Below are 54,641 nucleotides of genomic sequence, written 5' to 3' on the forward strand. Positions count from 1 at the left end.
AGGCCGACAAGAAGCGCCGCGAGCTCGTCGAGGTGAAGAACCAGGGCGAGAGCCTGATCCACGCCACCGAGAAGTCGGTGACCGAGTACGGCGACAAGGTCCCGGCCGCCGACAAGGGCACGATCGAGACCGCGATGACCGCGCTCAAGACCGCGCTCGAGGGCGACGACGTCGAGGCCATCAAGGCCCGCACCACGGACCTGATGCAGGCCTCGATGAAGCTCGGCGAGGCCATGTACGCCGCCAACCAGGCGGCCGGCCCGGATGCCGGGGCCGAGGCGGCGGCCTCCGAGAAGAAGGACGACGTCATCGACGCCGACTTCCAGGAGGTCGACGAGAAGGACCAGAAGAAGCGCGCCTGAGGCGCGGATCTGATACGACCGCGCGGGGCCGGAGCGATCCGGCCCCGCCTTTGCGTGAGCAGCGTATTCAGAAGCTCCGTCATGCCGGGCATGCGGGGCCCGGGATCCAGGGCCGACGGCAGAGCGCGAATCCGCGTCGTCGGCGCTTCTGGTTTCCGGGCTCGTCAGCGGCGCCCCGGATCGGCGGCGCAGTGGTAGAAGCGTCGCGGCCCGGGGTTCGGGACGGGACGGGAAGGCACCTGAGGGCGGGATGTCGAAGCGGGACTATTACGAGATCCTGGGGGTCACCAAGACCGCCACGGAAGGCGAGATGAAGGTCGCTTTCCGCAAGCTCGCGATGACCTATCATCCCGACCGGAATCCCGGCGACAAGGACGCCGAGATCAAGTTCAAGGAAATCAACGAGGCCTATCAGTGCCTCTCGGACGGCCAGAAGCGCGCCGCCTACGACAGGTTCGGCCACGCGGCCTTCAGCCAGGGCGGCGGCGGTCCCGGATTCGGCAACGAGTTCGGCGACTTCATGTCGGACATCTTCGACAATTTCTTCGGTGACGGCCGCGGTGGCGGCGGCGCGCGCGGCCGCGGCGGCACGCCGGGCCGCGAGCGCGGGGCCGACCTGCGCTACAACCTCGAGATCACCCTGGAGGAGGCCTTCACCGGCAAGGCCGAGACCATCAAGATCCCGACCTCGATCACCTGCGAGGTCTGCGACGGGTCCGGCGCGAAGCCCGGCTCGAAGCCGCGGACCTGCCCGACCTGCGCGGGCTACGGACGGGTCCGGGCGGCGCAGGGCTTCTTCGCCATCGAGCGGACCTGCCCCAACTGCCACGGCCGCGGCGAGATCGTGGACGATCCCTGCACCGCCTGCCAGGGCGCCGGCCGGGTCAACCGCGAGCGCACCCTCTCGATCAACGTGCCGGCGGGCGTCGACGACGGATTGCGGATCCGGCTCGCCGGCGAGGGCGAGAGCGGGCTGCGCGGCGGGCCGGCGGGCGACCTCTACGTCTTCCTGTCGATCAAGCAGCACGAGTTCTTCCAGCGCGACGGCGCCGACCTGTTCTGCCGGGTGCCGATCTCGATGGTGACGGCCGCGCTCTCGGGCGAGATCACCGTGCCGGTGATCGACGGCTCGCAGACGCAGGTGCGCATCCCCGCGGGGACGCAGACCGCCAAGCAGTTCCGCATCAAGGGCAAGGGCATGCCGGTGCTGCGCTCGCGGGAGGTCGGCGACCTCTATATCCAGGTCTTCGTCGAGACCCCGCAGAACCTGACCAAGCGCCAGCGCGAGCTGCTCCAGGAGTTCGATCAGTCGGCCTCCCCGGAGAACCATCCCGAATCCGCGGGCTTCTTCTCGAAGGTGCGGGACTTCTTCGGGGGTGCGGTCCGGCCGTGAGGCCGGATCCGAATCCCGGGAAGACCCGTTATGCAAGCGGCCGGCGTGGCTTGCATCCCCTAGGCGCGGCGCCGGCTTGACTGTAAGACAGCGCCGTCCCTAGCCATTCATTCTCATCCGGCATCAAGGAATCCAGGACTTGCCGCCGCTCCGCCGTCCCAACGCGAAGGCTCCTGCGGGCAGGAGCGCGATTTTCGGGCCGCGGCGCGACCCCCTCGAGGACGAGGCCCGGTTCCTGCGGTCCTGGCTCGAGCGCCCCCTGGTCACGGGGGCCGTGACGCCCTCGGGCAAGATGCTCGCCCGGACCATGGCCGCCTACGTCGACCCGCGCCTGGAAGGGCCGGTCGTCGAGCTCGGCCCCGGCACCGGGCCGGTGACCGAGGCGCTGATCCGGCGCGGCGTCGCGCCGGAGCGGCTGATCCTCGTGGAGTTCAACCCCGATTTCTGCCGCCTCCTGACCCATCGCTTCCCGGGCGTGCGGGTCATCCAGGGCGATGCCTACAACATGCGCGCGAGCCTCGAGGACGTGCTGACGCAGCCCGCGGCCGCGACGATCTCGAGCCTGCCGCTGTTCACCAAGCCGCTGGAGCAGCGGCTCGACCTGCTCAACACCGCCCACGACCTGATGCGGCCGGGCGCGCCGTTCGTGCAGTTCACCTACGCGGTCGTGCCGCCGATCCCGGCCCGCTGCGAGGCCGGCAGCTACACCGCGGACCGCTCCAACCGGGTCTGGCTGAACCTGCCGCCGGCGCGGGTCTGGGTCTACCGCCGACCCTGACCTGAACACGGCCTGAGCGAACAGGTCACGTTTGCGTCAACTGGAAAGGCGCAGACCTGGGACACGGCCGGACGCCACAGGGCGACCGGCGTGGATCAGGAGAACGCCGATGTTCACCAAGACCGCACGGACCCGCCTGGCCGCCGCCCTGGCCCTGGGCGGACTCGCCCTCGCGGCGCCCGCGACGGCCGCCCCCCTCGGCCGCGATGCCGGCCTGCGGGCGGAAGGCGGCGACGTCCACACCGTCCAGTACGGCTACGGCTACGGGCACCGCCACGGCGGCTGGGGCCACCACGGCTACGGCCCGCGCCATCACCATCACGGCGGCTGGGGCCGGGGCCACCATTACGGCTGGCGGCACCACGGCTTCGGGCCGCGTCACCATCACCACGGTGGCTGGGGCCACCGTCACGGCTACGGCCGCTGGTAACAGCTGGTCCGCGCGCCCGGTCCCGACCGGGCGCGGCCCCTAACCGGCGTCCACCCGCTCCAGGACGGGCGGCCGCTCCGTCGGCGCGTCGCCCATCCGGTAGGCCGCCCGCAGCGCGGCCTCGGCCCGGTCCGCGGCGGCCTCGTCGGCCGCGTGGACGATCCCGAGCAGGCCGCCGGACGATCCCGGACCGGCGAGGTCCGTGAAGCCGACGCGCGGGTCGACGGGATCCTCCGGCCGCGTGCGTCCGCCCCCGAGTCCGATCACCGCCAGGCCCAGCGCCCGCGTCGCGATCCCCGCGACGGTCCCGTCCTGACGCACCGCCCGGCGCACCGGTGCCGCCGGCAGATGCGCCGCCGGCCGCTCCAGGAGATCGCCCGGCCCGCCCAGGGCCGCGACCATGCGGCCGAAGCCCTCGGCCGCCCGGCCCGACGCGAGGGCCCGCTCCAGCCGCTCCGCGGCGCTGTCGCGGTCCGGCGCGAGGCCGCCGACGACCAGCATCTCCGCGCCCAGGGCCACCGTGACCGCGTGGAAGCGCGGCTCGCGGCGCGCGCCCGTCAGGTAGTCGATCGCGTAGGCGACCTCGACGGCGTTGCCGGCCGCGCTGGCGAGCGGCGCGTCCATGTCGGTGATCAGCGCGGCGGTGTGCAGGCCGGCCCCCTCCGCCACCGTGACGATGCTCCCCGCCAGGGCGCGCGCCTCGGGCAGCGTCGCCATGAAGGCGCCGGAGCCCTGCTTCACGTCCATCACGAGCCCGTCGAGCCCGGCGGCGAGCTTCTTCGACAGGATCGAGGCGGTGATCAGGTCGCGGGATTCGACCGTGCCGGTGACGTCGCGGATCGCGTAGAGGCGCCGGTCCGCGGGCGCGAGCTCGGCGGTCTGGCCGATGATGGCGCAGCCGACCGTGCCGACGACCCGGCGGAACGCGTCGAGGCCCGGCGTCGCGTCGTAGCCCGGGATGCTGCCGAGCTTGTCCAGCGTCCCGCCGGTATGGCCGAGGCCGCGCCCCGAGATCATCGGCACGTAGCCGCCGCAGGCCGCGACCATCGGGGCGAGCGGCAGGCTCACCGCGTCGCCGATGCCGCCGGTGGAGTGCTTGTCGAGGACGGGCCCGGGCAGGTCCCAGGCGAGGACCCGGCCCGACTCGGCCATGGCCCGGGTCAGCGCCACCCGCTCCGGCAGCGACAGGCCGCGGAAGAACACCGCCATGGCGAAGGCCGCCGCCTGACCCTCCCCGACCGTGCCGTCGGTGAGGCCGCGGATGAAGGCCCCGATCTCGTCTGGATCGAGGGGCTGGCCGTCGCGCTTGGCCCGGATCGTCTCCTGAGGCAGCCTCTCCTGGGAAAGCCGCACGCTCACAGCGTCCGCGCCCGCATTAGGGTCTCGAACAGGCTGCTCGCCCCCAGCCGGAAGGTTCTCGGGCTCACCCAGCCGGGGCCCATCAGCCGGTCGGCCAGATCGAGGTAGGTGGCGGCGTCGGCGACGCTGCGCAGGCCGCCGGAGACCTTCAGGCCCGCGGGGCGGCCGCCGCCGCGGATCTCGGCCAGCATCGCCTCGGCGGCCTCCGGGGTCGCCGAGACCGGGCTCTTGCCCGTGGAGGTTTTCAGGAAATCGGCGCCCGCCTCCAGGGCGATCCGGCCGGCCTCCCGGATCCGCCCCGGATCGGCGAGTTCGCCCGTCTCCAGGATCACCTTGAGGGTCGCGGACCCGCAGGTGTCGCGCACGGCCTCGACCATGTCGCGGGCGATCGCCGCCTCGCCCCGCAGCAGCGCGCCGTAGGGCAGGACGAGGTCGATCTCGTCGGCGCCGTCGCGCAGGGCCTCGGCGGTGTCGTCGGTGGCGCGGGCGCAGTCCTCGCCGCCCGCGGGGAAGTTGATCACCGTGGCGATCCGGATCCCGGTGCCCGCGAGCGCCCGCGCGCCCTGCGCGACGAAGCCCGGCCAGACGCAGATCGCCGCGACGCCGCCGCGCTTCGCGTCCCGGCAGAGGACGTCGATCTTGGTCTCGGTGCAGGTCTCGCCGAGATCGGTGAGGTCGAGGAGCGGCAGGGCCCGGCGGGCGACCGCGCCGGCATCGGGATCAGTCATCGGCTGTCTCTCCGTCGGGCAGGCCGGCCACGAAGGCCCGGACCAGGCGGCCGAGATCCTCCGCGGCCCGGGCCGCCACCGCCTTCGTCTCCGCGTGGTTCGGGTCGCCGCCCGCGATGCCGGCCGCGAGGTTCGTCACCACCGAGACCGCCGCCACCGGCAGGCCGAGAAACCGGGCGAGGATCACCTCGGGCACGGTCGACATGCCCACGAGGTCGGCGCCCAGGAGGCCGGCCATCCGCACCTCCGCGGGCGTCTCGAAGCTCGGGCCCGAGAACCACGCGTAGATCCCCTCCCCCAGGGACACACCGCAGGCCCCGGCCGCCGCGCGGAGCCGCGCCCGCAGGTCCGGGTCGTAGGCCTCGGTCATCGGCACGAACCGCGCGTCGCTGGCCTCGCCGATCAGCGGGTTCATCCCGGAGAGGTTGATGTGGTCGGCGAGCAGCACGAGGCTGCCGGGCCCGGTCGCCGGCCGCAGCGATCCGGAGGCGTTGGTGAGCAGCAGGCGCCGGGCGCCGAGGTGCCGGGCGCAGGCGAGCGGCACCCGCATCGCCGCCGGGTCACCGCGCTCGTAGGCGTGGGCCCGCCCCTCGAAGACCAGGACCGGCCGCCCCGCGAGGCGCCCTCGGTGCAGCCGGCCGCCATGGCCGCTGACGCCGGGTCCCGGAAACCCGGGGATCGCCGCGTAGTCGACGGCGCTCGCGTCCGTGAGGGCCGCCGCGATCCCGCCGAGGCCGGTGCCGGTCACCACCGCGCAGGCGTAGGGACCCGCGAAGCCGGCGGCGCGCAGGGCGTCGCGGGCGGCCGCCTCACTCACCGAGCGTCTCCGGGCCGAAGGATTCCGGCAGCAGCTCCGCCAGGGTGAAGGTGCGGGCGACGCCGCCCGGACCGGCGGCGTGGACCGGCGTGTCCGGCCCGGCGAACTCGCGGATGCGCTGGCGGCAGGCGCCGCAGGGCGTCACCGGGCCGTTGCCGTCGCCGCAGACAAGGATCGCCGCGATGCGCCGGCCGCCGGCCGCCACCATGGCGGCGATCGCCCCGGCCTCCGCGCAGGTCCCGACCGGGTAGGCGGCGTTCTCGACGTTGCAGCCGGCGTGGATCGCGCCGCCCTCGTCGCGCAGCGCGGCCCCGACCGGGAAACGGGAATAGGGCGCGTGCGCGTGCGCGCGCACCGCGCGCGCCGCCTCGAACAGGGCTGCGAGCCCGTCATCGTCCCCTGCTGGGTCCCGTGCTGGATCCGCGGCCTGCATGGCCGATCTTTGGCACCCGCCGGGGCGCCCTGTCGAGGCCCCGTGCGGGAGTCCGGCGCGGTCTCAGCGGCTCGCCGGACCGGCGCCGAGGAGGCTCGCCGCCTGCCGCAGGTCCGCGTCGCTGCGCGGACCGCTCAGGGCGTAGGCGGTGTCTCCGGCGTTCCACGAGACGACGTCGCCGTCGTCCGAACCGGTGATGAGCGTCGTGGGTCCGCCGCGGATGCCGCGGGTGGCGAACAGCGACGCCTCGCCGAAGCGGCCGGTCTCGAGGGCGACCTCGATCCCGGTTCCGTGCCGCGCGGGGAAGACCTGGATGTCGCGCACCCGCCAGCCGTCGGGCAGGGCCGGCAGGTCGATGCCGGTCGCCGAGCGGAGACGCGCCCGGTCGTAGACCGGGTCGTCGGCCTGGCCGCCGATGCTCTTGCGCAGCTGCGCCACGACCCGGGCCTGCCGCGCGTCGGCGATCAGGGCCGGATCCGGGGTCGCCGCCAGGGTGTCGGGAACGCCGAAGCGGCCGATCTCGTCGTGGGCCAGCCAGCCCGCGCCCACGAGCACCGCGATGGCCGCGGCCCGCTTGAGCCGCGAGGCGACGCGGCGCCAGCGCAGGTTCCGGTCGAAGCGGCGCGCCAGGACCATGTTCCGGTCCGGCCCGGGCCCGGGAACGCGCTCGAAGCAGGCCCGCAGGGCGTCGCGATCGTGCATCTCGGCCATCACCCGGGCCGCGGCCGCGGGGTTGGCCGCGAGATGCGCCTCGACATCGAGACGGCGCATCGGGTCGATCTGGCCGTCGACGAAGGCGATGAGATCGTCGTCTGTGATCGGATCGATCATCGTGAAGTCCTCGAATCCAGCGTGCCCGGAGGCGATCCGCCGGTCGCAATCGTCAGTCGGCACCGGCGCCCTCGGGTGCCGGTCCTTCGTCAGCTCCGTGCTCAGCTCTCTCCGACGGCGCGTCGCAGAGGCCAGGCGGACCTTTCCCGCGGCTCGTCGGAGACGACGAGCCGGAGGGTGGAGGGCGGCCCGCGCCGCGTCTCGGGTGCCTTGGCCGTCTCCGCGTCGTCGGCGCCGCGGTCGGTCCGTGTCCCCTCCTCGAAGGCCCGCAGGGCCGCACGGCCGCGGCCGAGACGGGACATCAGGGTGCCGATCGGGATGCCGAGAACGGCCGCCGCGTCGGCGTAGGCCATGCCTTCCAGGGTGACGAGGTGGAGCGCGGCGCGCTGCTCCTCCGGCAGCTTCAGGAAGGCCTGCCGGATCTGGGCGAGGCGCACCTGCCCCTCCTGGGCCGGCGGCGCCATGTCCTCGGTCATCCGCACCAGCGTGTCGGCGTGCCGCGCCTCGACCTGCCGGCGGCGCTGCTCGTCGATGAAGGCGTTGTGCAGCACCGTCATCATCCAGGTGCGCAGATTGGTGTTCGGCCGGAGCGAGCCCTGCATCTCCAGGGCCCGCACCAGCGTGTCGTGGACGAGATCGTCGGCCCGCAGCGTGTCGCGAGTGAGCGACCGGGCGTAGCGCCGCAGGGGCACCAGCAGGTCGAGGAGGTCCGGGCGCTTGTTCTTGTCCGATGCCATAGGGTGTGAACGCGTCGGCCCGGCGGTTTAATCCCGCAGGCCGGCCCGGCTAAGAGCTCAGGCCTGATCGAGGGTGGCGGCGATCCCCGAGATGACCCGCGGATCGGTCGGCTCGACCTGCGTGGCGAAGGCCGCCGCCAGGGTGCCGTCGCGGGCGATCAGGTACTTGTGGAAATTCCAGCGCGGCGTCTCGGCGGGGCGCTCGGCCGCGGCCCAGCGGTAGAACGGATGGGCGCCCGGCATCTTCACGCGGGTCTTGGCCGTGAGCGGGAAGGTGACGCCGTGATTCTTCCGCGCCGCCTCCGCGATGGCCGGCCCGTCCAGCGGCTCCTGGTTGCCGAAATCCGGCGACGGCACGCCCAACACGACGAGCCCGCGGTCGCCGAACCGCGTCCAGAGTGTCTGGAGCCCGGCGAGCTGCCCGGCATAGCCGCAGGCCGTCGCGGTGTTGACCACGAGGACCGGCTTGCCCGCATAGGCGGAGAGCGGCATGGGCGCGCCCTCCGGGGTCTCGAAGGCGAAATCCGTCGCCCGCGCGGTTCCGGCCGGCTGCTCGGCGGCGCGGGCGCCGCCGGCGAGACCGGCACCGAGCAGGATCAGGGCCTCGCGGCGCAGCAGCGTCATGGCAGGTCTCCGGTGCGGACGTTCCGGCGCGTCAACGAACCAGATCGGGAAAGGATCGACCTACTGATACGCCTGCTGCAGGTCGACCGTACAGTCCCGGCCGATCCGCTCGTAGTTCTCGGCGAGCCACGCCTGGGCGGCGGCGCGGCCCTTGTCGCGCAGGCGCTTGAACACGGTCCAGCGGGCGTCGAGCTTGGAGGCGGCGTTGTAGTCCTCCAGGGCGTCGGTGCCGTCAATCCGGTGAATGAGGACCCGGCGGTACTGTCCCTGGCCGAGAATGCCCTCTTCGATCAGCCCATCGACGAAGTCGATCGCCCGCAATTCCCGCATCAAATTGGCGTTGAAGGTGATCTCGTTGAGCCGGTCGCGGATCTCCGCCTCCGTGCGCGGGGTCTCGCGCCGCTCCACGGGGTTGATCTGGACGAGCACGATGTCGCGGGTCTGGGCGCCGCGATGCAGGGGATAGAGCGGCGGGTTGCCGAGATAGCCGCCGTCCCAGTAGGGCACGCCGTCGATCTCCACCGCCTGGAAGACGGTGGGCAGGCAGGCCGAGGCCATCAGGTGGTCGACGGTCAGGCGCTCGCGCTCGAACACCGCGAGCTTGCCGGTCCAGACGTTGGTGGCCGAGACGAACAGGCCCGCCGTGTCGGCCTCGCGCAGGCGGTCGAAATCGACCTGCTCGGCGAGCGCCTTGCGCAGCGGATTGATGTTGAGCGGGTTCGACACGTAGGGGCTGGGCGCCAGCATCTTGGCCCAGAACTCGGCCACGGGATTGCCCTTCCACAGGCTGAACAGGCCGCTCACGAGATTGCGCTGGGCCGGCCCCAGGTCGCCGTCGAGGCTGACCTCGCGCCAGAACCGCTCCAGCCCCTCGCGGGCGCCGTCCGGGCCGCCCTTGAGCCAGCCATCCACAAGGACGACCGCGTTCATCGCTCCGGCGCTCGCCCCCGTCACCGCCTCGAAGCCGAGGCGGCCGTCCTCGATGAGGGCGTCGAGCACGCCCCAGGTGAAGGCGCCGTGCGCGCCGCCGCCCTGGAGCGCCAGCGCCACCGGCTTCTCGGACCGGGGCCCGGTCAGCGCGGTGCCCGGCACCTGCGCCGGCTGGGCGTCGATCGCGTCCGTGACCGGCGATTCGGGGACGGCGGTGGCGGGATTGTGCGGCTCGGCGCCGCCGAATTGCTCGCTCATGTCGGCCTCCTGATCCGCACGATAGATGGAACACAGATGGGATGCTGCAATGCAGCATCAACCATGCGCCGGGATCGCGACGGGGCACCCGGCCGCGCGCCGGCACCCGCGTCCGCACCCGCGTCGGCATGAGCGAATCGGCAACAGCGGCCGACGAAAACCGGCCGGCGGCGCGTCGGACGCCGCCCGGACGTGCAGAAAACTCGACATCCGCGCCCGGATACGACATGACAGCCGCGATGCTGTCCTGCGCGATGCTGCCCCGCGCGGCGCCGGGTTGACGCGGCGCCGGGTCGTCCGCAGCTAACCCGCGGCAGCCCCGAAGTTCCGGCGAGGCGTGTCCCCGGGACCGGCCCGGCAGCCGTCACGGCTCCGGCACCCGCGAGGCGCGCCCGCGAAAGTCCACGATGGAAGTCATGGAAGCCACCCGTTCCGAAATCCCCGCCGACAACCCGCTGGCCGGCGGCGGCCCGGAGATCGCCGGCCCCGCCCCGCGCCACCGCACCGTGGGCGTCACGGTCGGCGAGGGCGACGGCGCGGTCACGGTCGGCGGCGGCGCCCCGATCGTCGTCCAGTCGATGACCAACACCGACACGGCCGACATCGACGCCACGGTGGCGCAGGTCGCCCAGCTCGCCCGGGTCGGCTCGGAGCTCGTGCGGATCACGGTCGACCGCGACGAGGCGGCCGCCGCGGTGCCGAAGATCCGCGAGCGCCTCGACCGGATCGGCGTCCACGTGCCGCTGGTGGGCGACTTCCACTACATCGGCCACAAGCTGCTCGCCGACCACCCGGCCTGCGCCGAGGCGCTGGCCAAGTACCGGATCAACCCCGGCAACGTCGGATTTAAGGACAAGAAGGACACGCAGTTCTCGTCGATCATCGAGCAGGCGATCAAGCACAACAAGACCGTGCGGATCGGCGCCAACTGGGGCTCCCTCGACGGCGAGCTGCTCACCCACCTGATGGACGAGAACGCCAAGGCGCCGCGGCCGATCGACGCCCGCGCGGTGATGCGCGAGGCGATGGTCCGCTCGGCGATCAGCTCGGCCGACCGCGCCGTGGAGCTCGGCCTGCCGCAGAACAAGATCATCCTCTCGGCCAAGGTCTCGGCGGTGCAGGACCTGATCGCCGTCTATCGCGAGGTGGCGCGCCGCTCGGACTACGCGATCCATCTCGGCCTCACCGAGGCCGGCATGGGCTCGAAGGGCCTCGTGGCGGCCTCGGCCGCCATCGGCGTGCTGCTCCAGGAGGGCATCGGCGACACGATCCGGTACTCGTTGACGCCCGAGCCGGGCGGCGACCGGACCGTCGAGGTCAAGGCCAGCCAGGAACTCCTGCAGACCATGGGGTTCCGCACCTTCGTGCCGATGGTGGCGGCCTGCCCGGGCTGCGGCCGCACGACCTCGACCACGTTCCAGGAGCTGGCCCGCGACATCCAGAACTGGATCGTCACCTCGATGCCGGAGTGGAAGAAGACCTATCCGGGCGTCGAGGGGCTCAACGTCGCCGTGATGGGCTGCATCGTGAACGGCCCGGGCGAGTCGAAGCACGCCGATATCGGCATCTCGCTGCCCGGGACCGGCGAGACCCCGACCGCGCCGGTCTTCATCGACGGCAAGAAGGCGATGACGCTCCGCGGCCCGACGCTGGCCAAGGACTTCGAGACGATCGTCATCGACTACATCGAGCGCCGATTCGGCCAGCAGGGCGGCACCCGCACCGCCGCCGAGTGAGGAGCGGGGCGGGCCGACGAGCACGCCCCCCCGCGACGGAGGACGCGGCGACCCGGACCGCGATTCCGGGTCGCCGCGGGCGGGTCCGGATCCCGGGCGCGCCGTGCCCGAAAGGCGCGTCGCGTCGACCTTGACGGGGCGGCCCGCCGCGCCGAGACCCAGCTCCGCGATCTTCGCAGGCGCACACGGTTTCCGGGCGCACGAGGGCATGATAGCAAGGCCGCACGATCCCGCGAGCGGTCGGCCCGGTGGCCGGCCCGCACGGTTCGGCGGAGTCTTCGCGTTTTCTGCCCGGCCCCGACTGGCCCCTGAGCCGAACCGCGAAGCGCCGGCCACGCCCGAGCTTCCGACATCCGCATGAGCCACACCTTCGCACCCGGCGTAGCCCCCCAGCCCGCGCCCGCAGCCCCCGACGCAGCGCGCGCGGCCGACCAGGCCGCCGACGCGACCGGCGCTCCGGCGCCGACCCACGGACCGGCCACCTCCGGCACCCTGGACGCCCCCGAGAAGGCCGAGACCCAGCACGGCCATGCCGGCTTCTGGACGCTGCTGGTCGGCTCCGTCGGCGTCGTCTACGGCGATATCGGCACCAGCCCGCTCTACGCGTTCCGCGAGGCGCTGGTCCCGGCCCGGACCGACGGCATCCTGCTGCCCGAGGAGGTGATCGGCACCGTCTCGCTGATCCTCTGGGCCCTCTTCATGATCGTGACGGTCAAGTACGTCGCGATCCTGCTGCGCATGGACAACAACGGCGAGGGCGGCATCCTCTCGCTGATGGCGCTGGCCCGGAAGGCGCTCGGCGGCTCGCGCATCGTCTTCATGCTGGGGCTCCTCGGCGCCTCGCTGTTCTACGGCGACGCGGTGATCACCCCGGCGATCTCGGTGCTGTCGGCGGTGGAGGGCCTGAAACTCGTCACGCCCGCCCTCGACGAGTACGTCCTGCCGATCACCGTGGTGATCATCGTCGCGCTGTTCCTCGTGCAGAACCGCGGGACCGGGAAGGTGGCGGCCTTCTTCGGGCCGGTGACGATCGTGTGGTTCCTCGCGATGGCGCTCGCGGCGCTGCCGCACATCGGCCTGCACCCGGAGGTGTTCCGCGCGCTCAATCCCTGGCACGCCGTGCACTACCTGCTCGGCCACGGCAGCGGCGCGCTGATCGCCCTGGGGGCGGTGTTCCTGGCGGTGACCGGGGCGGAGGCCCTGTTCGCCGATCTCGGCCATTTCGGCCGCAAGCCGATCCAGGTGGCGTGGATCGGACTCGTCTTCCCGGCGCTGGCCCTCAACTATCTCGGCCAGGCCGCCCTGGTTCTGGAGAAGCCCGACACGGCCGATCCGTTCTTCCAGCTCGTGCCCGCCTGGGGCCTGCTGCCGATGGTGGTGCTCGCCACGATCGCCACCGTGGTGGCGAGCCAGGCGGTGATCACCGGCGCCTTCTCGCTGTCCCGGCAGGCGATCCAGCTCGGCCTGCTGCCGCGGCTGGAGATCCGCCACACCTCCGAGTCGCATGCCGGCCAGATCTACCTGCCGCAGATCAACGCCCTGCTGATGTTCGGCGTCGTGCTGCTGGCGGTGCTGTTCAAGACCTCGTCGTCGCTCGCCTCGGCCTACGGCATCGCGGTGACCGGCACGATGCTGCTCACCGCCTCGCTGACCTTCCTGGTGATGTGGCGCATGTGGAAGTGGTCGCCGGTGGCGGCCGCCGCCGTGATGCTGCCCTTCATCGTCCTCGAGTTCCTGTTCCTGCTCTCCAACCTGATCAAGGTGGTGGAGGGTGGCTACGTGCCGCTGCTGCTCGCGGGCGGCCTCATCATCCTGATGTGGACCTGGGTGCGCGGGGTGACGATCCTGTTCAACAAGACCCGCAAGACCGACGTGCCGCTGGTCGAGCTGGTCGGGATGCTGGAGAAGAGCCCGCCCCACCACGTGCGCGGCACCGCGGTGTTCCTGACGAGCGATCCCGAGATCGCCCCGGCGGCGCTCCTGCACAACCTCAAGCACAACAAGGTGCTGCACGAGAAGAACGTGATCCTCACCGTCGAGACGGTGGACACGCCGCGCTCCAACGAGGCCGACAAGGTGCGGATCGAGCCGGTCGGCCCGCACTTCTACCGGGTCGTGATGAAGTTCGGCTACATGGAGACGCCGAACATCCCGAAGACGCTGGTGCTGCTGCGCCGCCAGGGCTTCAAGTTCGACATCATGGCGACGTCGTTCTTCCTGTCGCGCCGCTCGATCCGTCCGGCCGCCCATTCCGGCATGCCGCTCTGGCAGGACCGGATCTTCATCACGCTGGCCAAGAACGCCAACGACGCCACGGACTTCTTCCAGATCCCCACCGGGCGGGTGGTGGAGGTTGGGACGCAGGTGACGGTCTGAGGGCCGCGCCGCCACGGTCGTCGGCACCCGCGTCCTGATCATCCGAGATCCGGACGGCGGTGGCCCTGTCCCGGTCCGCCCGAGCGCGCTGTGCCACGCGGACGGCACAGGGGCTGCCGCGACACGGTCGACTGGCCCGAGCAGCCGCGGGACAGTTCCGGAGCCGGCGCCGACACGACTGCCGCGGGTTGCTCTGCCGGCTCGACGGAGATCGGCAGCGGGCGCCCGTCATCGCGCGCAGCGCCCCGGCTGGGGCGCGGTCCCGGGGCGCCGAGCGGACAGGGCCGTCGGCCTGAATCGGCCGACTTTCGTCTACTTGTAGATGGTCGCCCATGTGCGCCGCCGCACGCGGCATGTCCCGCGCGCAGAGGCTCCGGGATGACCGGCCGCCTCCCCGCGTTGCGCCCACCCCGCCGCGTGCCTTAGAATATTTATTATTCTGAGCTTGAGCGTTCGCCCCGCGGCCTGTCCGCAACGGGGAACGTGAGCCGGCTAAGCCGGTCGTGGCCCCCGGCCCGGCTCGGACCCGACTGAACGCCGCTCCGGCGCCGCCAGACAGGACGCAACGATGATCAAACTCACCGTGAACGGGGCTGCGCGCAGCTTCGACGGCGACCCCGACATGCCGCTGCTGTGGTACCTGCGGGACGAGCTCGGGCTCACCGGCACCAAGTTCGGCTGCGGCGTCTCGCTCTGCGGGGCCTGCACCATCCATCTCGGCGGCGCGGCGACCCGCGCCTGCATCACGCCGGTCTCGGCGGCCGCGGGCCAGGAGGTCGTGACCATCGAGGGGCTGTCGCCGGACGGCAACCACCCCGTGCAGGTGGCGTGGCGCGACCAGAACGTCGCCCAGTGCGGCTTCTGCCAGTGCGGCCAGATCATGCAGGCGGCCGCCCTCCTCAAGGACACGCCCAAGCCCACCGACGACGACATCGACACCACGATGAGCGGCAACATCTGCCGCTGCGGCACCTACCCGCGCATCCGCGCCGCGATCCATCAGGCCGCCGGCCAGCCGGCGCCCGCCAGCAAGGGAGAGCGCCTGTGATCCACGACGCCAAGCTGAGCGCCGAGCGCGCCGCCGGCACCAGGCCGGCCCTCGACAACGTCAGCCGCCGCGGCATCCTCGGCGGCGCCGGCGCCCTGGTTCTGGCCCTCTCGCTGCGCCCCGCCCGGGCCGACGAGACCCAGACCCAGGAGCAGAAGGAGCAGAAGTTCGGCGCCGACGGCATGCCGCACGGCTGGCGCGACGATCCGAAGATCTTCGTCGCCATCGCGCCGGACGGCACCGTCACGGTGACCAACCACCGCTCCGACATGGGCCAGGGCATCCGCACCTCTGTGGCCTTCACGGTCGCCGACGAGCTGGAGGCCGACTGGTCGAAGGTGAAGGTGGTCCAGGCCTGGGGCGACGAGACCCGCTTCGGCAACCAGGACACGGACGGCTCGCGCTCGACCCGCCACTTCTTCCAGCACTTCCGCCACGCCGGCGCCGCCGCGCGGCTGATGCTGATCCAGGCGGCGGCCAAGCAGTGGGGCGTGCCGGCCTCCGAGGTCACGGCCGTCAACCACACGCTGACCCACGCCAAGTCCGGCCGCACCCTCGGCTACGGCGCGGTCGCCCAGGCCGCCGCCGAGCTGCCGGTGCCCACCGACGTCAAGCTGAAGGACCCGAAGGACTTCCGCTACATCGGCACCGGCAAGATCGGGCTGATCGACAACTTCGACATCACCACCGGCAAGGCCGTCTACGGCCTCGACACCAAGCTCGACGGGATGCTCTACGCGGTCGTCGCGCGCCCGGCCGTCTACGGCGGCAAGGTGAAGTCGTTCGACGACGGCGAGGCCAAGAAGGTCCCGGGCGTCGTGAAGATCTTCAAGATCGACGGCGGCGAGATCCCGTCCGAGTTCATGCCGCTCGGCGGCGTGGCGGTCGTGGCCAAGAACACGTGGGCGGCCATGAAGGCTCGGGACGCCCTCAAGATCACCTGGGACGACGGCCCGAACGCCGGCTACGACACCGACGCGTTCCGCAAGGAGCTGGAGGCCGCGGCCCGCAAGCCCGGCAAGGTCGTGCGCACGCAGGGCGACGTCGACGGCGCCCTGGCCAAGGCCAAGACCAAGGTCCAGGCCGAGTACTTCGTGCCCCACCTCGCCCAGGCGCCGATGGAGCCCCCGGCGGCGGTGGCCCGCGTGAAGGACGGGTTCTGCGAGGCCTGGGCCTGCGTCCAGGGTCCGCAGGCGGCCAACGACCGCCTGATGAAGGCGCTCAAGCTGCCCGACGACAAGGTCAAGGTGAACGTCACGCTGCTCGGCGGCGGCTTCGGCCGCAAGTCCAAGCCCGACTACGTGGTCGAGGCGGCGCTCTGCTCGCAGGCCGTCGGCGGCGCGCCGGTGAAGCTCGCCTGGACCCGCGAGGACGACCTCCACCACGGCTTCTACCACACGATCTCGGTGGAGCACCTGGAGGCCGGCCTCGACGACAAGGGCATGCCGGTGGCGTGGCTGCACCGCTCGGTGGCGCCGACGATCGGCTCGATCTTCGCGCCGGACCCGAAGCACGAGCTGCCGTTCGAGCTCGGGATGGGGCTGGTCAACACGCCGCTCAACATCCCGAACATGCGGCTCGAGAACCCCGAGGCCGCCGCCCATGTCCGCATCGGCTGGTTCCGCTCGGTGTCGAACATCCCGCACGCCTTCGCGATCCAGTCCTTCGTGTCGGAGCTGGCGCACGCCGCCGGCCGCGAGCCGAAGGAGTACCTGCTGGAGCTGATCGGTCCCGACCGGAAGATCAGCCCGACCGAGATCGGCGACGTCTGGAACTACGGCGAGGATCCGAAGCGCTACCCGATCGAGACCGGCCGCCTGCGCGGCGTGATCGAGGCGGCCGCCAAGGGCGCGGGCTGGGGGCGTCAGATGCCCAAGGGCACCGGCCTGGGCATCGCCGGCCACTACAGCTTCGTCACCTACACGGCGGTGGCGGCCGAGGTGGAGGTCGACGACAAGGGCCAGGTCCAGGTGAAGGCGATCGACATCGCGGTCGATTGCGGGCCGCAGGTGAACCCGGAGCGCATCCGCTCGCAGATGGAGGGCGCGGTGGTCATGGGGATGGGGCTCGCCCTCACCTCCGAGATCACCTTCAAGCAGGGCCGCGCGGTGCAGAACAACTTCGACGGCTACGAGGTCCTCCGGATCGACGCCGCCCCGAAGGTGGTCCGCGTGCACCTCGTGCCGACCGGCAGCTACGACGGGCCGCTCGGCGGCGTCGGCGAGCCCGGCGTGCCGCCGGTGGCGCCGGCCATCGCCAACGCGATCTTCGCGGCCACTGGCCGCCGGGTCCGGCAATTGCCGATCCGCGATCAGCTGAGCGCCTGAACCGTCACCCGTCGCGAGACGTTGGGGCCGTGGGGGAACCCGCGGCCCCATGTTTTGGAAAGCACCCGACCCGATGATGCGTCCCGCCCTCACGGCCTGCCTGACCCTGATCCTGACGGCGGTCCCCGCCCTCGCCTCGCCCTGCGGCGACCGGATCGACAGCATGTCGAAGCGCGTCCAGTCCGAGGTGAGCCAGTCGATCTCGGCCAATACCAGCGGCCAGGGCAACGCCGCCAAGCGCGGCGGCGAGGGGCTCACCGGGACGGAGGGGCAGCGGGCGAACGAGTCGCCGCAGGCCCCCCCGGAGAAGGCGGCCCAGGCCGGCCAGGGCGCGGACGCCGCCCAGCAGGCGAAGGTCGCCCTGGAAGAGGCGCGCACGGCGGATCAGAAGGGCGACGCCAAGGGCTGCGAGGCGGCGCTCACCCGCGCCGAGCAGCAGATGAAGAAGGCGCCGTGAGGAGCTTGGCGGAACAGGCCGGAGGCTCGGTGACCGCGCCTCGACATCGCCGTTGATCCAACCCGCACCGTCATCCTGAGGCGCCGGAGCGCAGCGCGGGCCTCGAAGGACCCGTCCAGAGGCCGCGCTGTCCCCGGAGCCCTCCTCCGCGGCCTCGCCGCGCAATCACCTCAGTCAGGACGAGGAGGAGGATTGGACAGGGTCGGTCCGGCCCTGCCCCTACCGAGCCAGCGCGCTGATCTCGATCACGAACTTCCGCCGCAGCGCCCGCGAGAAGTCGCCGTAGCCGGCGGCCGCCAGCAGGAACGCCCCCGGACCGCCGATGACGTGCGCGCGGTACCACTGCTCCAGACTCGTCCGCTCCTGCGGCAGCGGGGTCGGGAGCAGGCCATAGCCGGGCGCCCGGTAGGCGCCGGCCCCGACCACGTCGTTCTCGCCCGGCACCAGGATCGGCAGGCCGTTGACCGTCGCGCCGGTGTCGAGCAGCGACCGGTGCGCCTCCGTGAGGCTGTCGGCGTCGGTGCAGTTGTCGATCCCGTCGCCGGAGACGTCGACCACCACGCGCTCGGCCGGGACCGGCAGCGCCGGGAGCACGGCGGCGGTCACCGTGCGGAACATCTGGCCGAGGCAGGTGAACTCGCCCGCCTGCCGCGGGGTGGCCCGGACTAGGGCCGCGGCCGCCGCGGCGTCGGCGCGGCCGGCGATCCGCCGCCATCCGACCGCGAGGTTCGCCCGGTCCGCCCAGGTGACCATCGCGAACAGGATCCCGCCCGGATTGCCGGTGATCGCGCCGAGGACCGACGGATCCTCCAGGGCCTCGGCGATGCCCTCCATCTGCAGCCGGAAGCGCGCGTCGTCGACGGATTGCGACACGTCCACGGAGACGACCAGCGCGGTGGCGACGCTATCGGGCGCAGCTTGAACAGGCTCGGCTGTGGCGGGCGCGAGCCCGAGGAGCAGGAGGCCGGCGCTCCGCAGCACGCCGCGGCGGATCCGTCGCGAACCCGTCCGCATCATCGGCCTCGGCGCTCCCGGAAGGCGCGGCCCTGCGGCCGTCGCGCATCCGTTAGGCCACGTTTCGACGTCGCGCGAAACCGGCCTTTCGGGGGGCCCGCCGCGCGGACCCGCCCGTCGGACCGACGCGCCGCGGGGCAGGCCCGGATGCGCGTCGGCACGGTGTCGTTGGGCGCGAAGCCCGGCCCCGGTGAGGGAGGTTCGCTCCGGCGGCGGTGGCCCGCTCATCTCGGAGGTTGCCCGTCCTCCGGCCCCGTCCCTAGGCCGACCGCGGGGTCGTGACGGGCGGCCTCGGCCGCCCCGGAAGGTGCCTCAGGCCGCCGCGGCCGCGAGCGCGTGCGGGTTGCCGTTCAGGCCGGCGCAGAGATCGTCGATCTCGGCGAGATCCAACGCCTCGCCGGCCCGGCCGGCGATGGTGTCGATCAGGTGATCCTGACGGGGGTCGAACGGGTGACCCTGCATCCGGTAGAACTGGTAGTAGCGCAGCGCCGCCAGGACGGTGTCACGCTCGCGGTCGGTTACGGTGAAGTGCTGCATGGGTAGTCGCTTCCCCTTGTGGCTTCAACGAACGCTCGGGTAGGCCGCGACGCCGATCCCGAGCTTGACTGTTGTAACCCGTGGGCAACTGCCCGACCAGTTCTTGACAGCTCGCGCCGATGTGATTCGCGTCATTTAAGATTTTGATCCTGCCCCGGGCCGGCCGGTCACGGATCGAAAAGATCTACTCGGACAATGGCTTGGCAGGATCGACGGCGAGCGCCGCGCGGTCGGGCCTGTCCGCGGCCCGTCACGAATCCCCGCGCGGGACCCGCGCCGCCGGTCCCGCGCCCGCCTCAGAGGCCGAGCTCGGCCAGGTAGCGCGGCAGCGCGGCGCTCGCCGGCCCGTAGCGGGCATCGTCGAAGGCGTCGGCATTGTCGGACGGCTCCAGGTTGACCTCGCAGGTCGGGATGCCGAGGGCCCGCGCCTGCCGCACGTAGCCCGCGGCCGGGTAGACCGCCCCCGACGTGCCCACCGCCACGAACAGGTCGGCCTCGGCCAGCGCCGCCTCGATCGCGTCGAGGTGCATCGGCATCTCGCCGAACCAGACCACGTCCGGCCGCATCCGGCCCACCGCGCCGCAGGCGGGGCAGCTGTCTGCCCGGCTGAGGTCGGCCCGCCACGGCGTGACAGCGGTGCAGGCGCAGCAGCGGGCCTTGAGCAACTCGCCGTGCATGTGGGTGATCGCCCGCGAGCCGGCCCGCTCGTGCAGGTCGTCGACGTTCTGCGTGCACAGGAACAGCCGCCCGCCCCGCGCGACGATCCGCGTCTCGGCCCGCGCCAGGGCACGATGCGCGGCGTTCGGCTCGGCCGCGACCACGCCGCGGCGGCGATGGTCGTAGAAGTCGAGCACCGTGTCAGGGTCGGCCGCGTAGGCCTCCGGGGTGGCGAGCTTCATCGGGTCGAACCGCGCCCAGATCCCGCCGCGGTCCCGGAACGTGCCGAGCCCGCTCTCGGCCGAGACGCCGGCCCCGGTGAGCACGAAGATCGTCCTGGGATGGTCCGTCACGCGCGGCTCCTGTTCGCCTGAGAATGGCCGGATCTGTCCGCTGGTTGGCGGTGCGGTTTCTTTCCCGCCACGTCGCACCGGTGAATGCTGCGGCTCGTTTCACCGAGCGGGAGACACGAAATGTCCGATGTTGCGCTGCTGGTCATCGATGTCCAGGAATCCTTCCGGCACAGGCCCTTCTGGAACGACGCCGATGTCCCACCCTTCACCGAGCGCCTGCAGGCGCTCATCGACGGCGCCGCCGCGCGGCAGATCCCGGTCCTGCAGGTCTTCCACGTGGCCGAGAGCGGGCCGTTCGCCATCGCCTCCGGCCTCGTCCGCACCCTCGAGCCGGTCGTGATCGCGCCGACGGCCACCTTCCACAAGCGCCGGCACAGCGCCCTGGTCGAGACCGGCCTGTCGGGCTGGCTGACGCAGCACGGCATCCGCCGGCTGATCGTGTCGGGCATCCGGACCGAGCAGTGCTGCGAGACCACGGCCCGCCACGCCTCCGACAGCGGCTGGCAGGTCGATTACGTGACGGAAGCCACCCTGACCTTCGCCATGACCCACCCGGACGGCCGCCGCTTCGGCGCCGACGACATCAAGGCCCGGACCGAGCTGGTGCTGGCCGACCGGTTCGCCCGGATCGCCACGGTGGATCAGGCGCTGGCCGGCCCGGACCTGCCGGTCGCCGCGTGAGCGGGGCGGCCCGGCACATCCCGGTCCTCGTGGTCCTGCCGCCGCGCGCGCTGCTGCTCGACCTCGCCGGCCCGCTGGAGGTCCTGCGCATCGCCGGCACCGTCCAGGACCGGGTCGGCTTCGCGGTGGCGTACGCGGCGCCGCGGGCGCTCACCCGCTGCTCGATCGGGCTCGACCTGGGCGGGGCCGGACCTCTGCCGGATACGGTGGCCGACGGGACGGTCGTGCTCCTGCCGGGCTCCGCGACGCGGGTGCTCGGCGACGCGCCGGACCGGGCGGCCGACGCCGACGCGGAGGCCGAGATCGTCGCGTGGCTGCGCGGCGCCGTCCGGCCGGGCCACACCGTCGCGACCGTCTGCGAGGGCGCGCTACTGGCGGCGCGGGCCGGGTTGCTCGACGGCTACGCCTGCACCACCCACCACGCCAGCTGCGACCGGCTGCGGGCGGCAGCGCCCCGGGCCCGGGTGCTGGAGAACCGCCTGTTCGTGCAGGACCGCGACCGGTTCAGCAGCGCCGGCGTCACGGCCGGCATCGACCTGATGCTGCACCTCGTGGCGGAGTGGGCGGGCCCGGCGACGGCGGTTGCCGTCGCGCGGGCGCTCGTCGTGTACATGCGGCGCGGGCCCGACGACCCCCAGCTCTCGCCCTGGCTCGAGGGGCGCAGCCACCTGCACCCGGCGGTGCACCGGGCCCAGGACGCGATCGCCGCCGACCCGGCCCGAGACTGGTCGCCGGCGCTGCTCGGCCGGTTCGTGGGCGCGAGCCCGCGCAACCTCGCGCGGCTGTTCCGGCTCCACGCGGGCATGACGGTGACGGACGCGGTCAACCGGTCCCGCGTCGCGCTGGCCCGCGACCTGATCGCGCGGAGCGATCTCGGCCTGGAGCGGATCGCCGAGCGGGCCGGCTTCGGCTCCGCCCGGCACATGCGCCGCGTCTGGCGGCAGTTCCACGCGGCGGCGCCGTCGAGCCTGCGCGCTCGATCCGCGGATGTGGCGGCCGAGCCGGCCAACCCGCGGCCCGTAGGCCGGGATTCTGCACGGAACCCCGCGGAACACCCGCCCTCGCGAGCGGAGCGAAGCGATCCAGGGTAGCGCCCCGCTCTCCGGCGTCGCGCGGCCCTGGCTCACTGCGCGGCGCGGGTGGATGGACCGACGCGGCCGCCTGTGACCTCCTGCCCCGCCGACCCCGTCCGCCCGAATCGGCGCGGACCGTGCATCGGCCCGGCGCGCCCGTTGGCGCGGAAGGAGTGAGCGGCATGCCCGAATTCGATCTTGCCATCCGGGGCGGCACGGTGGTCACGGCGAGCGACACGGTCCGGGCCGATGTCGGCGTGCGCGGCGGCCGGATCGTCGCGGTGGCCGAGGGCATCGCCGACGCGGCCCGGGTGATCGACGCCTCCGGCCTGCTGGTGCTGCCCGGCGGCATCGACAGCCACGTCCACATCGCCCAGGAGTCCGGCCCCGGCATCGTCATGGCCGACGATTTCGCCAGCGCCACCCGGGCGGCGGCGGCCGGCGGCAACACCTGCGTGATGCCCTTCGCGCTCCAGCCCCGGGGCGCCTCCCTGCGCGGTGCGGTCGACGCCTACAGGGCCCGGGCCGAGGGCCAGTGCCACGTCGACGTGGCGATCCACATGATCATCTCGGACCCGAGCGAGGCGGTGCTCGGCCAGGAGCTGCCGGCTCTGGTCGCCGACGGCTACACCTCGTTCAAGGTCTTCATGACCTACGACGACCTCGTCCTGAACGACCGCCAGCTCCTCGACGTGTTCCACGTCGCGCGGCGGCAGGGCGCCCGGGTCATGGTCCACGCCGAGGGCTACGACGCGATCCGCTACCTCAGCGAGCGGCTGGAGCGGGCGGGCGAGACCAGGCCCTACGGCCACGCCCTGTCGCGCCCCGAGATCGTCGAGCGGGAGGCGGCGCACCGGGCGATCAGCCACGCCGAGCTGATCGACCTGCCGATCGTCATCGTCCACGTCTCGGGCCGCGAGGCCACCGAGCAGATCGCCTGGGCGCAGGCGCGGGGCCTGAAGATCCGGGCCGAGACCTGCCCGCAATACCTGACGCTGACGGCCGAGGACATGAAGGGACTCGGCCAGGAGGATCTCATGGCGGGGGCGAAGTACGTCTGCTCGCCGCCGACGCGGGACGTCGAGAGCCAGGAGGCGGTCTGGTCGGGGATCCGGCGCGGGATCTTCGACGTGGTCTCCTCCGACCATTGCCCGTTCCGCTACGACGACCCGCAGGGCAAGCTGAACCCGCGGGGTAAGACCTCCTTCCGCTGGATCCCGAACGGCATCCCCGGCATCGAGACGCGGCTGCCGGTGTTCTTCTCGGAGGGCGTCTCGAAAGGGCGGATCAGCCTCAACCAGTTCGCCGCGCTGACCGCCACCAACCACGCCAAGCTGTACGGGCTCTACCCGCGCAAGGGCTCGATCGCTCCGGGCTTCGACGCCGACCTCACGCTGTGGGATCCGAACCGGCGCGAGACCATCCGCCAGGCGAACCTGCACCACGGCTCCGACTACACGCCGTGGGAAGGCTTCGACGTCACCGGCTGGCCGGTGGTGACGATCGCGGGCGGGCAGGTGATCGCCGAGGACGGCCGGGTCCTGTCCGAGCCGGGCCGCGGGCGGGTGCTCGACCGGGCCGTCGACCCGGCCGAGCGGCGGGACGCCTGAACGACGCGCTGGCCCGCCGCTTGCCTGCAGCCCCCGGGGGGAGAACCGCATGGACGTCGAGCTGATCGGCCTGACCAAGCGCTACGGCGCGGCCACCGCGGTCGACGGCATCGACCTGAAGGTGCCGTCCGGCGCCTATTGCTGCCTGCTCGGCCCTTCCGGCTGCGGCAAGACCACGACGCTGCGGATGATCGGCGGCCACGAGCGCGCCAGCGCGGGCGACGTGGTGATCGGCCCGAAGGCGGTGGGCGACGCGGCCCCGGCCGAGCGCGGCACCGCCATGATGTTCCAGAGCTACGCCCTGTTCCCGCACCTCGACGCGCGCGACAACGTCGCCTTCAGCCTGAAGATGCGCGGCATCGGCAAGGCCGAGCGCCGCGCCAAGGCGATGGCGATGCTCGACCTCGTGCAGATGGGCCACCTCGCCGGGCGCCTGCCGGCCCAGCTCTCGGGCGGCCAGCAGCAGCGCGTGGCCCTCGCCCGCGCCCTCGTCACCGGCCCGAAGGTGCTGCTGCTCGACGAGCCGCTCTCGGCCCTCGACCCGTTCCTGCGGGTGCGGATGCGGGTGGAGCTGAAGCGGATCCAGACCGAGCTGGGCCTCACCTTCATCCACGTCACCCACAGCCAGGAGGAGGCGATGGCGCTCTCCGACCTCGTGGTGGTGATGAATGCCGGCCGGATCGAGCAGGCCGCCGACCCGCGCGCCGTGTTCGAGCGGCCGGCCACCGCCTTCGTGGCCCGGTTCATCGGCGGCCACAACGTGATCCGGCTGCCGGAGGGTCTCGTCGCCGTGCGGGCCGACCGGATGCGGCTCGGCGCCGAGGCCGGCCCCGCCGCGCTGCCGGCCCGGGTGGTCGCGGTCGAGTACCAGGGCACCAGCGTCCATGTCGGCCTCGACGCCGAGGGGCTGGAGCGCGCGCCTGAGAGCCCCGCCGCCCTCACCGCCATCCTCAGCGACGCGGCTTACGCGACCCGCCCGTTCCACCTCGGCGACACGGTCCCGGTCGGTTGGGACGCCGCCGCCGCCCATCGCCTCGACGCGTAACCCGTAGGGAGACGACCATGGACCTGCCCTCGAAGCCGAGCCGCCGCACGCTCCTGAAGGGGGCGGCCGCGCTCGCCGCGACGCCGGTGACCGGCTTCCCGGCGGTGCACGCCGCCGAGCCCGTGACCCTGCGCTACCTCGGGACCGCGGTGAACCAGTCCGCCGACATCGCCCGGAAGGTGAAGGAGGATCTCGGCCTGACCATCGAGTACATCCCGGTGGTGACGGACGAGGTGACCAAGCGGGCGGTCACCCAGCCGAACTCCTTCGACCTGATCGACACCGAGTATTTCAGCCTCAAGAAGATCCTGCCCTCCGGCAACCTGCAGGGCATGGACGCCGGGCGGATCAAGCTCGCCGACAAGATCTCTTCCATTTTCACCAAGGGGGAAGTGGCGGGAAAGCGGATCGGCGACCAGGGCACGGCGCCCCGCAAGGTCTTCTACCTGGAGGGCCAGGAGTCCAAAAAATTTGCCGGCGAACAGACCGGGTGGATCTCGCTGATCCCGACCGTCTACAACGCCGACACGCTGGGCATCCGGCCGGACCTGATCAAGGTGCCCGTCACGAGCTGGAAGGAGCTCCTGAACCCGGCCTTCAAGGGCAAGGCCTCGATCCTCAACATCCCGTCGATCGGCATCATGGACGCCGCCATGGTGGTGGAGGCTACCGGCGACTACACCTACGGCGACAAGGGCAACATGACGAAGCCCGAGATCGACCGCACCATCAAGGTGCTGATCGAGGCCAAGCGCGCCGGCCAGTTCCGGGCCTTCTGGCAGGACTTCAACGAATCCGTGAACCTGATGGCCTCGGGCGAGACGGTGATCCAGTCGATGTGGTCGCCCGCCGTCACCAAGGTGCGGGCGCAGGGCGTGCCCTGCACCTACCAGCCGCTGAAGGAGGGCTACCGGGCCTGGGCCTCGGGCTTCGGCATCCCCAAGACCCTGAGCGGCAAGAAGCTCGACGCCGCCTACGATTTCATCAACTGGTTCCTGTCCGGCTGGGCCGGGGCCTACCTCAACCGGCAGGGCTACTACTCGGCCGTTCTGGAGACCGCCCAGGCGAACATGCAGCCCTACGAGTGGGCCTTCTGGATGGAGGGGAAGCCCGCCGAGAAGGACATCCTCGGCCCCGACGGCACCCTGATCGAGAAGGCCGGCGCCACCCGCGACGGCGGCTCCTTCGACGCGCGGATGGGCGCGGTCGCCTGCTGGAACGCCGTGATGGACGAGAACACCTACATGGTGCGCAAGTGGAACGAGTTCATCGCGGCGTGAGGGCGGTGGGCGCCGCCGCCTCTCCCCGCCCCCTCCCCCGCGGAGGGGGGCGGGATGCATCGGCGCGCGGGGGGCGAATCCGATGACCGATCTCGCCCTGCCCGCCGCCGCGGCCGCCGAGCGGACCGCGGCGCCCGCCGTCGCGGCGCGCCCCCGCCGCCGCGCCCTCGCCTATCTCCAGGCCGCGCCGCTGGCCCTCGTCTTCCTGATCTTCCTCGTGGTCCCGCTGGTGCTCACCGGGATCGTCTCGCTCTGGGAGTACAACGAGTACGAGATCATCCCGGCGCTGACCCTGCAGAACTACGCCGACGTGTTCGACGGCTGCCTGTCGGCCGACCTCTGCACCACGGTGCGCACCTATCTCTCGACGGTGAAGTTCGTCGTGCTGACGCTGGCGATCACTATGCCGCTCGGCTTCGCCATCGCGTATTTCCTGGCCTTCCACGTCCGCTCGGGCACGGTGCGGATGGGCCTGTTCCTGCTCTGCACGATCCCGTTCTGGACCTCGAACGTGATCCGCATGATCTCGTGGATCCCGCTGCTCGGCCGCAACGGCCTCGTCAACGACACGCTGCGCAGCCTCGGGCTGATCCGCGCGCCGATCGAGGGCCTGCTCTACTCCGACTTCGCGGTGGTCCTGGCCTTCGTGCACCTCGACACGGTGTTCATGATCGTGCCGATCTTCAACAGCCTCGCGCGCATCGACCGGCGGCTGATCGAGGCGGCGCGCGACGGCGGCGCGTCCGGCGCGCAGATCCTCTGGAACGTGATCCTGCCGCTCGCCAAGCCCGGCATCGCCATCGGGACGATCTTCGTGACGACGCTGGTGATGGGCGACTTCGTCACCGTCGGCGTCATGGGCGGCCAGCAGATCGCCAGCGTCGGCAAGGTGATCCAGGTGCAGATGTCCTACCTGCAGTTTCCGGCCGCCGCCGCCAACGCCGTGGTGCTGCTCGCCGCCGTGCTGCTGATGATCCTGGGGCTCACCCGGATGATCGACCTCCGGCGGGAGCTGTAGCGATGGATCAGCCCCGCGGCCGCGCCTTCTACCTGCTGGCGGCGGTCTTCGCCCTCTACGTCCTGTTCCTCTACGGGCCGACCCTGACGATCCTGGCGCTCAGCTTCCAGGGCCCGTCCGGCGGCCTGACCTTCCCGATGAACGGGGTCTCGACCCACTGGTTCGCCAAGCTGTGGGAAGGCGTCGGCGTCGTCGACATCTGGGCGGCGTTCCGGCGCTCCCTGGCCCTCGGCCTCGTGGTGATGGCGCTCACCGTGGGGATCGCGTTCTACGCCGGCCTCGCCTTCCGGAAGGGGTTTCGCGGGGCCGGCCTCGTCTTCGCCCTCGCCGTGTCGAGCCTGATCGTGCCCTCGATCGTGGTCTCGCTGGGGATCGGGCTGGAGTTCCGGCTCCTCGACGACGCCGTGAAGGCCCTCGCGGCCGCGACCGGCTGGGGATTCCTGCAGGACCACGGCACGCTGATGGGCCTCTACACCTCGGCGCTGGGGGCGCACCTCACCTGGACGCTGCCCTTCGGCCTGCTGATCATGTTCGCGGTGTTCAACCGGTTCGACCCGGCCTACGAGGAGGCCGCCCGCGACCTCGGCGCCAGCGGCCCGCAGACGCTCCGGCACGTGGTCGTGCCGATCCTCGCGCCCGCGCTCGTCGGCGTCGCGCTATTCGGCTTCACCCTGTCGTTCGACGAACTCGCCCGCACCAGCCAGGCGATCGGCGGCCGCAACACCCTGCCGCTGGAGCTGCAGGGCCTGACCACCACGGTGACGACGCCGGAGATCTACGCCCTCGGCACGGTGACCACGGCGATCTCGGCGCTGGTGATCGGCACGGCGCTCGGCCTGACCCTGTGGCTGCAGAAGCGCCGGGCGCGGCGGGCGCTGGCGGGCCTGTGATCGATGCCGGACGGTCAGGCGGCCATGGGTCGGCGGCGCCGCATTGCCAATCCGGCCCCGTCCGTGTAAGCGCACGGCGCGCCCCCGAGACACCCTTGGAGGCAGGGGCGCGCCGGGAAGGATGTGGCCGTCCGCCAGGGGCGGCCTTTTCGTTTTCCGGCTCCAGCAATCGTAAAGGATCACGCCATGAGCGCTGTGAAGACGCTTGAGGCCGTGGCACGCGACCGGGTCGGCAAGGGGGCCGCCCGGGCCGTTCGTCGCCAGGGCCAGATTCCCGCCGTCATCTACGGGGGCGGCCAGCCGCCGCAATCCATCGCGGTCGACCTCATCCGCACCCGCACCCTGATCTACGCCGGCGGCTTCAAGACCACGCTGTTCGAGATCAACGCCGGCGGCAAGAAGGTCCGCGCGATCCCGCGCGACTTCCAGCTCGACCCGGTGACCGGCGTGCCGCTGCACGTCGACTTCCTGCGCGTCGTCTCGGGCCAGACCGTCACGGTCGAGGTGCCGGTGCACTTCGTCAACGAGGACGCGGCCCCCGGCATCAAGAAGCTCGGCGGCACCCTCAACATCGTGGCCCACACGCTGAGCCTCGAGGTCGCCCCCGACCAGATCCCGGACGCGATCGAGGTCGACCTGACCGGCCGCGCGATCGGCGACGTCATCCACGTCTCCGACATCAAGATCCCGGCCGGCACCTACACCGGCGAGGCGACCGACCCGGTGGCCAACATCGTGCCGCCGACCGTGCTGGGCGCCGAGGTGGAGGCCGAGGAGGCCGCCATCGCCGAGGCGCAGTCGGCCGAGGCCGCCGAGGAGAAGGCCGAGGAATCCGCCGAGGACGAGAAGAAGGACGGCGAGGAGGCCTGAGCCTCGTCGCTCCCTGTCACGCGACGCGAGAGCCCCGGCCCTGCCGGGGCTCTCTGCGTTTCGGCCGCGGTCAAGGATAGAGCCGCGCCCGGCTCCAGCCCGCGCCCGTCCGGGTGAAGCGCACGCGGTCGTGCAGGCGGAAGTCGCCGTTCTGCCAGAACTCGACGCTCACCGGCGCGATCCGGAACCCGGTCCAGTGCTCAGGCCGGGGGATCGGCCCGTCCCCGTAGCGCTCGGACAGCTCCGCCACCGCCGACATCAGCGTGGCGCGGTCCGCGAGCGGGCGGGATTGCTGGCTGGCGATCGCACCGAGGCGGCTCTCCCGGCGGCGGCTCTGGAAATAGGCGTCGGCCTCCGCGGCCGTGACCGGCGTGATCGGCCCGCGGGCCCGGACCTGCCGGCGCAGGCTCTTCCAGTGCAGCACCAGGGCGGCCTGGGGGTTCTGCGCCAGCTCCTCGCCCTTGGTGGACTGGGTGTTGGTGTAGAACACGAAGCCGCGGGCGTCGAAGTCCTTCAACAGGACCATCCGCACGTCCGGCAGCCCGTCCGATCCGGCGGTGGCGAGCGCCATCGCGTTCGCGTCCTCGGGCTCGGAGGCCTCGGCCTCCTTCATCCAGGCGGCGAACAGCCCGACGGGGTCCTCGCTCAGCGTGAAGTCCGCGCTCTTCGGGTCATCGGTCCTTAACTGATCCACGCCAAGACTCCTGCCTGCCGCGTCCAGGGCCTGAGGGGGCACCGACATCGGCGTGTTCGGTCGAGCGAATAGCCCGTCGTGAGTCAGGTGTAATGCGGGGATGCGCGTGTAAAGGGCCAAGCCGGCGGTCGCAGATCGGCGCGTCCGTCTCGGCCCTGTCTCTGGCGATGGTCCTGTGCGGCTGCAGCCAGCCACTGCTGGTCTTCCGGGGCGATCCCCCGGCGGCGGCGCGCGTGGTCGAGGAGCCGACCGTCACCGGCAGCATCGAGAAGCGGCCCGTGAGTTTCGGGGACGACCTCGCCGAGGAGGATTGGCGCCGGGCGCGGGCCGCCCTGAGCGTCGCCCTGGATCCGCAGGGCAACGGGCGCCCGGTCAAGTGGGACAACCCGGAGACCGGGCTTCACGGGTCGGTCAACCCGACCGGGCTGCCGTATGTCTCGGATGAGCTGATCTGCCGCAACTTCCTGGCATCGGTGATCGCGCCGAGCCGCAGCCGCTTCGTCCGCGGCACCGGCTGCAAGCTCTCGGGCGGACCGTGGACGCTCAAGCGCGTCCGGGCCGCGAGCGGCACCGGACGCTCCTGAACTCCGTCGACGTCGGAGGCCCCTGCCCGTGCGGCAGCGGGAGCGCCCCCGCGCCCTCAGTACGGATGCCCGTAATAGGGCCGCACGCGCAGGCGCGGCTGCGCCGCCGGCGGAGCGGCGTAGCGGGCCGCGGCCTCCGGGTCGTAGGTGCGGATATAGGGATCGAGGGCCGGGTCGCGGTAATTGCCGTTGTTGACCCCCGCCGAGCGATCGTTGCCGCTCAGCGCCGCGTAGGGCGAGAGGCCGCTGCCGCTGTCGCCGCCGCCACCGCCGCCACCGCCCCAGGCAAAGGCCGTCCCCGGGATGGCGGCGAGGAGCATCGCCGCGAGGGGCATCGTCAGCGTCTTGCGCGTCATGTCCTGTCTCCGCACCACGTCATTGTCTGGCGAACGGTCCAGCTGGAGGTGGGGTTCCCCTCGGCGAGCCGCCACGGCCTCGCGACATTGTACCACCGCCCGCCAACACGCGTTTATTTGAAGGCCCGCGTTTCGATTTTTTCGGTTCACCGCCCAGAAATCGTCTCGCGCGTTAAGCTTGAACCGGTAGACAGCCACTCGGCCGTGCTTGATCGTGGCGCGGCGTAACAGCATTCGAGCCCGGCTCGACCGTATCCAGGGTCGGGACCGGGCGCATACCGGGCCTGGCTGCCGTGAGCGTCGACACGAAATCCGGCACGCGGGGCATGAGGCTGACCGGCTGATGGAGCGGGCGATCGGAGGCACGGACCGACCGTCGGCGGCCGGTGGCCGGGCTCCCACCCGGGCGGAGCCGCCGGCGCCCGGGACGCCCTCCCGCACCCGGACCGTCACCGTGCGGCTCGACCGACGGTCCCTGCGCGGCTGGCACATCCGCCTTCTCGACCAGCTCGGGCAGCGGCCCGACCATCGGATCCGGGTCGCCTGGGTGGAGCACGCGGAGGGCCTGCCGCCGAACGCGGAGCTCCTGTTCCGTCTGGAGGCCGCCATCCACGGCCTGCCCCGGCCGGGTCTGGCGACCGCCGCGGAACCGGTGGCCCTCGCCCCCTACGAGGCGAGCCCGGAGGGCCCGGAGCCCGGCGGGAGCGGCGCCGACCTCGTCCTCGACCTTTCGGGCAGCCCCGCGGAGCCGGGCTCGGCGCCGGCCTGGCGGCTCGACTACGACGGGATGCCGGGCGAGGCCGGCCTCCTCGCCGCCCTGTTCGCCCACGGAGCGCCGGTGGCGGCGCTGCGCGGGCCGGACGGCAGGCCGGTGGCGGTCGGCCGCCTGGGCGCGGAATCGCACACGGTGATGCTCGCGGCCTTCGAGGGCTACCTCGCGCGGACCATCACGCTGATCCTCGCCGCCCTCGACGGCGCCGCCTCGACGGAGCTTCCCGACGGCGCCGGGGCGCCCCTGAAGCCCGCGGCCGGCTACGACCTCGGCGGCCTGGGCGCGCGCCGTCGGGCCGCCGGTGGGCTCGCCCGGCAGATCGCGCGCAGGCTCTACGCCCTCTGCTTCCACGGCCCGCACTGGCGGGTGGGCTGGCGGCGGATCGCCGGCCCCGACCTGATCGACCTGCGCCGGCATCCGGAGGGCGGCTGGCAGGTCCTCCCCGACGACGGGCGGCGCTTCTACGCCGACCCCTTCGCGATCGCCCGGGACGGCGCCGTGACCCTGTTCGTGGAGGAGTTCGACTACCGCCGCGGCAAGGGCGTGATCGCCGCGGTGGGCTTCGGGGAGAACGGGCCCCGCGGCCGGCCGGAGCCGGTGCTCGAGCTCGAGACCCACCTGTCCTACCCGTTCGTGTTCGAGGCGGACGGGCAGGTCTGGATGATCCCGGAATCCCACGCCTCCGGGACGATCGACCTCTACCGGGCCACCGACTTCCCGCGCGGCTGGGTCCACGAGGCGGTGCTCCTGGACGGGGTCGTGGCCGGGGACGCGACCCTGCTGCAGCACGGCGGCCGCTGGTGGATGTTCGCCACGGTCCGGGCCGGCGGCGGCAGCTACTCCGACACGCTCCATCTCTGGCACGCGCCGCATTTCCGCGGGCCCTGGACGCCCCACCGGCACAACCCGGTGCTGATCGACATCGGCTCCGCCCGGGCCGCGGGCCCGATCGTGGCGCGCGACGGCGGCCTGATCCGGCCCGTCCAGGATTGCCGACAGGGCTACGGCGCGGCGCTCGGCCTCGCCCGGATCCTGCGCCTCGACGAGGAGGGCTACGCCCAGCGGGTCGAGACGCGCCTGCGGCCGGGGGCGGCCTGGCCGGGCACCCGCCTGCACATGCTGAGCGCGGCCGGCGGCTTCGAGTTCATCGACGGCTCGCACCGGGCCCGCCCCCGCCTCCTGGGCTGAGGGCGCCTTCTGGGCTGAGGGCACCTTCTGGGCTGAGGGCGCCTGCTGGGCTGAGCCCGGGCCGAACCGCCCCGTGCGGCCGCGCGCGGCCCCGTCGGTGCCGAACGGCACCCGCATACGGCTCGCATCGCGGCCGCGCGCGCGCTAAGCGGGGACCTCACCTGCGCCGATCCAGCAGAACCGCCGGGACGATCACCATGGCGAGCCCCGTCGAACATGCGAGCTTCCTGCCGCCGGTCCTGACCTTCCTCACCGCGGCTGTGATCGGCGTGCCGATCTTCCGGCTGATCGGGCAGAGCGCCGTGCTCGGCTACCTCGTGGCCGGCGTGCTGATCGGGCCCTCGGGCCTGTCGCTGATCGCCGAGCCCGAGACGGCGGCGAGCGTCGCCGAGATCGGCGTGGTGCTCCTGCTCTTCATCGTCGGCCTGGAGCTGCACCTGTCGCAGCTCGTCTCCATGCGCCGCGACATCTTCGGCCTCGGCACCGCGCAGCTCGTCGTCTGCGCGCTGGTGCTCGGCGGCGCCGGAATTCTGGCCGGCCTCAGTTTCGGCGCCGCCGCGGTGATCGGCCTCGCGCTCGCCCTCTCGGCCACCGCGGTGGCCCTGCAACTCCTGGAGGAGCGGGGCGATCTCGGCAGCGCCTACGGCGCGCGCGCCTTCGCGGTGCTGCTGTTCCAGGACCTGTCGGTGGTCGGCATCCTGGCGCTGATGCCGCTGCTGGCCTCGGCCGGCGAGGCGACCGACGTCTCCTGGCTCGGGGAGGCGGCGGTCTCCACCGGCAAGGCGCTCGCGGCGATCCTCGCGGTGGTGCTGGTCGGCCGCTACGGCCTGAACCCGTTCTTCCGGCTGCTCGCGGCGAGCGGCGCCCGCGAGGTGATGACCGCCGCGGCACTCCTGGTGGTGCTCGGCACCGCGCTGCTCATGGAGCAGGTCGGCCTGTCGATGGCGATGGGCGCGTTCCTCGCCGGCATCCTGCTGGCCGAGTCGAACTTCCGCCACCAGCTGGAGGCCGATATCGAGCCGTTCCGCGGCATGCTGCTCGGCCTGTTCTTCATGAGCGTCGGCATGTCGATCGACGGCAACCTCGTGCGCGAGGTCTGGCCGGCCCTGTTCGGCGCGACCCTGGCGGCGATCCTGGTCAAGGTCGCCATCGTGGCCGGCCTGTTCCGGCTGTTCGGCTCGGACACCCTCGGGGCCCTGCGGGGCGCCGCGGTCCTGGCGCCCGCGGGCGAGTTCGCCTTCGTGCTGCTGCCGCAGGCCCAGGATCTCGGCCTCACCGGCGTCACGGCGACGCGCTTCGCGGTGGCGCTCGCCGCGCTGACCATGCTGATCGGCCCCATCGCCGCCAAGGGTCTCGACAAGCTGATCGAGCGGCGCAACGCGCGCAGCACCTTCGCGCTGGAGGAGCCCTCCAGCGAGCTCTCCGAGAGCGGCGACGCCCGGGTGCTGGTGATCGGCTTCGGCCGGTTCGGGCAGGTGCTGACCCACGTGCTGATGGCCGAGGGCATCCCGGTCACGGTGATCGACAAGGACGTGGAGCAGCTGCGCGCCGCCTCGCGCTTCGGCTTCCGCATCTACTATGGCGACGGCACGCGCCTCGACGTGCTGCGCGCCGCCGGGATCGGTCGGGTCGAGCTGGTCTGCATCTGCGTCGACGACCGGGAGGGCGCCCTCAAGATCGTCGACATCGTCCACGAGGAGTTCTCCAGCGTGCGCACCTTCGTGCGGGCCTACGACCGCCTGCACGCGGTGGAGCTGATGAACCGGGACGTCGACTACCAGATCCGCGAGACCGCCGAATCCGCCCTCGCCTTCGGGCGGGCGGCCCTCGAGGGGCTCGGCCTGTCGCCGGAGGCCGCCACCGCCCGGACCGACGACGTGCGCAAGCGCGACATCGCGCGGCTGGTCCTGCAGCAGGCCGGCGCCCTGCCGGACGGGTCCAGCTGGATGCGCGGCGCCGCGGCGGGCCTGAAGCCCGAGCCGCTGACCGCCCCGGTCCGGCCGGCCCGGGCGCTCAGCACCGAGACCCGCGACCTCGTGGGCAGCGACCGGCGCGAGGCCGCCGAGCGGCTCCTGGAGAAGCCCGCCCTGGCCCCGCAGGAGACGGAGGCCGCCGAGGAATCCGATCCGGAGACCGAGCTCGAATCGGAAGGCAGCGCCCGGGATGCGTGACGGGCCGGATGTCTGACCTGTCCGACGGGCCGCCCCCGGCGGAGGCGGGCCGCTTCGTCACCGGCTCGATCCTCCGCCACGTCGTCGTGATGGCCGCCACCGGCTCGGTGGGGCTGATGGCGATCTTCGTCGTCGACCTCCTGTCGCTGCTCTACGTCTCGACGCTGGGCGACCCGAACCTCACGGCGGCGGTCGGCTTCGCCGGCATCGTGCAGTTCTTCGCCACGGCGGTGAATATCGGCCTGATGATCGCGGCCGGCGCCCTGGTGGGGAAGGCCGTCGGCGCGCGCGACCCGGCGGCGGCGCGGCGCCTCGCGACGTCCGCGCTGGTCCTCGGCAGCCTCGTGGCCGCCGTCATCGCGGGGCTGATCGCGCTGCTGGCCGGCCCGCTCCTGGCCCTGATCGGCGCCGAGGGCGAGGCGCTGCGCGTGGCCGTCCTGTTCCTCCACATCACTCTGCCGTCGAACCTGCTGCTCGCCGCCGGCATGCTGTTCACCGGCCTGCTGCGCGCGGTCGGCGAGGCGGGTCAGGCGATGGCGGTCACGCTCGCCGGCGCCGTCGTCACCGCGTTCCTCGACCCGCTGCTGATCTTCGGGGCGGGCCTCGGCGTGACGGGCGCGGCGATCACGGTCTGCGTGGCGCGCGCGACCTTCGTGGCGGTGGGCATCCGCGGCGTCGCGCGGCACGGGCTCCTCGGCCGGCCGCGCCTGCCCGACCTGCCGCCCGACGCGGCCGCCCTGGCGGGGGTCGCGGGCCCGGCCGTGCTCACCAACCTCGCACCCTCGGTGGCGAGCGCCTTCCTGGCGCGCCTTTTTGCCGGCTACGGAGCGGACGCGGTCGCCGCCGCGTCGGTGATCGACCGGCTGACGCCGGTGGCCTTCGGCGGCCTGTTCGCGCTGTCGGGGGCGATCGGCCCGATCCTGGCGCAGAACTGGGGTGCGGGCCGGTTCGATCGGATGCGCGGCGTGCTCGGCGCGGCGATCCGGGTGACGCTGGCCTACTGCGCCGGGGTCTGGCTTCTCCTGGCGCTCGGCCGGGGGTGGCTCGCCGGCCTGTTCGGCCTGCAGGGGGTCGCGGCCGAGCTGTTCGGCTTCTTCTGCCTCGTCGGCGGCGCGATCTGGTTCTTCAACGGGCTGCTGTTCCTCGGCAACGCCGCCTTCAACAATCTCGGCTTCCCGCTGCGCTCGACGCTGCTGAACTGGGGCCGGGCGACACTCGGGACGATCCCGCCGGCGATGCTCGGCGCGGCGCTCTACGGCCCCCGCGGGGTGGTGGCCGGGATGGGGATCGGCTCCCTGATCTTCGGGGCGCTCGGCATCCTGCTGGCCCGCCGCACGGTCGACCGGCTGGAGGGAAGCGGTCCGCGGCGGCCGGGGGCGGATATCGCCGCGGAGGCGCCCCAGCGCGCGGCGCCGCTGCCGGCGGGGCACGCCCATCCCGAGCCGATGACCTGAGACGGCGGCGGCAAGGCACAAGTTCCGCGGGTGGGAACTGGTATTTCCCCGCGCAAAGGGTCACGATGCCCTGTCCCGGACGGTTCCGGCCGGGACAGAGTCGAGGCGTCATGTTCAACCCGCTCGAGATGTTCCAGGCCCAGGGCGAGGCCGGGCTTCAGGCCATGGGCCAGCCGTTCGGCCTGACGACCGAGCAGACGGCCCGCGCCTTCGAGGCGCTGATGCCGGCCCTGACGCTCGGCCTCCAGCGCAGCGTCGGCCTGGACCCGGCCGGCTTCGCCCGGATGTTCGGCCTGGAGGCCGCCAAGCCGGCGCCCGCCCAGGGATTCGAGGCCCTCGGCCAGATGTTCGGGTCCGCGCAGCTGATGCAGGCGGTGCTGCGGCAGGCCTCGGCGACGAGCGGCGTCGGCGCGCAGGTCCTGCGCCAGATGCTGCCGATGATGGCGGGCGCCGTGGTGGCGAGCATCGTCCACGTCATGCTGAACCAGCCGCAGGCCGAGCCCGCGCGGCCGAGCGCGCCGCCCCCGCCCGTGCCGTTCCCGTTCGGCCCGGCCTGGGCCGAGATGGCCAAGGCGATGATGCCCGCCGTCGAGCCGCCGGCCCCGCCGCCGAAGCCCGCCGCCAAGCCGACCGCCAAGCCGACGACCAAGCCCGCCGCCAACCCGCAGGCGGCCGCGGGCGAGGCCGGCTCCGACATGTTCCAGCAGATGCTGCGCACCGGTGCCGAGGTTCAGGGCAACAACATCCGGGCGATGCAGGAGCTGTTCGAGACCTTCTGGCCCGCCTCCGGCACGCCGTCCGCGAGCGCCGCGCCTCCGGCCCCGTCGGGTAGCCCGGCCCGGCCCGATCCGGCGTCGGCCGACCCCGCGGCCGGCAAGGGCCGGCGCGGTCGCCAGCCCGGCGGGACCGGTTGACGCGGGGACCGGGCCGGGACGAACGTTGACCCGGCGGACCGGAGCGGCAACTTGCCGGCGAGGAGATCCGTCGATGAGCGAGCACCTGACCACCTGGGACGACCGTGCCGAGAGCGTCGGCGGGAACGGTGTGGCCAAGCGCACGATCCCGGGCTCCGGCGCCAGCCTCGTGCGCGTGGTCGTGCCGGCGGGCGCCTCCGCACCGGCCCACAGCCACGATCACGAGCAGTTCGTGCAGGTGCTCTCCGGCTCGGGGATCCTGGAGACCGAGCAGGGCCGCGCGCCGTTCTCGGCCGGCAGCGTGTTCCACTTCCCGGCGGGGGCGTGGCACGCGGCCGCGTTCGAGACCGAGACGGTCCTGATCGAGACGAACCTCGCGCCGCCGGCCTGACGGCGCCGCACGCCGTCCGCCCTCAGCCGTCCGCGGAGGTGTCGAACTGCGCGTCCAGACCGGCGATGCGCGCCACCGTGTCGTGAGCGTAGCGGATCGCCTCCTCGGCGGTAGCAGCCACCCCTCGTGCGGATCGAGGACGATACCGTCCGACCGGGCCGCGCAGGCCGCGACAGCCATCGACGCTCCGGCCCAAGCCGGGAGCGTGGCGACGTACACGGCGCAGACCCACGTCCACGGGCCGCCGAAGTCGATGTCTGTCTAGGTGTCCGTCAGATCCGACAGCGGGATGATCTGGCACTCGAAGCCGGCCTCGCGGCGCCGCCACGTCGCGGACAGGTGCCTCTGCGCGGCCGGCGGTATGCGCGCGGCGTCGCGTTTCAGATCGCTCGAACCGGGGCAGCGCCGGTCCTGCCGTCGCGGAGGATCACGTCCGTCCGTATGCTGCCGTCCGATCCGTCGAGCACCGGATCACCGGCGCCGAGACTCTGCTCGATCCCGTGCCGTCCGATGCCGGGCAGGTCGAGCTCCCGCATCCGTGCCGCGAACTTCGTGTGAATCTCGATGCCGTACAGCGGACCCTGTCCAGGATCCCAGGTCTGGACGACCTCACGCGAGACATCGACGAGCGCGTCGGTTTTGCCATCGATCCGGGGATCCCGCGTCCGGTCCTTCCGCGCGACGACGAGCGAACCGCTCCCACCGCACCGGCGGTCGCAGCCGCGCGGCAGATCCCTTCGAAAGCCGGCCTCAATCTCCAGCAAGTCGAGAGCGATGACGGCTAGTCCGAGCCGACGCTCAGCGATGTGATGATCCAGGACATCCGGCAGACGACAGCACCGCATCGCGTCTCTGATCCTCGAGCGTTCATGCTTCATTCCATGACTGTTTTCCTTTTTTCCACTGACGCGTCGACGAAAAGGAAAATATGCCGGCGCCCGCCGCGACGGCAACGCGGCGGTCTGCGACAAATTATTCTTGGCGCGCGAGCAAAATGCCTGTGCTTGGCCTGAGCCCTCGGCGCGTGTAGGAATCCCACCTTCAACGCCCGCCCGTGCACGCCGACGAAAGGCCGGGCATCGCCCCTACCAGAACAGAGGCAGACCATGAGCGCCGGTACCGCCGCCGACAAGCACTTCTCCAACAGCTTCTTCGCCGCCCCGCTGACGGAAGCCGATCCCGAGATCGCAGAGGCGGTGGCCAAGGAGCTCGGCCGCCAGCAGCACGAGATCGAGCTGATCGCCTCGGAGAACATCGTCTCCCGCGCCGTGCTGGAGGCTCAAGGGTCGGTGCTCACCAACAAGTACGCCGAGGGCTATCCGGGCCGGCGCTACTACGGCGGCTGCCAGTTCGTGGACATCGCCGAGGACCTCGCCATCGAGCGCGCCAAGCGCCTGTTCGATTGCGGCTTCGCCAACGTGCAGCCGAATTCCGGCTCGCAGGCCAACCAGGGCGTGTTCCTGGCCCTGATGCAGCCCGGCGACACGTTCCTGGGCCTCGACCTCGCGGCCGGCGGCCACCTCACCCACGGCGCCCCGCCGAACGTCTCGGGCAAGTGGTTCAAGCCGGTCTCCTACACGGTGCGCCGCGAGGACCAGCGGATCGACATGGAGCAGGTCGCCCAGCTCGCCCAGGAGCACAAGCCGAAGGTGATCATCGCCGGCGGCTCGGGCTACCCGCGCCACTGGGACTTCGCGAAGTTCCGCGAGATCGCCGACTCGGTCGGCGCCTACTTCATGGTCGACATGGCCCATTTCGCGGGCCTCGTGGCGGCCGGCGTCCACCCGTCGCCGTTCCCGCACGCCCACGTCGCCACCACGACGACTCACAAGACGCTCCGCGGCCCGCGCGGCGGCATGATCCTGACGAACGACGAGGCGCTCGCCAAGAAGTTCAACTCGGCGATCTTCCCCGGCCTCCAGGGCGGCCCGCTGATGCACGTCATCGCCGGCAAGGCGGTGGCCTTCGGCGAGGCGCTGAAGCCCGAGTTCAAGATCTACGCCCGCCAGGTGGTGGAGAACGCCCGGGCGCTCGCCGACACGCTGATCTCGGGCGGCTACGACATCACCTCGGGCGGCACCGACAACCACCTGATGCTGGTCGACCTCCAGCGGAAGGGCCTCACCGGCAAGGCCGCCGAGGCGGCCCTGTCGCGGGCGCACATCACCTGCAACAAGAACGGCGTCCCCTTCGACACGCAGAAGCCGACCATCACGTCGGGCATCCGGCTCGGCACCCCGGCCGGCACCTCGCGCGGCTTCGGCGTCGCCGAGTTCAAGCAGATCGGCGGCTTCATCGTCGAGGTGCTGGACGGGCTCGCCGCCAAGGGTGAGGCCGGCGACAGCGCGGTCGAGGCCGATGTCAAGACCCGCGTCCACGCGCTGACGGACCGGTTCCCGATCTACGGCTGAGGCGAGAGAGCCGCTTGAGCGGGGCCGGTCTTCCGGGCCGGCCCGCGGTGGATTAGGAAACGGCCGCGGATCCGACCGGTCCGCGGCCGTTCCCATGCCCGAGCATCGAGAACCATGCGCTGTCCCTACTGCGGCGGCTCCGAGACCCAGGTGAAGGACTCGCGGCCCTCCGAGGACGGCGCCGCGATCCGGCGCCGCCGGGTCTGCCCGGACTGCGCCGGCCGCTTCACCACCTTCGAGCGCGTGCAGCTCCGCGAGGTCGTGGTGCTCAAGCGCTCGGGCAAGCGCGTGCCGTTCGACCGCGACAAGCTCCAGCGCTCCATCGACGTGGCGCTCCGCAAGCGCGCCGTCGATCCGGAGCGGATCGAGCGGCTGGTCAGCGGCATCACCCGGCAGCTCGAGAGCGCCGGCGAGCCCGAGGTGACGTCCGAGGCGATCGGCGAGCTGGTGATGGCGGGGCTGAAGGGCCTCGACGACGTCGCCTACGTGCGCTTCGCCTCGGTCTACAAGAATTTCCGCGAGGCCCGGGACTTCGAGGAGCTGCTCGGCACCCTGAGCGACGGCATGCCGGTGCCGGCGGCCGCGCCGGAGGCGGAGGGCGACCCGGAACCCGAGGCGTCGGGGCGCCGCCGCGCCGGGCGTCCATGAGCGGCGACGCGAACTTCATGCGCCTCGCCCTGGCGCTGGGCCGCCGCGGGCTCGGCACCACCTGGCCGAACCCGTCGGTCGGCGCCGTCGTGGTCGAGCCCGGGACCGGCCGGATCCTCGGGACGGCGGCCACGGCGCAGGGCGGGCGCCCGCACGGGGAGCCCGTGGCGCTCGCCGCCGCCGGAGAGGCCGCCCGCGGCGCGACCCTCTACGTCACCCTGGAGCCCTGCTCCCATCACGGCCGCACGCCACCCTGCACCGACGCGATCCTGGCCGCCGGGATCGCACGGGTGGTCAGCGCCCTGGAGGATCCCGACCCGCGGGTGGCGGGGCGCGGCCACGACCTCCTGCGGCGGGGCGGCGTCGCGGTCGAGACCGGCCTGATGCGGGACGAGGCGGCGCGCGACCATGTCGGCCACGTCACCCGGGTGACGCGCGGCCGCCCGGCCCTGCACCTCAAGCTCGCCCGCACCCGCGACGGCTTCTGCGCCGCCGCGGGGCCGGAGCGCCTGCGGATCACCGGGCCGGTGGCGGACGGGGCGGTCCACCTCTGGCGGGCCCACGCCGACGCGATCCTGATCGGCATCGGCACCGCCCGGGCCGACGACCCGTCGCTGACGGTGCGGCTGCCGGGCCTAGGGGCGCGCTCGCCCCTGCGGGTCGTGCTCGATACGCACCTGCGGCTCTCCCCCGCGAGCGTGCTCGCCCGGACCGCCCGCGACACGCCGACCCTGGTGCTCACGACCCGCTCGGCGCCGGCCCACGCGCGGCGGGCCCTGGAGGCGCTCGGCGTCGCGGTCGCGACCGTGCCGGCGGACCCGGCCGGCGGGATCGATCTGCCGGCGGCCCTGACGCATCTCGGCGAGCGCGGCCTGACCCGCCTGTGCAGCGAGGGCGGCCCCCGCCTTGCGGAGGCGCTCGCGCGGGCCGATCTGATCGATGCCTGCACGCTCGTCACCGGGCCGATGGCGCTGGGACCGGCGGGCGGGCTGCGGGCCCTGGGCCCGGCCCTGGCGGAGGCCCTTTCGGGCGATCGGTTCCACGAGGCCGAGCGGCTGCAGTTCGGGCCCGACGCGGCCGTGACCTACGAGCGCAACAGGACGTAAGCGATGTTCACCGGCTTGGTCAGCGATGTCGGCACGGTCGCCTCGGTCTCGGGCGACGGCGACCTGCGTCGGATCGCGATCCGCGCCTCCTACGACCCGGCGACGATCGCGCTCGGCGCCTCGATCGCCTGCGCCGGGCCGTGCCTGACCGCCGTGTCGGTGGAGCCGACCGCGGGCGGCTGCGTCTTCGCGGTCGACGCCGCCGCCGAGACGCTGGCGCGCACCACCGTGGGCGCCTGGGTGGCGGGCACGCGGATCAACCTCGAACGCTCCCTGAAGATCGGCGACGAGCTCGGCGGGCACCTCGTCACCGGCCACGTCGACGGCGTCGCCGAGATCGTGGAACGCGAGACCGTCACGGCCGATGCCTGGGGCGCCAGCGAGCGGTTCACCCTCCGGGCGCCGGCGGCCCTGGCGAAGTTCATCGCCGAGAAGGGCTCGGTCTGCCTCGACGGCACCTCGCTCACGGTGAACGCGGTCCAGGGCGACCTGTTCTCGGTGCTGCTGATCCCGCACACGCTCCAGGTCACTACCTGGGGCGAGCGGCGGCAGGGTGACCGGCTCAACTTGGAGGTCGACCTGATCGCCCGCTACGCCGCCCGGCTGACCGAGGCGCGGGCCGGCTGAGCAGGGTACGCGTCTTCGCCAGCGGAGCGAAGCAGACCCACAGCGCCACATCGCCGGGCGTCGCGCGGCCCTGAGTTGCTTCGCTCCGCCCGCAGCGACGGCCTGGGCCCCTCAGCGCGGCGGGATCGAGTAGGTGCCGGTGGCGTGGCAGACGAGCTCCGGGCTGCCGACGGCGGTGATCGACACCTCGCCGACGGCGAGGCGCCGGCCGAGCTTGAGCAGCCGGCACTCGGCCACGAGATCCCCCGTGGCGGGTTTGCGCAGGAAGTTGAAGTTCAGACTGGTCGTCACCGCCAGCGCAACGGGACCGATATTGGCGAGGATCGCCGCGTAGAGGGCGTAGTCGGCGAGCGCCATCATGGCCGGCCCGGAGACAGTCGCGCCGGGCCGGAGGAAGCGCTCGTGGGCCTCCAGCCGCATCCGCGCCGCGAGGGGTCCCACCGCCTCGAGATGGTAGGCCCGGCCGCCCGCCTGCATCTGCGGGAACTCGCGGTCGAGGAAGTCCTGCGTCTCGGCGAGGGTGAGGATCGTGGCGGTCATGGGCCCTTGCAGCACGGCGGTACCGCCATGGCAATCACCAGGCCTCTGGAGCGGCCTTCCTCATCGGAAGAGCCCGGTCGATCCGCGGTGTCGTCTTCGCGAGCGCAGCGAAGCGACCCAGTCGGCGCTCCATTGACGGATGTCGCGCCACCCTGGGTCACTTCGCTGCGCGCGGGATGACGGAGGGCTGCCTCCATCGAGGGCTTCGGCCTGACGCCACATCAGGATGGGGACGCGGGCCGGAGGAACCGTCCCGCCGCCCCGATCAGAAGAAGATCGGCCGCGCGCTGGCGGTGATCTCGCCCAGCACGGCGCCGGTGGCCGGCTCGACCTCCTTCAGCACCACGTCGTAGCCCCAGAGGTCGGCGAGGTGCTGCAGCACGCGCTTGGCGTCGTCCTTCTGCAGGGTGATCTTGTTGATCGCCTTGTGGTGCAGGATCAGGCGCCGGTCGCCCTCCAGGTCCACGTCGACCACCTCGATATCGGGATCGAGCCACGCCACGTCGTACTGGCGCGCGAAGGCCCGGCGCAGCTTGCGGTAGCCGCGCTCGTCGTGGATCGCCTCCACCCGCAGCTCCGGCTCCTCCGGATCGTCGACCACGTGGAACAGGCGCAGGTCGCGCATCAGCTTCGGCGACAGGAACTGCTGGATGAAGCTCTCGTCCCGGTAATTCTCCCAGCAATCGCGCAGGACCGCCATGGCGTCGCCGGCCCCGGCGATGTCGGGGAACCACGCCCGGTCCTCCTCGGTCGGCTGCTCGGCGATGCGGGCGATGTCCTGCATCATCGCGAAGCCGATCGCGTATGGGTTGTGGCCGCCGTAGGAGCGGTCGTCGTAGGTCGGCTGCCGGATGACGTTGGTGTGCGACTGCAGGAACTCGAGATAGGCCGCCTCGGTGATCTGCCCGGATTCCGACAGGGCGTTCATGATCCGGTAGTGGCAGTAGGTGGCGCAGCCCTCGTTCATCACCTTGGTCTGGCGCTGCGGGTAGAAGTACTGGGCGACCAAGCGCACGATGCGCAGGATCTCGCGCTGCCACGGCCGCAGGCGCGGGGCGACCTTCTCCAGGAAGTAGAGGATGTTCTCCTGCGGCAGCTCCAGCAGGGCCTTGCGCCGCTCCGCCGCCAGGTCGGAGCGGACGGCGCCCGTCTTCTGCGGCAGGGTCCGCCAGAGGTCGTTGTAGATCTGCTCGCCGTGCTCGATCCGCTCGCGCTCGCGCCGCTGCTCGGAGGCGAGATCCGGCCGCTTCTTGCGCGGGTAGCGGTGGACGCCCTGGCTCATCAGCGCGTGGGCGGCGTCGAGCACCTGCTCCACCGCCTGGTGGCCGTAGCGCTCCTCGCAGCGGGCGATGAAGCCTTTCGCGAAATCCAGGTAGTCCAGAATACCTTCAGCGTCGGTCCATTGCCGGAACAGATAATTGTTCTTGAAGAAGTGGTTGTGGCCGAAGGCGGCGTGCGCGATGACGAGCGTCTGCATCGTCGCCGTGTTCTCCTCCATGACGTAGGAGATGCAGGGGTCCGAGTTGATGACGATCTCGTAGGCGAGCCCCATCAGGCCGCGGCGATACCCCGACTCGTGCTGGGCGAAGTGCTTGCCGAAGGACCAGTGCTTGTAGAACAGCGGCATGCCGATCGACGCGTAGGCGTCGAGCATCTGCTCGGCCGTGATGATCTCGATCTGGTTCGGGTACCAGGACAGGCCGAGCTGCGGCCCGGCCACCGCCTCGCAGGCGTCGTGGATCCGCCGGATCGTGTCGAAATCCCAGTCGTTGCCGGTGAACAGGGGCTTCTGGTTGCCCGCGATGATCTGGGGCGTGCGTGCCTTGACGAGCGTCATGCGGCCTCCCGATCGGTTGATGCGCGCGCCGCCATCACGCCTCCGCCTCGGCGCGGCCTTCCTTGCGGCCGAACAGCTCGCGGAAGACCGGGTAGATCTCCCGGCGGTGGTTGACCTTGCGCATGGCGATCGGCCCGCCGGCCTTGGCGATCGCCTCGTAGGTCCGCCACAGGGTGGTGCGGTGCTCGACGAAGCCGGCGCGCGGGCCGTTCTCGTCGCCGACCTCCAGATAGGCGAAGTGCTGGCAGGCCGGCAGAATGTGCGACCGCAGCAGCTCCGTGGAGGTCGGCCCGTCGGAGGAGACGTTGTCGCCGTCCGATGCCTGGGCGGCGTAGATGTTCCAGTCGTTCGGGTCGTAGCGCTCGGCGATGACGCGCTTCATCTCCACCAGCGCGGAGGAGACCAGGGTGCCGCCCGTCTCGCGCGAGCCGAAGAAGGTCTCCTCGTCCACCTCGGTCGCCCGGTCGGTGTGGCGGATGAACACGATCTCGACGTGCCGGTAGCGCCGCGTCAGGAAGATGTGCAGCAGGATGTAGAACCGTTTGGCGAGGTCCTTCATGTGCTCGGTCATCGAGCCGGACACGTCCATGAGGCAGAACATCACCGCCTGCGCGATCGGCCGCGGATAGGGCTCGAACCGGCGGAAGCGCAGGTCGATCGGATCGACGTAGGGGATGCGCTTCGCGCGCTCGCGCAGCCGGAACAGCGCCTGCTCCAGGTCGGCCCGCTCGGGGTGCCCCTCGGGAAGGGCCTCGAGCCGGGCTTCCAGGGCCGCGACCTCGTCGGGCTTCGGGCGCTTGAGGGCGATCCGCCGCGACATCGAGTTCCGCAGGGTGCGGGTGAGCGCGAGGTTGGCGGGCGAGCCGGTCACCGTGTAGCCCGCCCGGCGCAAGCCTTCCGTCTCGACCACGGCCAGCCGCCGCTTGGCGAGGTCCGGCAGCTCCAGATCCTCGAGGAACAGCTCCAGGAACTCCTCGCGGGTGAGCACGAAGCGGAACGCGTCCTCGCTGTTCTCGCCGCCCTCCCCGCCCTCGCCGGCACCGCGACCGCCGCCGCTGCCCGGGGGGCGCTCGATCGTGTCGCCCTCCACGTAGGTCTTGTTGCCGGGCAGGATGTGGTCCTGCAGGCCCGTGCCGGGCTGGCGCGAGAACCGGGGCTCGCGGACGCCGTCCGCCGGAACGGTGACGCGGCCGTCCTTGCCGAGATCCTTGATGTCCTTCTCGCGGGCGGATTCCCGCACCGCGCGCTGGGCCACGTCCTTCACGCGCCGCAGGAAGCGCTGGCGGTTCGGGAGGCTCTTGCCGCCCGGGTTCAAACGTCGGTCGACGATGTGCATCCGCTGCGAAAACCCTCGTCCGCGTGCTCCGGCCGGGTCCGGACCCTTGTCGTACCATGCTGCCACCGGAGGAATGGATCCCTCTTTCGCAGCAGGGCCGAGATCTTCGCCGGCCGGTCGTCCGAAACTGTGGCGGCGGAGGGTCGGAACGGGGCCCGGCCGACCCGGCGGACCGGTCGAGCCCCGTCGCCCCTCAGCCGGCCTGCTTCACCCGCATGTACCACTCCACCAGGCGGCGGACCTGCCGCTCGGTGTAGCCGCGCGCGACCATGCGCTCGACGAACTCACCGTGCTTCTTCTCGGTCTCGCCGTCCTTCTTCGAGCCGAAGGAGATCACCGGCAGCAGCTCCTCCACCTGGGAGAACATCCGCCGCTCGATCACCTCGCGCAGCTTCTCGTAGGAGGTCCAGCTCGGGTTGCGGCCGCCGTGCTGCGCCCGGGAGCGCAGGGCGAACTTCACGACCTCGTTGCGGAAGTCCTTCGGGTTGGCGATCCCGGCGGGCTTCTCGATCTTGGTCAGCTCCTGATTCAGGAGCTCGCGGTTCATCAGCTGGCCGGTCTCGGCGTCCTTGAAGTCCTGGTCCTCGATCCAGGCATCGGCGTAGTCGATGTACCGGTCGAACAGGTTCTGCCCGTAATCGTGGTACGATTCGAGGTAGGCCTTCTGGATCTCGTGGCCGATGAACTCCGCGTAGCGCGGGGCCAGCTCGGTCTTGATGAATTCCAGGTACTTCTTCTCGGTCTCGGGCGGGAGCTGCTCGCGGCGCAGCGACTGCTCCAGCACGTACATCAGGTGCACCGGGTCGGCCGAGACCTCGGTGGTGTCGTGGTTGAAGGTCGCGGCCAGCACCTTGAAGGCGAAGCGGGTCGAGATCCCGTCCATGCCCTCGTCGACGCCGGCCGTGTCCTTGTACTCCTGCATCGAGCGGGCGCGCGGGTCGACCTCGCGGAGCGACTCGCCGTCGTAGACCCGCATCTTCGAGAAGACGTTGGAATTGGCGTGCTCGCGCAGCCGCGACAGCACCGAGAACCGCGCCAGCATCTCCAGCGTGCCGGGCGCGCAGGCCGCGTCCGACAGCTCCGAGCCGGAGATCAGCTTCTCGTAGATCCGCTGCTCCTCGGTGACGCGCAGGCAGTACGGGACCTTGATCACGTAGATCCGGTCGATGAAGGCCTCGTTGTTCTTGTTGGTCTTGAAGGTCTGCCACTCGGCCTCGTTCGAGTGCGCCAGGATCACGCCGGTGAAGGGGATCGCGCCGATATTCTCGGTGCCGACGTAGTTGCCCTCCTGCGTCGCCGTGAGCAGCGGGTGCAGCATCTTGATCGGCGCCTTGAACATCTCGACGAACTCGAGGATGCCCTGGTTCGCCCGGTTCAGGCCGCCCGAGTACGAGTAGGCGTCGGGATCGGCCTGCGACAGGGTCTCGAGCCGCCGGATGTCGACCTTGCCGACGAGCGACGAGATGTCCTGGTTGTTCTCGTCGCCCGGCTCGGTCTTGGCGATGGCGATCTGGCGCAGGCGCGAGGGCCGGACCTTGATCACCTTGAAGCGCGAGATGTCGCCGTTGAACTCGTCGAGGCGCTTCAGTGCCCAGGGACTCATCAGGCCGGTCAGCCGCCGGCGCGGGATGCCGTAGCGGCGCTGGATCTCCTCGCCCATCGTCTCGGGGTCGAACAGGCCCAGCGGGCTCTCGAAGACCGGCGAGACCTCGTCCCCGGCTTTGAGTACGTAGACGGGGTGAACCTCCATCAAGAGCTTCAGCCGCTCGGCCAGCGACGACTTACCGCCGCCCACCGGACCGAGCAGGTAGAGGATCTGCTTGCGCTCCTCCAGCCCCTGCGCGGCGTGGCGGAAGAACGAGACGATCCGCTCGATCGTCTCCTCCATGCCGTAGAATTCGCGGAAGGCCGGGTAGGTCCGGATCGTCCGGTTCATGAAGATCCGGCCGAGGCGCGAATCCTTGGCGGTGTCCACGAATTCCGGTTCGCCGATCGCCGCGAGGATGCGCTCGGCGGCCGAGGCGTACATCAGGGGCTCGTCGCGACAGGCCTCGAGATACTCGGAGAGCGTCATCTCCGTGTCGCGGCGGGCCTCGTACCCTCGGGCGAAGCTCTGGAAAAGGTCGTTCGTCGCATGCATCGGCATTCGATAACCCTCTCAGACCGTGACAGCTTCATCCTGTCTCGGCTCGGATGCAACCGACAGGCCCGCTTTTGTCGCAGTGCGGCGAGCGTGGCGCCCGGCATGTCGATTGCATGCAACACTCCGCAGCGCTGAAGGCGGCACGGACGAGACTCCGTGCCGCCCCCGGACGGCTGCCGGGGCGGCAGAACTGCTCAGAGACCGGGTCGGCCGGAGCCTGCTCACAAATCCGTGCCCTCTTTCTTGCCGTCGTCTCCCGATTTGGTACCCGCGCCCCCGACCGTGATCTTGACGGTCTGCGTCTGGACTTGCCCGTCGGAACTCTTGACCTCGAACGTCACCTCGTCGGTGCCGGTGAAGCCGTTGTTGGGCTGGTAGAACAGCGCCTGGACGGCCGCCTCCTTGTTGGGACAGCGGTAGCTCGCCGGCGTCTTCAGCTTGCCGACCTTGGTGATCACCGACCCGTTCTTGGGCGGTCCCGAGACCTTGAACTCGGGCATCGGCCCAGGAGAACAATCCTTCTTGAGGTTCGGCGCGATCTCGATGCGGACCGTCTTGCCGGGCGCCACCGTCTTGGTTCGGCTGGTCGGCGCCTGGGCCAGGGCGGGCCCGGCCAGTGCCATGCTCCCTGCGAGCAGCGCGGCGAGCGGACGTAGGGCGATCATGGCAGCGTCTCTCCAAAGCCGACCCGGGGCCTCTCCCCGGACACGTGTCCGGATGCCCCGTTCATCGGTCCAGACCATGTGGGGACGCCCCGCACGGGCGTCGAGGGCCCGGGCGGCGGCTTAATTCTGGAGGGCCGCCGCGACGATCCCGGTGATGCGGGCGATCTGCGCGGCGTCGAACTCGCCGGCCAGCGCGGCGGCGAGCCGCCCCTCGACCCGCGCCCGCTCCCCGGCATCGGCCACCGGGACGGGGGGAATCTCGTCCTCGGCCAGGCGGCAGACCCGGCGGATCGTCTCGGCCGCCGCCAGGAGTTTCTCCCGGTCGGTGGGACCCATCTCCCAGAGCGGATTGCGCAGGCGGCTGATCACCCGCTTGGCGTCGCGGTACTCCCGGTCGACGCCGGTGGCCGCCTCGATCTGGCTGACCAGGAACATCAACTCCAGGACTTCGGACGCCGCCTCCGGGCAGGTGCGGACGATCCGCATGATGCGGGCCATCAGCTCCTGGCTGGGCGTCAGCTTGGATTTGGGCGCGGCCATGCGGGCGACAACGCGAGTTGTTGCCGGAAAGTTCGCCTGCCGCGTGTGGGGCCCGGGCCCGTCGAGTCCGGCGGGGCCCTCAGGCCTCCGCGTCGGGCAGCTCGCGCAGCCCGTCGAGCAGGGCGCGGCAGGCCCGCAGCTCGTCCAGGGCCTCGGCCAGGGCCGCCCGGTCCGAAGCCTCGAGCGTCCCGGCCCGCGTTCCGGCCCGGCTCGCGGCCTCGGCCTCGACCTCCTGAAGCAGGGGCTCGGCCGCCACGGCCTCGCCGCGACCGACGGCCTGCACGAAGCGGACGCCGTTCTCCTTGAGGACCCGCTGCGCCCCCGCGATGGTGTAGCGCTGCACGTGCAGGAGGTGGCGGATGCCGGCGACGAGCTCGATGTCCTGGGGCCGGTAATAGCGCCGCCCGCCCGCCCGCTTCACGGGTCGGATCTGGCCGAAGCGGGTCTCCCAGAACCGCAGCACGTGCTGGGGCACGTCGAGTTCCTCGGCCACCTCGCTGATCGTCCGGAACGCGTGGGCGCTCTTCTCGCCGCTCCCGGTCGGCGGGTCGTCGGTGGATGCGGCGGCGAGGGCTGGCGGCATGGGCAACTTACGGAGCGGGGCGAAGCAGCGCGATCTTGCCGGCTCGCAGGGCCGCACTCAAGCCTGGAGTCCGGCCGATCCGGCCGCGCTCCCGGACGGTGACGCCCGCGCGGTCAATCGTCGTCGTGCTCACCCGCGCCGTTCAGGCCGTTGATCTTGGCCTTGAGCACGTTGGAGGGCTTGAACACCATCACCTGCCGCGGCTCGATCGCGACTTCGACCCCGGTCTTGGGATTCCGACCGACGCGCTTGCCCTTGCTGCGCACCACGAAGGAGCCGAACGAGGACAGCTTCACCGTCTCGCCGCTCGCGAGGCAGCTGCAGATCTCGGACAGCACGGTCTCGACGAGGGCGGCCGACTCGGTCCGCGACAGGCCCACCTGATGGTAGACGGCCTCGCTCAAGTCGGCGCGCGTCACCGTCTTGCCTGCCATGCCGTGCCCCCTCGCCCGCATCCCTCGCCCCATGACGCACGGCGCGGCACCCTTGGCCGCGCCGAACGCTGAAGGCGTATCCCTATGATCCGGCACGCTAATCGGCGCTCCGCCCCCGGTCAACCGCGCCGGGGCAGCGAATCGTTTCGCGCGCGCCGCCGGAGGCCTCACCAGCGGATCAGCGCCGCGCCCCAGCTGAACCCGCCGCCGATCGCCTCGATCATCACGAGGTCGCCCGCCCGGATGCGGCCGTCCCGCCGCGCCACGTCGAGGGCCAGGGGGATCGAGGCCGCCGAGGTGTTGCCGTGGCGATCCACCGTCAGGACGATCTTGTCCCGGGCGACCCCGAGCTTGTCGGCCGAGGCCTCGATGATCCGGCGATTGGCCTGATGCGGCACGAACCAGTCGAGTTCCTCCGCGGTGATGCCCGCCTGCGCGAAGGCCTCGACGATCACGTCGGTGACCTGCCCGACGGCGAAGCGGAACACGTCGCGGCCCTCCATGCGCAGGTGGCCGGTGGTGCCGGTGGAGCCCGGGCCGCCGTCGACGTAGAGCTTCTCCCGGTGGCGGCCGTCCGACCGCAGGCTCGCGCTGAGGACGCCGCGGTCCCCGGCCCCCTCCTGCGCCTCCAGCACGACGGCGCCGGCGCCGTCGCCGAACAGCACGCAGGTCGTGCGGTCCTCCCAGTCGACGATCCGCGAGAAGGTCTCGGCGCCGATCACGAGGGCCCGCCGGGCGGCCCCCGTGGTCAGGAACTTGTCGGCGGTCGAGACCGCGAAGACGAAGCCGGCGCAGACCGCCTGCAGGTCGAAGGCCGCGCCCTGATGGATGCCCAGCGCCGCCTGGATCTGGGTCGCGGTCGCCGGGAAGGTGTGATCCGGCGTCGAGGTGGCGCAGATCACGAGGTCGATGTCGTCCGCGGTCAGCCCGGCATCGTCCAGGGCGGCCCTGGCCGCGCGCGTGCCGAGGACCGAGGTGGTCTCGTCGGGACCCGCGAGGTGGCGCTGGCGGATGCCGGTGCGCTGGACGATCCACTCGTCGGAGGTGTCCACCCGCTCGGCGAGGTCGGCGTTCGTCACCACCCGCGCGGGCAGGCTCGAGCCGGTCCCGACCACCACCGAGCGCAGAGGGGGGACGCGCCGGTGCTGCCCGGGGTCAGTGCGGAGGGTTGCCATCATTGTCCTTCCCGGACGACACCAGCTTCACAATCTTCGGTTGTGAAGCTGCGGACGTCCGTTTTCCATCCCGTCCGTCGACGGAGGCCCGGGCCGGCGTCAGGCCGGCGCCAGCGCCGCCGTCTGGTCGAGCATCTCGCGGATCGTGCGGATCATGTCGTGCCGCGCCATGTCGTGCGCCAGATCGATCGCCGCGGCGAAGCCCTGCGCGTTCTCCGAGCCGTGGCTCTTGATCACGATGCCCTCGAGGCCGAGGAACACCCCGCCATTGGCCCGGCTCGGGTTCATCTTGTCCTTGAGGGCCTTGAAGGCCTGCCGGGCGAACAGCGCCCCGATCTTGGCCGACAGCGTCCGGGTCATGGCGGCGCGGAGATACGTGCCGATCTGCTTGGCGGTGCCCTCGGCGGTCTTGAGGGCGATGTTGCCGGTGAATCCCTCGGTCACCACCACGTCGACCGTGCCGCGGCCGAGGTCGGTGCCCTCGACGAAGCCGTGATAGGTGAGGCCGGGGCTCTCCATCTCGCGCAGGATCCGGGCGGCCTCCTTGACCGCCTCGTTGCCCTTCATCTCCTCGGTGCCGACGTTGAGCAGGCCGACGGTGGGGCGGTCGAGGTCGAACACGATGCGCGCCATGGCCGAGCCCATCACGGCCATCTCGACGAGGTGCTCGGCATCCGTGCCGATGGTGGCGCCCACGTCGAGCACGACGCTCTCGCCGCGCACGGTCGGCCACAGGCAGGCGATGGCGGGCCGCTCGATGCCCGACATGGTCTTCAGGCAGATCTTCGACATCGCCATCAGCGCGCCGGTGTTGCCGGCCGACACGCAGGCGTCGGCCTGCCCGTCGCGGACCGCCTGGATCGCCTGCCACATGGACGACTTGCCCCGGCCCTGGCGCACCGCCTGGCTCGGCTTGTCGTCCATGGCCACGGCCACGCTGGTGTGGCGGATCTCGACGCAGTCCTTGAGCCGGGGCTCCTTGGCGACCAGGGGCGCGATCACCGCCTCGTCGCCGAACATCAGGAAGGTGGTGCCGGGATGGCGCTCCCGGGCCAGCGCCGCGCCGGGCACGACCGTGGTGGGCCCGTGGTCGCCACCCATGGCGTCGAGCGAGATGCACACGCGTTGGGACATGTCGGTAGCGGGTCGCGGGTCTCGGCGGGAAAGGGGTTCGGACGGCGGCGGGACGGGGCCCGCCGGGCGCGGCGGACCATAGCGATACCGGCCCGGCGGGCAAATGAAATCGGCCGGCGGGCGGTTCCGGCCGGACGCGACGGCCTCAGCCGTCGCGGTCGCGGAGCTTGCGCAGGCCGTCCAGGGGCCCCGCCTCGTCGCCCGCCACGACCGGCTCGAAGGCGATGCCGGGCTTGCGCGGGTACGGGTCGAGGCCCAGCGCCAGGAACTCGGCGGTGAGCGCGCCGAAATCGATGCGGCCGCCCACCAGGGGGTCGGGGATGTCGGCGTCCTCGGCGTCGGTGCCGGCGAGCCGGTCCGTGTCGGTGAACACCACCTCGACGGGTTCCCGGACCGGCGCCTCGAAGGGCTCGAGGCTGACGGTGCAGACCTGGGTCACCAGGGCCTCCACGGTTCCGGTCACGGTGAGGCGGCTGGTCGCCCCCTCGATGGCGAAGCGCCCGACGAGGTCGCGGATCCCGGGGATCCCGAAATCGGCGGCGAGCGCCGCGCACTCGGCCGGGGTCGCCTCCACGGTGACGGCGCCGCGTCCCTGGGGCAGGCGCTCGACATTGACCCAGCGCGCGAGCGGGAAAGCGTCCTGTCTGGCATCGCGGCTGCTGGCATCGCGGCTCATGCGCGTCCTCCGTGGTCAGGGCCGGCCGGTGCCGGCGCGAAGCCCGCGGGCTCCGGGAAGGGCGGCCCGGCCCCGAGGAGGCCGTCGAGATCGGCCCCGGCCAGCGCCGCGTCGGCCGCCCGCACGTAGGCGGTGAGGCCGCGCCCGTCACCCTCGCCGCCGAGCACGTTGCGGACGAGGGCCGCCTCCAGGGCCGCGGCGTCGCCGGCCTCCAGGGCGGCGTCGTAGCCCTCGGCCCGGCCGTAGAAGGCGGCGCCGAGCTTCTTCATCCGCTTGGACACGCCCATGTCGCCGACGCCCAGCTCGCGCAGCGACGCGTCGAGCTGGGTGAAGACGGAGTTCACCAGATCCTGCGCCACCTCGGCGGCCGGGGGCGGCAGCCGGTTCAGCCGGCGCAGGACCAGGATGGCGTGCAGGCACAGGGACTCGAACCGGCCCTCCACGGTGTCGGGCACGCCGAGATCCGTGTAGAGGCCCGGCCGGCGCGCGGCCTGGCTCAGGGCGACGTGCAGCCCCTCGACGGCGCGGCGGCGCGCGCCCGCGCGGCGGAACAACCCGGCGATCATCGGTGCGGAACCCCGGCCCTCTGTGGCCAAGCTTGCCTTGTCAAAGCCATAACCCCGCGGTACGGCAACCCACGCCCAGGGCGCAAGCGCCGTCGGAGCCCCGTGCCGGCGGCGACGGTCGCGCCCCGTCCGTCAACACGCTCTCTGGGGGCCCGATGCGGCGCCGTTTCGTCCAGTCCTTCGCGCGCCTCGCCCTGCTCGGCCTCGCGGCAGGCGGCCTGTCCGGCTGCATCGGCGAGGAGCTGCGCCACGGCTACCAGGTCGATCAGGCGGCGCTCGCCACGATCAAGCCCGGCATGGGCCCGGAGCAGGTGCTGCAGATCCTCGGCACGCCCTCGACCGTGTCGACGGTCGGCAACAAGTCCTGGTACTACATCTCGCAGAACACCCGCCGGACGATCATGTTCCTGGGCGAGCAGGTCGAGGACCAGAAGGTCACGGCCGTGTACTTCACCCCCGCCTTCAAGGTCGAGCGCGTGGCGCTCTACGGCCTGCAGGACGGCCGGATCTTCGACTTCATCGAGCGCACGACGCCGACGAGCGGCGCCGACCGCGCCTTCCTCAGCCAGCTGTTCCGCGGCCTGACCCGCTACGAGCCGTTCGGCAGCGGCAGCGGCACCAGCATCGTGCCGGGCGCCAATCGCGGCATGTGACCGGCCCCGCCCGCCGCGAGGCGGGCGATCTCTCCCGGCTCCGAGAACAGGTGCTCGGGGCCGAGGGACGCGAGGGCCCGCGGGTCGGTGTAGCCCCAGGCCACGGCCCCGAACGGGCAGCCGAGGGCGCGCGCCGCCTCGAGGTCGCGGATCTCGTCGCCGATGCAGAGGGCCCGGTGCGGCGGCACGCCGGTCCGCGCGAGCAGCGCCCGCAGCCGGCGCGCCTTCCCGAAGATCGACGCCCCGCAGGCGTAGGTGCCGATGCGGGCGGCACTGTCCGGCCCGAGCACCCGCCGCACCGTGTCGGCGCGATTCGACGACAGGATCGCCAGCGGCACGCCCGCCTCCGCGACCGCGTCCAGCATCGCCGGGACGCCGGGAAACAGGGCGA

Annotated in this window: 55 protein-coding genes (2 of these 55 only partly in view); 28 read left to right on the forward strand and 27 right to left on the reverse strand. The window is 72.1% G+C overall.

Features of this window, described 5'->3' with window-relative positions:
- The 4 genes from dnaK to ACTJK8_RS14965 all read left to right on the forward strand — a co-directional run.
- On the forward strand, positions 1–362 hold the 3' end of the coding sequence (gene dnaK, locus ACTJK8_RS14950) for a molecular chaperone DnaK (RefSeq protein WP_440762118.1). Its footprint begins 1,555 nt before the window's first position; 362 of the gene's 1,917 nt are visible here — the last part of the coding sequence; its start codon lies off the left edge, out of view; its stop codon occupies positions 360–362.
- A 250-nt stretch (positions 363–612) separates the two neighbouring features.
- Positions 613–1,755 carry a molecular chaperone DnaJ gene (gene dnaJ / locus ACTJK8_RS14955; RefSeq protein ID WP_024829063.1) on the forward strand — a complete coding sequence of 381 codons (1,143 nt, stop codon included), beginning with the start codon at positions 613–615 and terminating at the stop codon, positions 1,753–1,755.
- 139 nt (positions 1,756–1,894) lie between these two features.
- Complete coding sequence (locus ACTJK8_RS14960; RefSeq protein ID WP_012320852.1) at positions 1,895–2,533, forward strand: class I SAM-dependent methyltransferase; 639 nt, start codon at positions 1,895–1,897, stop codon at positions 2,531–2,533.
- Between the two features lie 109 nt (positions 2,534–2,642).
- Positions 2,643–2,963: a hypothetical protein gene (locus tag ACTJK8_RS14965; protein WP_024829062.1), complete on the forward strand. Its 321-nt coding sequence runs from the start codon at positions 2,643–2,645 to the stop codon at positions 2,961–2,963.
- A 39-nt stretch (positions 2,964–3,002) separates the two neighbouring features.
- On the opposite strand, the gene deoA is transcribed toward ACTJK8_RS14965, so the two are convergent.
- The 8 genes from deoA to ACTJK8_RS15005 form a co-directional block, all read right to left on the reverse strand.
- A complete protein-coding gene (gene deoA / locus ACTJK8_RS14970) occupies positions 3,003–4,316 on the reverse strand; it encodes a thymidine phosphorylase (protein WP_058607173.1) in 1,314 nt (437 codons plus the stop codon).
- Between the two features lie 2 nt (positions 4,317–4,318).
- A complete protein-coding gene (deoC, locus tag ACTJK8_RS14975) occupies positions 4,319–5,050 on the reverse strand; it encodes a deoxyribose-phosphate aldolase (protein WP_440762119.1) in 732 nt (243 codons plus the stop codon).
- Positions 5,043–5,867, reverse strand: coding sequence for a purine-nucleoside phosphorylase (locus tag ACTJK8_RS14980; protein WP_440762120.1), 825 nt, complete (start codon positions 5,865–5,867; stop codon positions 5,043–5,045). Before ACTJK8_RS14980 ends, deoC begins: the two co-directional genes overlap by 8 nt.
- Positions 5,860–6,300, reverse strand: coding sequence for a cytidine deaminase (locus tag ACTJK8_RS14985; RefSeq protein WP_440762121.1), 441 nt, complete (start codon positions 6,298–6,300; stop codon positions 5,860–5,862). Before ACTJK8_RS14985 ends, ACTJK8_RS14980 begins: the two co-directional genes overlap by 8 nt.
- A gap of 63 nt (positions 6,301–6,363) precedes the next feature.
- Positions 6,364–7,131 carry an anti-sigma factor family protein gene (locus ACTJK8_RS14990; RefSeq protein WP_012320858.1) on the reverse strand — a complete coding sequence of 256 codons (768 nt, stop codon included), beginning with the start codon at positions 7,129–7,131 and terminating at the stop codon, positions 6,364–6,366.
- 101 nt (positions 7,132–7,232) lie between these two features.
- Positions 7,233–7,868, reverse strand: a complete 636-nt coding sequence (locus ACTJK8_RS14995) for a sigma-70 family RNA polymerase sigma factor (RefSeq protein ID WP_012320859.1) — start codon at positions 7,866–7,868, stop codon at positions 7,233–7,235.
- Between the two features lie 57 nt (positions 7,869–7,925).
- Positions 7,926–8,492 carry a glutathione peroxidase gene (locus tag ACTJK8_RS15000; protein WP_012320860.1) on the reverse strand — a complete coding sequence of 189 codons (567 nt, stop codon included), beginning with the start codon at positions 8,490–8,492 and terminating at the stop codon, positions 7,926–7,928.
- Between the two features lie 60 nt (positions 8,493–8,552).
- Complete coding sequence (locus ACTJK8_RS15005; protein ID WP_024829056.1) at positions 8,553–9,680, reverse strand: patatin-like phospholipase family protein; 1,128 nt, start codon at positions 9,678–9,680, stop codon at positions 8,553–8,555.
- A gap of 407 nt (positions 9,681–10,087) precedes the next feature.
- Between ACTJK8_RS15005 and ispG the strand changes: the two genes are divergently transcribed.
- From ispG to ACTJK8_RS15030, 5 genes are all read left to right on the forward strand, one after another.
- Entirely contained in the window at positions 10,088–11,416 is a 1,329-nt protein-coding gene (ispG, locus tag ACTJK8_RS15010; RefSeq protein WP_024829055.1) for a flavodoxin-dependent (E)-4-hydroxy-3-methylbut-2-enyl-diphosphate synthase, read from the forward strand.
- A gap of 357 nt (positions 11,417–11,773) precedes the next feature.
- Positions 11,774–13,792, forward strand: coding sequence for a potassium transporter Kup (locus ACTJK8_RS15015; protein ID WP_127992528.1), 2,019 nt, complete (start codon positions 11,774–11,776; stop codon positions 13,790–13,792).
- 568 nt (positions 13,793–14,360) lie between these two features.
- Positions 14,361–14,840 carry a (2Fe-2S)-binding protein gene (locus ACTJK8_RS15020; RefSeq protein WP_012320864.1) on the forward strand — a complete coding sequence of 160 codons (480 nt, stop codon included), beginning with the start codon at positions 14,361–14,363 and terminating at the stop codon, positions 14,838–14,840.
- On the forward strand, positions 14,837–17,167 hold the full coding sequence (locus ACTJK8_RS15025; protein WP_012320865.1) for a xanthine dehydrogenase family protein molybdopterin-binding subunit: 2,331 nt from the start codon (positions 14,837–14,839) through the stop codon (positions 17,165–17,167). The genes ACTJK8_RS15020 and ACTJK8_RS15025 overlap by 4 nt, the downstream gene beginning before the upstream one ends.
- 49 nt (positions 17,168–17,216) lie before the next feature.
- The gene (locus tag ACTJK8_RS15030) at positions 17,217–17,624 is read left to right on the forward strand and encodes a hypothetical protein (RefSeq protein WP_012320866.1); all 408 of its coding nucleotides are present in this window, start codon (positions 17,217–17,219) and stop codon (positions 17,622–17,624) included.
- Between the two features lie 219 nt (positions 17,625–17,843).
- On the opposite strand, the gene ACTJK8_RS15035 is transcribed toward ACTJK8_RS15030, so the two are convergent.
- The 3 genes from ACTJK8_RS15035 to ACTJK8_RS15045 form a co-directional block, all read right to left on the reverse strand.
- A complete protein-coding gene (locus ACTJK8_RS15035) occupies positions 17,844–18,638 on the reverse strand; it encodes a DUF1194 domain-containing protein (RefSeq protein WP_440762122.1) in 795 nt (264 codons plus the stop codon).
- A gap of 312 nt (positions 18,639–18,950) precedes the next feature.
- Positions 18,951–19,175, reverse strand: coding sequence for a hypothetical protein (locus ACTJK8_RS15040; RefSeq protein ID WP_012320868.1), 225 nt, complete (start codon positions 19,173–19,175; stop codon positions 18,951–18,953).
- A 296-nt stretch (positions 19,176–19,471) separates the two neighbouring features.
- Positions 19,472–20,185 (reverse strand): SIR2 family NAD-dependent protein deacylase, encoded by a 714-nt coding sequence (locus ACTJK8_RS15045; protein ID WP_440762123.1) that lies wholly within the window; start codon positions 20,183–20,185, stop codon positions 19,472–19,474.
- Positions 20,186–20,305: 120 nt separating this feature from the next.
- Here ACTJK8_RS15045 and ACTJK8_RS15050 point away from each other — a divergent pair, with 120 nt between their 5' ends.
- The 8 genes from ACTJK8_RS15050 to ACTJK8_RS15085 all read left to right on the forward strand — a co-directional run bounded on the left by ACTJK8_RS15050 (position 20,306) and on the right by ACTJK8_RS15085 (position 28,652).
- Positions 20,306–20,866, forward strand: a complete 561-nt coding sequence (locus tag ACTJK8_RS15050) for an isochorismatase family protein (protein ID WP_440762124.1) — start codon at positions 20,306–20,308, stop codon at positions 20,864–20,866.
- Positions 20,863–21,957 carry a GlxA family transcriptional regulator gene (locus tag ACTJK8_RS15055; protein ID WP_116656490.1) on the forward strand — a complete coding sequence of 365 codons (1,095 nt, stop codon included), beginning with the start codon at positions 20,863–20,865 and terminating at the stop codon, positions 21,955–21,957. Before ACTJK8_RS15050 ends, ACTJK8_RS15055 begins: the two co-directional genes overlap by 4 nt.
- A 164-nt stretch (positions 21,958–22,121) precedes the next feature.
- Complete coding sequence (gene hydA, locus ACTJK8_RS15060) at positions 22,122–23,549, forward strand: dihydropyrimidinase (protein WP_012320872.1); 1,428 nt, start codon at positions 22,122–22,124, stop codon at positions 23,547–23,549.
- A gap of 49 nt (positions 23,550–23,598) precedes the next feature.
- Entirely contained in the window at positions 23,599–24,594 is a 996-nt protein-coding gene (locus tag ACTJK8_RS15065) for an ABC transporter ATP-binding protein (RefSeq protein ID WP_012320873.1), read from the forward strand.
- Between the two features lie 17 nt (positions 24,595–24,611).
- The gene (locus ACTJK8_RS15070; RefSeq protein ID WP_012320874.1) at positions 24,612–25,874 is read left to right on the forward strand and encodes an ABC transporter substrate-binding protein; all 1,263 of its coding nucleotides are present in this window, start codon (positions 24,612–24,614) and stop codon (positions 25,872–25,874) included.
- 82 nt (positions 25,875–25,956) lie between these two features.
- A complete protein-coding gene (locus ACTJK8_RS15075) occupies positions 25,957–26,892 on the forward strand; it encodes an ABC transporter permease (RefSeq protein WP_127992526.1) in 936 nt (311 codons plus the stop codon).
- Positions 26,893–26,894: 2 nt separating this feature from the next.
- On the forward strand, positions 26,895–27,782 hold the full coding sequence (locus ACTJK8_RS15080; protein ID WP_043074339.1) for an ABC transporter permease: 888 nt from the start codon (positions 26,895–26,897) through the stop codon (positions 27,780–27,782).
- Between the two features lie 186 nt (positions 27,783–27,968).
- Complete coding sequence (locus ACTJK8_RS15085) at positions 27,969–28,652, forward strand: 50S ribosomal protein L25/general stress protein Ctc (protein WP_012320877.1); 684 nt, start codon at positions 27,969–27,971, stop codon at positions 28,650–28,652.
- Positions 28,653–28,722: 70 nt separating this feature from the next.
- Here ACTJK8_RS15085 and pdxH read toward each other — a convergent pair whose 3' ends face one another.
- On the reverse strand, positions 28,723–29,346 hold the full coding sequence (pdxH, locus tag ACTJK8_RS15090) for a pyridoxamine 5'-phosphate oxidase (protein ID WP_012320878.1): 624 nt from the start codon (positions 29,344–29,346) through the stop codon (positions 28,723–28,725).
- A 92-nt stretch (positions 29,347–29,438) separates the two neighbouring features.
- Between pdxH and ACTJK8_RS15095 the strand changes: the two genes are divergently transcribed.
- The gene (locus ACTJK8_RS15095) at positions 29,439–29,930 is read left to right on the forward strand and encodes an RT0821/Lpp0805 family surface protein (RefSeq protein ID WP_012320879.1); all 492 of its coding nucleotides are present in this window, start codon (positions 29,439–29,441) and stop codon (positions 29,928–29,930) included.
- Positions 29,931–29,986: 56 nt separating this feature from the next.
- On the opposite strand, the gene ACTJK8_RS15100 is transcribed toward ACTJK8_RS15095, so the two are convergent.
- A complete protein-coding gene (locus ACTJK8_RS15100; protein ID WP_012320880.1) occupies positions 29,987–30,286 on the reverse strand; it encodes a hypothetical protein in 300 nt (99 codons plus the stop codon).
- Positions 30,287–30,629: 343 nt separating this feature from the next.
- Here ACTJK8_RS15100 and ACTJK8_RS15105 point away from each other — a divergent pair, with 343 nt between their 5' ends.
- The 5 genes from ACTJK8_RS15105 (at position 30,630) to ACTJK8_RS15125 (ending at position 37,176) form a co-directional block, all read left to right on the forward strand.
- A complete protein-coding gene (locus ACTJK8_RS15105) occupies positions 30,630–32,246 on the forward strand; it encodes a glucosamine inositolphosphorylceramide transferase family protein (RefSeq protein WP_076729806.1) in 1,617 nt (538 codons plus the stop codon).
- Between the two features lie 197 nt (positions 32,247–32,443).
- Positions 32,444–34,417, forward strand: coding sequence for a monovalent cation:proton antiporter-2 (CPA2) family protein (locus tag ACTJK8_RS15110; protein WP_024829046.1), 1,974 nt, complete (start codon positions 32,444–32,446; stop codon positions 34,415–34,417).
- An 8-nt stretch (positions 34,418–34,425) separates the two neighbouring features.
- Complete coding sequence (locus tag ACTJK8_RS15115; protein WP_029359104.1) at positions 34,426–35,871, forward strand: MATE family efflux transporter; 1,446 nt, start codon at positions 34,426–34,428, stop codon at positions 35,869–35,871.
- A 110-nt stretch (positions 35,872–35,981) separates the two neighbouring features.
- Positions 35,982–36,785, forward strand: a complete 804-nt coding sequence (locus ACTJK8_RS15120) for a DUF937 domain-containing protein (RefSeq protein ID WP_076729807.1) — start codon at positions 35,982–35,984, stop codon at positions 36,783–36,785.
- A gap of 73 nt (positions 36,786–36,858) precedes the next feature.
- Positions 36,859–37,176 carry a cupin domain-containing protein gene (locus ACTJK8_RS15125; RefSeq protein WP_234740799.1) on the forward strand — a complete coding sequence of 106 codons (318 nt, stop codon included), beginning with the start codon at positions 36,859–36,861 and terminating at the stop codon, positions 37,174–37,176.
- Positions 37,177–37,556: 380 nt separating this feature from the next.
- Here the strand turns inward: ACTJK8_RS15125 and ACTJK8_RS15130 are convergent, their stop codons facing one another.
- Positions 37,557–38,054, reverse strand: a complete 498-nt coding sequence (locus ACTJK8_RS15130; RefSeq protein WP_139342611.1) for a hypothetical protein — start codon at positions 38,052–38,054, stop codon at positions 37,557–37,559.
- Positions 38,055–38,282: 228 nt separating this feature from the next.
- Between ACTJK8_RS15130 and glyA the strand changes: the two genes are divergently transcribed.
- The 4 genes from glyA (at position 38,283) to ACTJK8_RS15150 (ending at position 41,968) form a co-directional block, all read left to right on the forward strand.
- Entirely contained in the window at positions 38,283–39,587 is a 1,305-nt protein-coding gene (glyA, locus tag ACTJK8_RS15135) for a serine hydroxymethyltransferase (RefSeq protein ID WP_012320887.1), read from the forward strand.
- A 114-nt stretch (positions 39,588–39,701) separates the two neighbouring features.
- Complete coding sequence (nrdR, locus tag ACTJK8_RS15140) at positions 39,702–40,235, forward strand: transcriptional regulator NrdR (RefSeq protein ID WP_012320888.1); 534 nt, start codon at positions 39,702–39,704, stop codon at positions 40,233–40,235.
- Positions 40,232–41,341: a bifunctional diaminohydroxyphosphoribosylaminopyrimidine deaminase/5-amino-6-(5-phosphoribosylamino)uracil reductase RibD gene (gene ribD, locus ACTJK8_RS15145; protein ID WP_234740802.1), complete on the forward strand. Its 1,110-nt coding sequence runs from the start codon at positions 40,232–40,234 to the stop codon at positions 41,339–41,341. Before nrdR ends, ribD begins: the two co-directional genes overlap by 4 nt.
- 3 nt (positions 41,342–41,344) lie before the next feature.
- Positions 41,345–41,968, forward strand: coding sequence for a riboflavin synthase (locus ACTJK8_RS15150; RefSeq protein WP_024829041.1), 624 nt, complete (start codon positions 41,345–41,347; stop codon positions 41,966–41,968).
- Positions 41,969–42,079: 111 nt separating this feature from the next.
- Here the strand turns inward: ACTJK8_RS15150 and ACTJK8_RS15155 are convergent, their stop codons facing one another.
- From ACTJK8_RS15155 to ACTJK8_RS15210, 12 genes are all read right to left on the reverse strand, one after another.
- Entirely contained in the window at positions 42,080–42,508 is a 429-nt protein-coding gene (locus tag ACTJK8_RS15155) for a PaaI family thioesterase (RefSeq protein WP_012320891.1), read from the reverse strand.
- Positions 42,509–42,773: 265 nt separating this feature from the next.
- A complete protein-coding gene (locus tag ACTJK8_RS15160) occupies positions 42,774–44,345 on the reverse strand; it encodes a SpoVR family protein (RefSeq protein ID WP_024829040.1) in 1,572 nt (523 codons plus the stop codon).
- A 34-nt stretch (positions 44,346–44,379) separates the two neighbouring features.
- On the reverse strand, positions 44,380–45,681 hold the full coding sequence (locus ACTJK8_RS15165; protein WP_024829039.1) for a YeaH/YhbH family protein: 1,302 nt from the start codon (positions 45,679–45,681) through the stop codon (positions 44,380–44,382).
- A 193-nt stretch (positions 45,682–45,874) separates the two neighbouring features.
- Positions 45,875–47,827 carry a PrkA family serine protein kinase gene (locus tag ACTJK8_RS15170; RefSeq protein ID WP_012320894.1) on the reverse strand — a complete coding sequence of 651 codons (1,953 nt, stop codon included), beginning with the start codon at positions 47,825–47,827 and terminating at the stop codon, positions 45,875–45,877.
- Between the two features lie 218 nt (positions 47,828–48,045).
- Complete coding sequence (locus ACTJK8_RS15175) at positions 48,046–48,489, reverse strand: Ig-like domain-containing protein (RefSeq protein WP_012320895.1); 444 nt, start codon at positions 48,487–48,489, stop codon at positions 48,046–48,048.
- A 120-nt stretch (positions 48,490–48,609) separates the two neighbouring features.
- A complete protein-coding gene (locus ACTJK8_RS15180) occupies positions 48,610–49,029 on the reverse strand; it encodes a hypothetical protein (RefSeq protein ID WP_012320896.1) in 420 nt (139 codons plus the stop codon).
- A gap of 79 nt (positions 49,030–49,108) precedes the next feature.
- Entirely contained in the window at positions 49,109–49,612 is a 504-nt protein-coding gene (locus ACTJK8_RS15185) for a MerR family transcriptional regulator (RefSeq protein ID WP_012320897.1), read from the reverse strand.
- A 113-nt stretch (positions 49,613–49,725) separates the two neighbouring features.
- Positions 49,726–50,046 (reverse strand): integration host factor subunit alpha, encoded by a 321-nt coding sequence (locus ACTJK8_RS15190; protein ID WP_012320898.1) that lies wholly within the window; start codon positions 50,044–50,046, stop codon positions 49,726–49,728.
- 167 nt (positions 50,047–50,213) lie between these two features.
- Positions 50,214–51,221, reverse strand: a complete 1,008-nt coding sequence (locus ACTJK8_RS15195; RefSeq protein ID WP_012320899.1) for a beta-ketoacyl-ACP synthase III — start codon at positions 51,219–51,221, stop codon at positions 50,214–50,216.
- A gap of 99 nt (positions 51,222–51,320) precedes the next feature.
- Positions 51,321–52,355 (reverse strand): phosphate acyltransferase PlsX, encoded by a 1,035-nt coding sequence (gene plsX / locus ACTJK8_RS15200; protein WP_012320900.1) that lies wholly within the window; start codon positions 52,353–52,355, stop codon positions 51,321–51,323.
- Between the two features lie 145 nt (positions 52,356–52,500).
- The gene (locus ACTJK8_RS15205; protein ID WP_058608235.1) at positions 52,501–53,031 is read right to left on the reverse strand and encodes a YceD family protein; all 531 of its coding nucleotides are present in this window, start codon (positions 53,029–53,031) and stop codon (positions 52,501–52,503) included.
- Positions 53,028–53,597 (reverse strand): ubiquinol-cytochrome C chaperone family protein, encoded by a 570-nt coding sequence (locus ACTJK8_RS15210; RefSeq protein WP_012320902.1) that lies wholly within the window; start codon positions 53,595–53,597, stop codon positions 53,028–53,030. The genes ACTJK8_RS15205 and ACTJK8_RS15210 overlap by 4 nt, the downstream gene beginning before the upstream one ends.
- Positions 53,598–53,752: 155 nt before the next feature.
- Between ACTJK8_RS15210 and ACTJK8_RS15215 the strand changes: the two genes are divergently transcribed.
- Positions 53,753–54,250: an outer membrane protein assembly factor BamE gene (locus tag ACTJK8_RS15215; protein WP_012320903.1), complete on the forward strand. Its 498-nt coding sequence runs from the start codon at positions 53,753–53,755 to the stop codon at positions 54,248–54,250.
- Here the strand turns inward: ACTJK8_RS15215 and ACTJK8_RS15220 are convergent.
- Positions 54,187–54,641, reverse strand: the 3' portion of a protein-coding gene (locus ACTJK8_RS15220) for an HAD hydrolase-like protein (protein WP_058608234.1). Its footprint extends 277 nt past the window's final position; the window shows 455 of its 732 coding nt (coding positions 278–732); the start codon falls outside the window, past its right edge; the stop codon is at positions 54,187–54,189. The genes ACTJK8_RS15215 and ACTJK8_RS15220 overlap by 64 nt on opposite strands.

The sequence above is a fragment of the Methylobacterium sp. 22177 genome (assembly GCF_052045615.1).
Taxonomy (GTDB): Bacteria; Pseudomonadota; Alphaproteobacteria; order Rhizobiales; family Beijerinckiaceae; genus Methylobacterium; species Methylobacterium radiotolerans.

Coding starts and splice junctions, on each gene's coding strand:
- ACTJK8_RS15155 (WP_012320891.1), bottom strand. CDS start 42,508: ATGACCGCCACGATCCTCACCCTCGCCGAGACGCAGGACTTCCTCGAC.
- ACTJK8_RS15175 (WP_012320895.1), bottom strand. CDS start 48,489: ATGATCGCCCTACGTCCGCTCGCCGCGCTGCTCGCAGGGAGCATGGCA.
- ACTJK8_RS15115 (WP_029359104.1), top strand. CDS start 34,426: ATGTCTGACCTGTCCGACGGGCCGCCCCCGGCGGAGGCGGGCCGCTTC.
- ACTJK8_RS14990 (WP_012320858.1), bottom strand. CDS start 7,131: ATGATCGATCCGATCACAGACGACGATCTCATCGCCTTCGTCGACGGC.
- ACTJK8_RS15180 (WP_012320896.1), bottom strand. CDS start 49,029: ATGGCCGCGCCCAAATCCAAGCTGACGCCCAGCCAGGAGCTGATGGCC.
- hydA (WP_012320872.1), top strand. CDS start 22,122: ATGCCCGAATTCGATCTTGCCATCCGGGGCGGCACGGTGGTCACGGCG.
- ACTJK8_RS15035 (WP_440762122.1), bottom strand. CDS start 18,638: ATGCGGACGGGTTCGCGACGGATCCGCCGCGGCGTGCTGCGGAGCGCC.
- ACTJK8_RS14985 (WP_440762121.1), bottom strand. CDS start 6,300: ATGCAGGCCGCGGATCCAGCACGGGACCCAGCAGGGGACGATGACGGG.
- ACTJK8_RS15000 (WP_012320860.1), bottom strand. CDS start 8,492: ATGACGCTGCTGCGCCGCGAGGCCCTGATCCTGCTCGGTGCCGGTCTC.
- ACTJK8_RS15105 (WP_076729806.1), top strand. CDS start 30,630: ATGGAGCGGGCGATCGGAGGCACGGACCGACCGTCGGCGGCCGGTGGC.
- ACTJK8_RS15040 (WP_012320868.1), bottom strand. CDS start 19,175: ATGCAGCACTTCACCGTAACCGACCGCGAGCGTGACACCGTCCTGGCG.
- ACTJK8_RS15195 (WP_012320899.1), bottom strand. CDS start 51,221: ATGGCAACCCTCCGCACTGACCCCGGGCAGCACCGGCGCGTCCCCCCT.
- ACTJK8_RS15095 (WP_012320879.1), top strand. CDS start 29,439: ATGCGGGGATGCGCGTGTAAAGGGCCAAGCCGGCGGTCGCAGATCGGC.
- ACTJK8_RS15050 (WP_440762124.1), top strand. CDS start 20,306: ATGTCCGATGTTGCGCTGCTGGTCATCGATGTCCAGGAATCCTTCCGG.
- nrdR (WP_012320888.1), top strand. CDS start 39,702: ATGCGCTGTCCCTACTGCGGCGGCTCCGAGACCCAGGTGAAGGACTCG.
- ACTJK8_RS15130 (WP_139342611.1), bottom strand. CDS start 38,054: ATGAAGCATGAACGCTCGAGGATCAGAGACGCGATGCGGTGCTGTCGT.
- ACTJK8_RS15070 (WP_012320874.1), top strand. CDS start 24,612: ATGGACCTGCCCTCGAAGCCGAGCCGCCGCACGCTCCTGAAGGGGGCG.
- ACTJK8_RS15125 (WP_234740799.1), top strand. CDS start 36,859: ATGAGCGAGCACCTGACCACCTGGGACGACCGTGCCGAGAGCGTCGGC.
- ACTJK8_RS15005 (WP_024829056.1), bottom strand. CDS start 9,680: ATGAGCGAGCAATTCGGCGGCGCCGAGCCGCACAATCCCGCCACCGCC.
- plsX (WP_012320900.1), bottom strand. CDS start 52,355: ATGTCCCAACGCGTGTGCATCTCGCTCGACGCCATGGGTGGCGACCAC.
- ACTJK8_RS15205 (WP_058608235.1), bottom strand. CDS start 53,031: ATGAGCCGCGATGCCAGCAGCCGCGATGCCAGACAGGACGCTTTCCCG.
- ACTJK8_RS14965 (WP_024829062.1), top strand. CDS start 2,643: ATGTTCACCAAGACCGCACGGACCCGCCTGGCCGCCGCCCTGGCCCTG.
- ACTJK8_RS15210 (WP_012320902.1), bottom strand. CDS start 53,597: ATGATCGCCGGGTTGTTCCGCCGCGCGGGCGCGCGCCGCCGCGCCGTC.
- ACTJK8_RS15170 (WP_012320894.1), bottom strand. CDS start 47,827: ATGCCGATGCATGCGACGAACGACCTTTTCCAGAGCTTCGCCCGAGGG.
- ACTJK8_RS15120 (WP_076729807.1), top strand. CDS start 35,982: ATGTTCAACCCGCTCGAGATGTTCCAGGCCCAGGGCGAGGCCGGGCTT.
- ACTJK8_RS15075 (WP_127992526.1), top strand. CDS start 25,957: ATGACCGATCTCGCCCTGCCCGCCGCCGCGGCCGCCGAGCGGACCGCG.
- glyA (WP_012320887.1), top strand. CDS start 38,283: ATGAGCGCCGGTACCGCCGCCGACAAGCACTTCTCCAACAGCTTCTTC.
- ACTJK8_RS14995 (WP_012320859.1), bottom strand. CDS start 7,868: ATGGCATCGGACAAGAACAAGCGCCCGGACCTCCTCGACCTGCTGGTG.
- ACTJK8_RS15110 (WP_024829046.1), top strand. CDS start 32,444: ATGGCGAGCCCCGTCGAACATGCGAGCTTCCTGCCGCCGGTCCTGACC.
- ACTJK8_RS15085 (WP_012320877.1), top strand. CDS start 27,969: ATGAGCGCTGTGAAGACGCTTGAGGCCGTGGCACGCGACCGGGTCGGC.
- ACTJK8_RS15065 (WP_012320873.1), top strand. CDS start 23,599: ATGGACGTCGAGCTGATCGGCCTGACCAAGCGCTACGGCGCGGCCACC.
- ACTJK8_RS15080 (WP_043074339.1), top strand. CDS start 26,895: ATGGATCAGCCCCGCGGCCGCGCCTTCTACCTGCTGGCGGCGGTCTTC.
- ACTJK8_RS15190 (WP_012320898.1), bottom strand. CDS start 50,046: ATGGCAGGCAAGACGGTGACGCGCGCCGACTTGAGCGAGGCCGTCTAC.
- ACTJK8_RS15030 (WP_012320866.1), top strand. CDS start 17,217: ATGTTTTGGAAAGCACCCGACCCGATGATGCGTCCCGCCCTCACGGCC.
- ACTJK8_RS15185 (WP_012320897.1), bottom strand. CDS start 49,612: ATGCCGCCAGCCCTCGCCGCCGCATCCACCGACGACCCGCCGACCGGG.
- ispG (WP_024829055.1), top strand. CDS start 10,088: ATGGAAGTCATGGAAGCCACCCGTTCCGAAATCCCCGCCGACAACCCG.
- ACTJK8_RS15015 (WP_127992528.1), top strand. CDS start 11,774: ATGAGCCACACCTTCGCACCCGGCGTAGCCCCCCAGCCCGCGCCCGCA.
- ACTJK8_RS15150 (WP_024829041.1), top strand. CDS start 41,345: ATGTTCACCGGCTTGGTCAGCGATGTCGGCACGGTCGCCTCGGTCTCG.
- ACTJK8_RS15100 (WP_012320880.1), bottom strand. CDS start 30,286: ATGACGCGCAAGACGCTGACGATGCCCCTCGCGGCGATGCTCCTCGCC.
- ACTJK8_RS15215 (WP_012320903.1), top strand. CDS start 53,753: ATGCGGCGCCGTTTCGTCCAGTCCTTCGCGCGCCTCGCCCTGCTCGGC.
- ribD (WP_234740802.1), top strand. CDS start 40,232: ATGAGCGGCGACGCGAACTTCATGCGCCTCGCCCTGGCGCTGGGCCGC.
- ACTJK8_RS15160 (WP_024829040.1), bottom strand. CDS start 44,345: ATGACGCTCGTCAAGGCACGCACGCCCCAGATCATCGCGGGCAACCAG.
- ACTJK8_RS15020 (WP_012320864.1), top strand. CDS start 14,361: ATGATCAAACTCACCGTGAACGGGGCTGCGCGCAGCTTCGACGGCGAC.
- ACTJK8_RS15165 (WP_024829039.1), bottom strand. CDS start 45,681: ATGCACATCGTCGACCGACGTTTGAACCCGGGCGGCAAGAGCCTCCCG.
- dnaJ (WP_024829063.1), top strand. CDS start 613: ATGTCGAAGCGGGACTATTACGAGATCCTGGGGGTCACCAAGACCGCC.
- deoC (WP_440762119.1), bottom strand. CDS start 5,050: ATGACTGATCCCGATGCCGGCGCGGTCGCCCGCCGGGCCCTGCCGCTC.